The organism is Sulfuriferula multivorans (genome assembly GCF_003851125.1).
GTDB lineage: Bacteria > Pseudomonadota > Gammaproteobacteria > Burkholderiales > Sulfuriferulaceae > Sulfuriferula > Sulfuriferula multivorans.
This window is the reverse complement of record NZ_BGOW01000027.1, coordinates 55,595-97,247: the sequence shown is the minus strand read 5'-3', so window position 1 is coordinate 97,247 and position 41,653 is coordinate 55,595. Positions and strand designations below refer to the sequence as shown.

Annotated in this window: 38 protein-coding genes (1 of these 38 only partly in view); 27 read left to right on the top strand and 11 right to left on the bottom strand. The window is 52.9% G+C overall.

The annotated features are described in order from the left end of the window. Window positions 1-61 precede the first annotated feature (61 nt). The 27 genes from EI185_RS13230 (at window position 62) to galE (ending at window position 30,056) form a co-directional block, all read left to right on the top strand. A complete protein-coding gene (locus EI185_RS13230) occupies window positions 62-508 on the top strand; it encodes a hypothetical protein (RefSeq protein WP_189836411.1) in 447 nt (148 codons plus the stop codon). A 411-nt stretch (window positions 509-919) separates the two neighbouring features. After that, window positions 920-2,287, top strand: coding sequence for an undecaprenyl-phosphate glucose phosphotransferase (locus tag EI185_RS13225; RefSeq protein ID WP_223247829.1), 1,368 nt, complete (start codon window positions 920-922; stop codon window positions 2,285-2,287). A 90-nt stretch (window positions 2,288-2,377) separates the two neighbouring features. Beyond that, a complete protein-coding gene (locus tag EI185_RS13220; RefSeq protein ID WP_124705621.1) occupies window positions 2,378-2,719 on the top strand; it encodes a hypothetical protein in 342 nt (113 codons plus the stop codon). A gap of 67 nt (window positions 2,720-2,786) precedes the next feature. Continuing rightward, a complete protein-coding gene (gene rfbB / locus EI185_RS13215) occupies window positions 2,787-3,857 on the top strand; it encodes a dTDP-glucose 4,6-dehydratase (protein WP_124705620.1) in 1,071 nt (356 codons plus the stop codon). Continuing rightward, window positions 3,854-4,735 (top strand): glucose-1-phosphate thymidylyltransferase RfbA, encoded by an 882-nt coding sequence (gene rfbA / locus EI185_RS13210; protein WP_124705619.1) that lies wholly within the window; start codon window positions 3,854-3,856, stop codon window positions 4,733-4,735. Before rfbB ends, rfbA begins: the two co-directional genes overlap by 4 nt. 37 nt (window positions 4,736-4,772) lie before the next feature. Continuing rightward, window positions 4,773-6,197 carry a mannose-1-phosphate guanylyltransferase/mannose-6-phosphate isomerase gene (locus tag EI185_RS13205; RefSeq protein WP_223247832.1) on the top strand — a complete coding sequence of 475 codons (1,425 nt, stop codon included), beginning with the start codon at window positions 4,773-4,775 and terminating at the stop codon, window positions 6,195-6,197. Between the two features lie 52 nt (window positions 6,198-6,249). Beyond that, window positions 6,250-7,413, top strand: coding sequence for an XrtB/PEP-CTERM-associated polysaccharide biosynthesis outer membrane protein EpsL (gene epsL / locus EI185_RS13200; protein ID WP_189836410.1), 1,164 nt, complete (start codon window positions 6,250-6,252; stop codon window positions 7,411-7,413). Window positions 7,414-7,465: 52 nt separating this feature from the next. Continuing rightward, a complete protein-coding gene (gene epsE / locus EI185_RS13195; RefSeq protein WP_124705616.1) occupies window positions 7,466-8,254 on the top strand; it encodes a polysaccharide export protein EpsE in 789 nt (262 codons plus the stop codon). A gap of 13 nt (window positions 8,255-8,267) precedes the next feature. After that, window positions 8,268-9,677, top strand: a complete 1,410-nt coding sequence (epsF, locus tag EI185_RS13190) for a chain length determinant protein EpsF (protein WP_124705615.1) — start codon at window positions 8,268-8,270, stop codon at window positions 9,675-9,677. Window positions 9,678-9,690: 13 nt separating this feature from the next. Continuing rightward, window positions 9,691-10,554, top strand: coding sequence for a chain length determinant protein tyrosine kinase EpsG (epsG, locus tag EI185_RS13185; RefSeq protein WP_124705614.1), 864 nt, complete (start codon window positions 9,691-9,693; stop codon window positions 10,552-10,554). Then, window positions 10,554-10,871: a hypothetical protein gene (locus EI185_RS13180; RefSeq protein WP_124705613.1), complete on the top strand. Its 318-nt coding sequence runs from the start codon at window positions 10,554-10,556 to the stop codon at window positions 10,869-10,871. The genes epsG and EI185_RS13180 overlap by 1 nt, the downstream gene beginning before the upstream one ends. Before the next feature lies 1 nt (window position 10,872). Continuing rightward, complete coding sequence (locus EI185_RS13175) at window positions 10,873-12,018, top strand: acyltransferase family protein (protein ID WP_189836409.1); 1,146 nt, start codon at window positions 10,873-10,875, stop codon at window positions 12,016-12,018. 399 nt (window positions 12,019-12,417) lie between these two features. Then, entirely contained in the window at window positions 12,418-13,875 is a 1,458-nt protein-coding gene (locus EI185_RS13170; RefSeq protein WP_189836408.1) for a lipopolysaccharide biosynthesis protein, read from the top strand. 115 nt (window positions 13,876-13,990) lie between these two features. Then, window positions 13,991-15,295: a glycosyltransferase gene (locus EI185_RS13165; RefSeq protein ID WP_124705610.1), complete on the top strand. Its 1,305-nt coding sequence runs from the start codon at window positions 13,991-13,993 to the stop codon at window positions 15,293-15,295. Window positions 15,296-15,574: 279 nt separating this feature from the next. Continuing rightward, entirely contained in the window at window positions 15,575-16,570 is a 996-nt protein-coding gene (locus EI185_RS13160; RefSeq protein WP_124705609.1) for a glycosyltransferase family 2 protein, read from the top strand. A 158-nt stretch (window positions 16,571-16,728) separates the two neighbouring features. Next, window positions 16,729-17,511, top strand: a complete 783-nt coding sequence (locus EI185_RS13155) for a sulfotransferase (protein WP_124705608.1) — start codon at window positions 16,729-16,731, stop codon at window positions 17,509-17,511. A gap of 2 nt (window positions 17,512-17,513) precedes the next feature. Next, complete coding sequence (locus tag EI185_RS18060; RefSeq protein ID WP_189836407.1) at window positions 17,514-17,792, top strand: hypothetical protein; 279 nt, start codon at window positions 17,514-17,516, stop codon at window positions 17,790-17,792. Next, on the top strand, window positions 17,789-18,475 hold the full coding sequence (locus EI185_RS13150; RefSeq protein ID WP_189836406.1) for a serine O-acetyltransferase: 687 nt from the start codon (window positions 17,789-17,791) through the stop codon (window positions 18,473-18,475). Before EI185_RS18060 ends, EI185_RS13150 begins: the two co-directional genes overlap by 4 nt. Continuing rightward, window positions 18,476-19,573, top strand: coding sequence for a glycosyltransferase family 4 protein (locus tag EI185_RS13145; RefSeq protein WP_124705606.1), 1,098 nt, complete (start codon window positions 18,476-18,478; stop codon window positions 19,571-19,573). A gap of 22 nt (window positions 19,574-19,595) precedes the next feature. Continuing rightward, on the top strand, window positions 19,596-20,471 hold the full coding sequence (locus tag EI185_RS13140; protein WP_189836405.1) for a hypothetical protein: 876 nt from the start codon (window positions 19,596-19,598) through the stop codon (window positions 20,469-20,471). A 35-nt stretch (window positions 20,472-20,506) separates the two neighbouring features. After that, window positions 20,507-21,640, top strand: coding sequence for an O-antigen ligase family protein (locus tag EI185_RS13135; RefSeq protein WP_124705604.1), 1,134 nt, complete (start codon window positions 20,507-20,509; stop codon window positions 21,638-21,640). Continuing rightward, on the top strand, window positions 21,637-22,659 hold the full coding sequence (locus EI185_RS13130) for a glycosyltransferase family 4 protein (protein WP_124705603.1): 1,023 nt from the start codon (window positions 21,637-21,639) through the stop codon (window positions 22,657-22,659). The genes EI185_RS13135 and EI185_RS13130 overlap by 4 nt, the downstream gene beginning before the upstream one ends. Further along, window positions 22,656-23,492, top strand: coding sequence for a glycosyltransferase family 2 protein (locus EI185_RS13125; RefSeq protein ID WP_124705602.1), 837 nt, complete (start codon window positions 22,656-22,658; stop codon window positions 23,490-23,492). The genes EI185_RS13130 and EI185_RS13125 overlap by 4 nt, the downstream gene beginning before the upstream one ends. An 11-nt stretch (window positions 23,493-23,503) precedes the next feature. Beyond that, entirely contained in the window at window positions 23,504-24,538 is a 1,035-nt protein-coding gene (locus EI185_RS13120) for a glycosyltransferase family 4 protein (RefSeq protein WP_124705601.1), read from the top strand. A 4-nt stretch (window positions 24,539-24,542) separates the two neighbouring features. Beyond that, a complete protein-coding gene (locus EI185_RS13115; protein ID WP_223247828.1) occupies window positions 24,543-25,493 on the top strand; it encodes a glycosyltransferase family 2 protein in 951 nt (316 codons plus the stop codon). A gap of 44 nt (window positions 25,494-25,537) precedes the next feature. Then, window positions 25,538-28,972 (top strand): DUF4838 domain-containing protein, encoded by a 3,435-nt coding sequence (locus EI185_RS13110; RefSeq protein ID WP_223247827.1) that lies wholly within the window; start codon window positions 25,538-25,540, stop codon window positions 28,970-28,972. Between the two features lie 64 nt (window positions 28,973-29,036). Beyond that, the gene (galE, locus tag EI185_RS13105; protein WP_124705600.1) at window positions 29,037-30,056 is read left to right on the top strand and encodes a UDP-glucose 4-epimerase GalE; all 1,020 of its coding nucleotides are present in this window, start codon (window positions 29,037-29,039) and stop codon (window positions 30,054-30,056) included. Between the two features lie 80 nt (window positions 30,057-30,136). On the opposite strand, the gene EI185_RS13100 is transcribed toward galE, so the two are convergent. From EI185_RS13100 to EI185_RS18415, 11 genes are all read right to left on the bottom strand, one after another. Next, a complete protein-coding gene (locus tag EI185_RS13100; RefSeq protein WP_124705599.1) occupies window positions 30,137-30,988 on the bottom strand; it encodes a response regulator in 852 nt (283 codons plus the stop codon). A gap of 54 nt (window positions 30,989-31,042) precedes the next feature. Further along, a complete protein-coding gene (locus tag EI185_RS13095; RefSeq protein WP_124705598.1) occupies window positions 31,043-31,999 on the bottom strand; it encodes a GGDEF domain-containing response regulator in 957 nt (318 codons plus the stop codon). Window positions 32,000-32,001: 2 nt separating this feature from the next. After that, on the bottom strand, window positions 32,002-35,820 hold the full coding sequence (locus EI185_RS13090) for a PAS domain S-box protein (RefSeq protein WP_124705597.1): 3,819 nt from the start codon (window positions 35,818-35,820) through the stop codon (window positions 32,002-32,004). 259 nt (window positions 35,821-36,079) lie between these two features. Continuing rightward, on the bottom strand, window positions 36,080-36,841 hold the full coding sequence (locus tag EI185_RS13085) for a Crp/Fnr family transcriptional regulator (RefSeq protein ID WP_124705596.1): 762 nt from the start codon (window positions 36,839-36,841) through the stop codon (window positions 36,080-36,082). Window positions 36,842-37,112: 271 nt separating this feature from the next. Beyond that, window positions 37,113-37,427, bottom strand: coding sequence for an ElaB/YgaM/YqjD family protein (locus EI185_RS13080; protein ID WP_124705595.1), 315 nt, complete (start codon window positions 37,425-37,427; stop codon window positions 37,113-37,115). A gap of 137 nt (window positions 37,428-37,564) precedes the next feature. Next, window positions 37,565-37,777, bottom strand: a complete 213-nt coding sequence (locus tag EI185_RS13075; RefSeq protein ID WP_124705594.1) for a hypothetical protein — start codon at window positions 37,775-37,777, stop codon at window positions 37,565-37,567. Between the two features lie 84 nt (window positions 37,778-37,861). Next, entirely contained in the window at window positions 37,862-38,785 is a 924-nt protein-coding gene (locus EI185_RS13070; RefSeq protein WP_223247826.1) for a chromosomal replication initiator protein DnaA, read from the bottom strand. Window positions 38,786-39,031: 246 nt separating this feature from the next. After that, window positions 39,032-40,210 (bottom strand): AI-2E family transporter, encoded by a 1,179-nt coding sequence (locus tag EI185_RS13065; RefSeq protein ID WP_124705592.1) that lies wholly within the window; start codon window positions 40,208-40,210, stop codon window positions 39,032-39,034. A gap of 196 nt (window positions 40,211-40,406) precedes the next feature. Continuing rightward, window positions 40,407-40,565 carry an entericidin A/B family lipoprotein gene (locus EI185_RS13060; protein WP_189836404.1) on the bottom strand — a complete coding sequence of 53 codons (159 nt, stop codon included), beginning with the start codon at window positions 40,563-40,565 and terminating at the stop codon, window positions 40,407-40,409. A 147-nt stretch (window positions 40,566-40,712) separates the two neighbouring features. Next, window positions 40,713-41,609 (bottom strand): phospholipase D-like domain-containing protein, encoded by an 897-nt coding sequence (locus EI185_RS13055; protein ID WP_306308282.1) that lies wholly within the window; start codon window positions 41,607-41,609, stop codon window positions 40,713-40,715. Between the two features lie 15 nt (window positions 41,610-41,624). Next, window positions 41,625-41,653: the 3' portion of a phospholipase D-like domain-containing protein gene (locus EI185_RS18415; protein WP_306308281.1), read on the bottom strand. It continues 553 nt past the right edge of the window; only the last 29 of its 582 coding nucleotides appear in the window; the start codon falls outside the window, past its right edge; it ends in the stop codon at window positions 41,625-41,627.

Below are 41,653 nucleotides of genomic sequence, written 5' to 3'. Positions count from 1 at the left end.
CGCGCTACGTTAAAAACGCTTCCTCATTCCTGGCCGCAGTCCGCATACGCTGCTTGGTGCTTTGGCTCGCTATCTCGTGACGACACTATCTAAGCAGAATCCCCTCACCATGAAAAAATTATTTTGTAATCTGTTAAGTGGCGCCGCCATCTTTGCTGTAGCCGGTAGCGCATCCGCCGTGGGCGTAGGTGCCGGGCTGGGTGCAAATGTTGGCGCAGGCGCAGGCGGCAATGCTGGTATGGAGGCACCTGCGGCAGCAGGCGCTAACGCAGCGGGATCGGTCGACGCGAACACGGATGGCTCAAGCCACATGAGTACGGAAGGCAGCGCCAATCAAAATTCCCAAACGTCTCCCGAAGCAACCAAAGGTATGGAGCGGGCTCACGAACGCATGGGCGGAATGGGCAGCGAGCATGAGCAAGCCACAGAAGCCGGAGCCAAAACTAAGCATTCCGTGAAATCCCATCACAAAGGGAAATCAACGGCCAAAGGCAAAGCGCAACAATAGTGCAACGTGGTCGACGCATACTGGAGCCAGAACTGCCTATTGAATGGGCGAAGTGAAGAGGGCTGTGTTTGCTGCATGATTCTTGCTTATTGAAGCTGGGCAGGCGAAGTTTTAAGTTTTCCCAGGCTGATTTGCAGTTGTAGCAGACGCAGGCGCTCCAGTTCTTAATTTTCTGTGTGCTCCAACGCACATACCCTGAGAAAGCATCGCTATATCCTCACGGTCTTTCGAACGCTGTTAATTAAGGCCACTACTTGGCCTCGTAGTCATAGGTACTTTCTCATTCCGGGGCAGCCGGAAAAATTAGCGTGAAATTCCCGGAATTTTTTTTGGTTTTCGGGCAGGCATGCTGGTTGATACAACAATATAAATGTGAGGGTCCGAATGTTTGGTGGCTATGAACATCCAGTCTTGAGTTTGGCTAAACGCCTGGTCAACCCCCTGGTTATTTTCTTTTCTTTAATTATTGCTGTGCTGGTGGAACAGCAGAAATTCGATGGCCTGTACCTGTTGCTGGGAATATTGGCATTCCTCGTTACATCACAAGTGTTTGATGGATTCGAATTTTTTGAAGAGCGCAGCTTGCGCGGTACCGGTAGTTTTACTCATGGCAGAAATCTGCTGCTTGCCTGGGCACTTGTTCTGGTCATATTGGCTGCAATAGGGTCATTCAGCGGGATTGTCGATGACTACAATCCACGGGTTTTGCTGTTGTGGAGCCTGATTACGCCGGTGTTACTGTTTCTTGGACATTCGCTCGTGCGCACCTATCTCGAGGTATTGCGCAGTAACGGCAGCACTGTTCGACGCTCGGTAATTGTTGGTGCAAATGAATTGGGTCACAAGCTCGCTGACAGGATCTATCAGCAGCGCAGCCTGATGACCAAGGTTGAAGCTTTTTTCGATGATCGGACCGGTGAGCGTTGCGAGAGCGAACTCAAAAATGTTGTGTTCGGCGGTATTGATGATGTTGCGAATTATGTTGCACAGCATGAAATTGATCTGGTCTACATTACCTTGCCAATCCTCAATCATCCGCGTGTGATCGACCTGGTCAATTCACTTCGGGATACCACCGCATCGATCTATTTCGTGCCTGATGTATTCATGTTCGATCTGGTTCAGGCGCGCCTGGATAACGTCAATGGTATTCCGGTCATCTCGGTATTCGAGACGCCGTTGACCGGCATTAATGCAGTCCATAAACGCGCTTTCGACATCGTGGCAGCCAGTCTGATTTTATGTGCAATAGCACCGCTGATGCTCATTATCGCGGCACTGGTGAAGGCAACTTCAAAGGGGCCGGTGATATTCAAACAGCATCGCTACGGAGTAGATGGTGAAGAAATCATGGTCTACAAATTTCGGTCAATGTGCGTGTGCGAGGACAGCGAGGTTGTCACACAGGCGACCCAAAATGATGCACGAGTGACCCGGATTGGTGCCATTTTGCGCAGGACTTCACTGGATGAATTGCCGCAATTTCTCAATGTGTTGCAGGGTTCGATGAGTATTGTAGGGCCACGGCCGCACGCAGTCGCTCACAACGAGCATTACCGCAAACTGATTCACGGTTATATGTGGCGGCACAAGGTCAAGCCCGGCATTACCGGCTGGGCTCAAATCAATGGTTATCGAGGCGAGACTGACACGATAGACAAGATGGAAGGGCGGGTGATCTACGACATTGCCTACTTGAAAAGCTGGTCGTTGTGGCTTGATCTGACCATTATTTTTAGAACCCTGAAGCTGGTGCTGAAAGATGCCCAGGCGTACTGATCAGGCTATGCCGGCAACAGTTCTTTGCCTCAGACGTTGGCCTGAAAAATGCTTTATTTGAAATAAACCTTTACAGGAAATGGATTTTTTATGCGCTTGAAAATACATAGATTTATCGGAATCGTTGCCTTGCTAATGACTGCTTTTGCCGGCTCGCTATCAAGCGATACCGCTGCTTCCAGTCCACTGGCGGCGACGACAAATGTGACAAACTTCGACAGGAATCACCGGCCTGAGGTGGTGGCAGTTTCATATCGAACCCCCTCATATACAAATTTTACCAGCACCGAGACGGATGCGGCGATACAGGATAGATCAAGCGTCTCTGCCGTGCCGGATGTGGATATCTGGACCGTGCTTGTAGCGATCCTTGGGCTGGTTAGTTTGCGTCTCTGGCATGGCGGCAAGAAACGCCTGCCGGTCATTCAATGAACAGCGTGGGTGGAACTTCAAATCAGTTTTTGACAAAGTGGCGAATCAAATAATAAAGAGGCAGAAAATGATATTAGTCACAGGCGGAGCAGGTTTCATAGGCGCTAACTTTATACTTGACTGGCTGAATCAATCCGGCGAAGCCCTGATCAATCTGGACAAGCTGACCTATGCGGGCAATCGCGCCAATCTGGCCAGTCTGGAGGGGGACGAGCGTCACCAGTTTGTCCAGGGCGACATAGGCGATACGGAATTGTTGCGTCAACTGCTGCAAGACTATCAACCGCGTGCGGTGGTTAACTTCGCAGCGGAAAGTCATGTGGATCGCTCCATCCTTGGCCCGGCAGAATTCATCGAGACCAATGTGCTGGGCAGTTTCCATCTGCTGGAGGCGGTGCGTTCCTACTGGAACGGACTGAATGGAGCAAACAAGACGGCTTTCCGTTTTCTGCATGTCTCCACCGACGAAGTATACGGTTCACTCGGTGCCTCTGATCCGGCTTTCAGCGAAACCACGGCTTACGCACCCAACAGCCCGTATTCTGCATCCAAGGCAGCTTCGGATCATCTGGTACGTGCCTATCACCACACCTATGGTCTGCCGGTTCTGACCACCAATTGTTCCAATAATTACGGGCCTTACCAGTTCCCGGAAAAACTCATTCCCCTGGTGATTCATAACGCCCTGGCCGGCAAGCCGCTACCGATATACGGAGACGGCAGCAATGTGCGCGACTGGCTTTATGTGTCCGACCATTGCGCGGCCATTCGGGCTGTGCTGGAACGCGGGAAAACAGGAGAAACCTACAATATTGGTGGATGTAACGAGAAAACCAATCTGCAGGTAGTCAAGACCATCTGCACTTTGCTCGACGAGATGAGTACCGGGTCTCCAGTGGTGCCGCATGAACAACTCATCACTTTCGTGGCAGACCGTCCCGGCCATGATCAACGTTACGCCATAGATGCCGGCAAGATTGAGCGGGAACTGGGCTGGTCTCCGCGAGAGACTTTCGAGAGCGGCATGCGCAAGACGGTAGCCTGGTACCTGGATAACCAGCACTGGGTGGCAAACGTGCAGAGTGGCGACTATCGGCAGTGGATGGAAACCAACTATAACGAACGGGCGATGGCATGACACGCAAAGGAATTATTCTTGCCGGCGGTTCCGGCACTCGACTTTATCCGGTCACTCATGCGGTCTCCAAGCAGTTGCTGCCGGTGTATGACAAGCCCATGGTGTATTACCCTTTATCCACGCTCATGCTGTCTGGGATCCGGGATATTCTGCTTATTTCCACACCACAGGATACGCCGCGTTTCGAACACTTGCTGGGGGACGGCAGCCAATGGGGATTGAATCTGCGTTACGCCGTACAGGCATCTCCGGATGGGCTGGCACAGGCCTTTATCATCGGTGCATCCTTTCTCGACGGAGCGCCCAGCGCGCTGGTATTGGGCGACAATATTTTTTACGGCCATGACCTGCCAGCCGGGCTCAGTTTAGCCGATGGCAAAGTGCAAGGCGCTACCGTTTTTGCTTACCCGGTGAAAGATCCCGAGCGTTATGGTGTGGTCGAATTCGACTCTGCGGGCCATGCGATCAGCCTGGAAGAAAAGCCGTCCCAGCCTAAATCCCGCTACGCCGTTACCGGTCTCTACTTTTATGACGATCGTGTAGTGGAGGTAGCCAAGGCGCTCAAGCCATCGCCGCGCGGCGAGCTGGAAATCACCGATGTGAACAGTCAATACCTGGCTTGGGGTGAATTGGATGTACAGGTGATGGGGCGCGGTCACGCCTGGCTGGATACCGGGACGCATGAGTCGCTCCTGGAAGCTTCCCTGTTTATCGAAACCATAGAAAAACGCCAGGGTCTGAAAATCGCCTGTCCGGAAGAAATCGCCTATCGCCAGGGTTTTATCGATGCTGCGCAACTGGAAAGACTGGCGCAACCACTAAATAAAAACGGTTATGGCCGCTATCTGCAGGATTTACTGAAGGAACGGATTTTTTAGTCATGACTGGATCAGTAAAAATTTCAGGGAATCAATGATGCACAAAGCTTTCTATCCAATTATTTTGTCCGGTGGCTCCGGTACGCGCTTGTGGCCGCTGTCCCGTGCTGCGCTACCCAAGCAGCTTTTGCCCTTGCTCTCCGAACGCACTTTATTTCAGGAAACCGTCAGCCGTGTGACGAGCCTGCCAGATACAGCGCCACCGCTGGTCATCTGCAACGATGAACACCGTTTCATGATCGCTGAGCAATTACGTGCGCTACAGATTCAGCCCAGTGCAATTTTTCTCGAACCTGTAGGCCGTAATACTGCGCCAGCGGTAGCGATTGCTGCTCTGGAAGTGTTCAGCAGGGAACCTGAAGGCATGATGCTGGTATTGCCTGCCGACCATTTGATTCGCGACCAGGCAGCGTTTCATCGCGCAGTGCTCCAAGCTACGAGGCTGGCAGAAAAAGGACTTCTGGTTACCTTTGGCATCGTCGCCCGGACGCCGGAAACCGGCTACGGCTATATCCGTAAAGGGGAAGCCTTGACGGACGTGGATGGCAGCTATCGTGTGCAGGCTTTTGTGGAAAAGCCAGACCTGGCTACCGCCCAGTCCTATCTGGATAGTGGTGAATACTACTGGAACAGCGGCATGTTCCTGTTCCGTGCCAAGGATTTTCTGGCAGAGCTGCGCCAGTATCGTCCGGAAATCCTCACTGCCTGCGAAGCCGCCGTGACAGCAGCCAAAAGCGATCTCGATTTCATCCGTCTCGATCCAATTACCTTCGCTGCCTGTCCTTCTGAATCGGTCGATTACGCGGTGATGGAACACACCAAAAAGGCTGCAGTCGTTCCTGCCGATATCGGCTGGAACGATATCGGAGCCTGGGATGCGCTGTGGGAAGTAGGCAGCAAGGACGCAGCAGGTAACGTAACGCGTGGCGACGTTTTGCTGGAAGGCGCAGGTAACAATCTGGTACGCGCGGAATCGCGTCTGGTGGTGGCATTGGGCGTGGATGATCTGGTGATCGTGGAAACTGCCGACGCAGTACTGGTAGCGCACAAGAGCCGGGTGCAGGACGTCAAAAAGGTCGTTGACAAACTCAAGACCGACAAGCGTTGCGAACACCTCTATCACAGCCGTGTTCATCGTCCCTGGGGCTGGTACGAGGGCATCGATGCCGGTGACCGCTTTCAGGTCAAACGCATCATGGTCAAGCCCGATGAGAAGCTATCGCTGCAAATGCATCACCACCGTGCGGAACACTGGATCGTGGTCTCGGGTACCGCGAAAGTGGTACGCGGCGAAGATGAAATCATGCTCAGTGAAAATCAGTCCACCTATATTCCGCTGGGCAGTAAACATCGCCTGGAAAACCCCGGCAAGATTCCCTTGCATCTGATCGAAGTCCAGTCAGGCGCCTACCTGGGTGAAGACGATATTGTGCGCTATGAAGATGTTTATAAACGCAACTGAGCTGCGCCTGCTGGGCGTTGCAGGAAATCTTTTTTTGTTGATGGTGCTTACGATGATTTCGACGACAGCCAATGCAGACCCTGACGACTTTTTCAGTCCGTTTGTGTCGGGTTCATACAACTACGACAGCAACTTTTTTCGTCTGCAAAACGATCAGGCTGCAATGGCCAGACTGGGCACAAGCAACATGGCAGAGTCCTATTTCCAGTTTACTGCAGGGGCAAAAGTGAACTGGCATATCAGCCGCCAGCTGATCAAAGCCAAGGCCGAGGTTAACCGGACGCGTTTCAATAAATACAAAGTACTGAATTTTGACGGACGCGACACTATGCTGCAATGGGATTGGCTGATTGGCAGTGCACTGAGTGGTGACGTAGGGGTCAGCGAAAAAACGGCTCAAGGCAGTTTTGTGAATATTCAGCAGCCGATCAATAACCTGATTACGCTGAAGCGGGCCTTTTTTCACGGCGGCATCGAACTGGGCGCGCCATGGAAATTGAAATTCGGGGTGGAAAAGAGCGATTCGACCAACAGTCTGGCCAGCCAGAATACGCTGGATTCAACGGTCAATACATACAACACCGGCCTGCAGTATCAAACCAGAAAAGGAAGTCTGCTCGAACTGACCAGCCAGATGAGTGACGGCCGGTATCCGAACCGTCAAATTGTTGGTTTGGCGCCTGTTGATAATGGCTACAAACAGTGGGATAACGGTATCCAGGCTACCTGGGAACCCAGCGGAAAAATCAAGCTGCTGGGGCATTTGAACTACACCCAGCGGCGTTACGCCGATGTGCCTCAGCGAAATTTTTCCGGGGTCACCGGTCTGCTCTCAGCCAACTGGCAGGTAACAGAAAAAACCGGGCTTGGGCTGCTGGTTTATCGGGATATTGGTGTAGTCGAAAATACCACAGCCAGCTACTCGGTGAATCGCGGCGTGACTTTAACGGCATCCTGGAAGGCCACAGACAAAGTGGCATTCAATTTAAACGTTGCGCAGAGTCGTATTGCCTACACCGGCGACCCTGGATTTGTGCTGTCAACAGGACCGGCCAGAGAAGATAAATTATCAACCCTGCAAGCCGGCGTGAGTTATGCGGTCCTGCGCAATACCAATCTGGGCGTGATATTACAGCGTGGTGTCAACCAATCCAACCAGGATTTGCTGAGTTATAGGTTCAATAGTGTGATGCTTAATTTGCGCAGTGTATTTTGATTGCGATCATTAATTTGAGCCAGACAGTTATTTCTCACGAAAGAGGTAATCGATGAATAGATATATAAAGATAATTTTTGGACTGATGCTCATTACATGGATGGGTTTTGCTCACGCGACAGACGTTCCGCTGGGTCCAGGTGACGTGCTCAAAATTTCAGTCTACGGCAGTCCCGATCTTAGCTTGGAAACCAGAGTAAGCGAATCCGGCAGTATTACATTTCCTTTGATAGGTGAGGTAGCAGTAGGAGGTTTAACTCCGGCCGCCGCGGAAAAACTGATAGCCAGCCGTCTGCAAACAGGTGGTTTTTTGCGTAAGGCCCAAGTGAATATCCTGGTCACGCAATTTCAGGGGCAAATGGTATCCGTTCTGGGTCAAGTCAAGCAGCCTGGTCGTTACCCAATAGAAGGTAAGCGCAATTTGACAGACATGCTGGCGCTGGCGGGTGGAGTTGATACGCAGGGGGCGGATACTGTGGATCTGATTCGTACCCGAAATGGTAAAACAACTAAAACGAAAATCAATATTGTGGACATGGTACGGAACGGTTCTCTTAATCAGGATTATGATTTGGCTGGCGGAGACCTTATCTACGTCGAACGTGCTCCTGTGTTTTACATCTATGGCGAGGTACAAAAACCCGGCACTTACAGGCTCGAACCGGGTATGACGGTGCTACAAGCGTTGTCGGCTGGAGGTGGCCTCACTCAGCGTGGTACCGAGCGCAATGTACGTATCAAGCGCAAGATGCCAGACGGGAAACTGGAGTCGCTGAAAGCACGGCTTGATGATCCGGTCCAGCCGAATGATGTCGTGTATATCCAGGAAAGTCTGTTTTAATGAGGACGCTGCCATGAGTTTTAATCAGTTCTGGATCATTCTGCGTGCCCGTTACAAACTGGTTCTGGCTGCTTTGCTGATTACAGTGTTGACCGTATTTGCCATCAGCTTATCGTTGCCGAAAACCTATAAGGCAACGAATACCCTGGTGCTCAATTATAAAGGCACCGATCCGCTCACCGGGCAGGCACCTCCGGCACAGGTCATGGACAATTACATGGCAACGCAGGTCAACATTGTCGAAAGTGAAAACGCGGCGATGAAGGTAGTGGCTGCTCTTAAAATGGATCAGCAGGCATCAGAAAAACAGCAATTCGAAGCTGAAACAGGTGGCAAGGGTGATATCCGAAACTGGCTTGCCAAACGCTTGTTGCGAGGTCTGGACGTAACCCCGGTGCGGGACAGCAGTGTGTTGAATATTGCCTACACCAGCACCGACCCTGTATTGGCAGCGACAGTCGCGAATGCGTTCGCCGCGCAATATCAGGCACTAGTGGTGCAACTCACAGTGGCACCATTGCAACAGGCTTCAGGTTTTTTCACCCAGCAGCTGAAAACATTGCAGGCCAATCTGGAGGCCGCACAGCGCAAACTTTCCAAATATCAACAGAACAAGGGAATTGTCAGTGTGGATAGCCGGCTGGATGTGGAGACGGCGCGGTTGAATGATTTGTCAAACCAGTTGGTGACGGCACAGGGGCAGGCGATGGAAGCAGGGTCACGCCAGCGCATGGCGCAAGGAAGCAGCGCGAACGAATCCCCTGACGTGGCAGGCAATCCGCTCATTCAGAATCTGAAAATAAATCTTGGCAACGCCGAGTCAAAATTTTCAGAAATATCCCAGCGGCTGGATAAAAATCATCCACAGTATCAGGCTGCAAAGGCAGAAGTTGATCAACTGCGCGCCGAACTGAACCGGCAAATACGCATTACCTCCAGCAGTGTTGGCAACAACGCGCGGATTTTGCAGCAGCATGAAGGCGAAATACGCGCCGCGCTGGCGGCACAGAAAAACAAGGTGCTGACCCTGAATCGCGCCCGCGATGATATGGCGGTGTTGAACAAGGAAGTGGAAAACGCCCAGCTGGCGTACCAGGCCGCCGCTCAGCGCTATTCGCAGGTGCAGTTGCAAGGGCAATCCACCCAGTCCGACGTGGCGGTGCTCAATCCGGCGACCGTACCGACAAGCCCGGCTGGCCCCAAAATACTGTTCTACACCATGGCGTCGGTGGTCTTGGGCGCCATGCTGGGCCTGGGCCTGGCATTACTGGCTGAAATGCTGGATCGACGGGTGCGATCTGCCGATGATTTGATCCAGCTTCTGCATGTTCCCGTACTGGGGGAGATCGGCTGGGGAATTGCACAACACCAGCGCGTTGGTTTACTGCCAACCCCATTTATTCATCGTTTGTTTTCGAGCTGAAAGGGCAATAGATATGAAACTAAGTACACCTATCCCTTTGCTCACCGACAGCCGCGAATCCAGGATGGGACGCATCCTGCTGGACAAGGGTAAGCTCACCTCAGCCCAGGTTGAGCAGATAGTACAACTACAACAAGAACGCGGCATGCGTTTTGGCGAGGCAGCGCAGGTGCTCGGGTTTATCTCGGAATCCGATATTCAGCAGGTGCTGGCACAGCAGTTCGACTACCCGTATCTGCAGCCAGGGGAGATCAATTTTCCACCGCAGTTGGTGGCGGCTTATCAGCCGTTCAGCAAACAGGTGGAAACCCTGCGAGCGATTCGCAGCCAGCTAATGATGCAATGGTTTTCCGCCGGTCACAAAGCGCTTGCCCTGGTTAGCGCCAATCCCGAAGAATCGAGCATGTTTGCCGCCAATCTGGCGGTGGTGTTTTCCCAGCTAGGGGAGCACACCGTGTTGGTAGATGGCAACCTGCGCAGCCCGCTGCAACATGAGCTATTCAGGCTCGGCAACAGACAGGGGCTGTCAGACATTCTGGCTGGTCGGGCCGGGTTGGAAACCTTGTGCAAAGTGGACTCGTTCCTGAATTTGTCTGTATTGCCGGCTGGTACTATTGCGCCCAATCCACAAGAGCTGCTGGGCCGGCCAGCATTCAAGGCAATCAATGATGGATTATCGAGCAGCTTCGATGTCATTTTGTATGACGTCTCGGCATATTCTACGGGCACGGATGCCCTGGCGATTGCATCGCTGTCAGGAGGTGTGCTGTTGATCGCGCGTAAAAACAAGACGCGCCTAGCTGATTTGAACGAGATGAATGAGCAGCTTGGGCGCAGTGGCGCCAAGGTAATTGGTTCCGTCCTGGTCGATTTCTGATGGCTGCAATCCGCACACAGCTGGCCACATTCACATCAATCGGCACTAAAAAATCGGTTGGTGAATGGCGAGCAATCCAAATCGGTCGGTTGGCCGTTACCCCAATGTTTTATGATCCTCTCAACGGCAGTGGGGCACCAGCGAACAGATGCATACTCCGCTCATCCTTGCTGCGCAGCTCAACTATTCAAGCATTTGCGCCTGAAGATAAATTAGAGCTCAAACGTATTCATCAATTATTGATCATGAAAAACAGAGGGGAACCTCGCATTTCTGCAGTCGTTTGGTCAGTAAATACCATGATGTTAAGGAATTGAGTTGATCGTCAGCCCGCTCCCTTACTTTATCCTGAGCGCTTTGTTGCTGCTGTTGGCAAATGTGTTGGTTCGCTACAGCGCATTCCATCGTGCACAAATCAATGATGCACACACGCGTTATTTGGCTTTGGATGGGCTAAGAGGTTTTCTGGCGTTGGGCGTGTTCTTTCATCACGCAGTAATATTTTATTTTTTCTACGCCACAGGTAAGTGGCAAGTTCCTCCTTCGGCGTTTTATACCTTGCTGGGACAAATTGCCGTATCGCTTTTTTTCATGATTACCGGATTCTTGTTCTGGTCAAAAGCAATCGCTGGCAAAGGAAAAGTCAGTCTGCCCAGACTCTTCAATTCCAGGGTGAGGCGATTAGTGCCTATGTATGTTGTGTCCGTTCTTATTGTGTTTGTCGTGGCCTACATTGCCAGTGGCTTCATCGTTAAGTCATCTACTCCGAAGTTGGCAACCACAATGATTAGGTGGATGACGTTCGGTTTTATGGGTTTTCCAAATGTGAACGAGGTCGGTAACAGTTGGATTATTAATTCGGTGTACTGGACACTGAAGTATGAATGGCTGTTTTATCTGACTCTACCCTTCATCGCCTGGGCTTATCGTGATACGGCTTTTTCCGTTCTGGTTTTGTCCACGACTGCACTGTTGTTCAAGTTTTCTCTGAATATTGTCCTGCTCAGTTTTGTCTTCGGTGCGGTGACCGCATGGCTACTGGATAAAAATATTCAGTGGTTATCGCGCTGGGCGCAAAGCACGCTGGCTGCATTGGCGGTTGCGATGATACTGGTGTTGATATTCTGGCGCATGAATACGGCCTACACAGTGCTTGCCAGTGTGATGTTGTTCGTGTTGTTTTTTATTGTAGCTGCCGGAAATTCGCTGTTTGGCTTGTTAGTCAGCAAACCTGCCAGATTGTTGGGCGCAATGAATTACAGCATCTATCTTCTGCATAGCCCAATTTTGTTTCTGCTGCTGTATTGGGTCAACTTGTCGATATCCGTTGCGCGACTGTCCGCACTAAATTATTGGGGTTTGATGAGCATGGCTGGAATCGTTCTGGTTCTGGTCGCGTCCATGACTTTTCGTTGGGTGGAATATCCGTTTATGCCGCAGCGTAGAGCCGTTGTTTTCCATTAATCCGTTCGGTTTGGAATGAATAAACAGATATGTTTATAGATGTGCATCGGATTCTGGCCCGAGATGTGCTTATGGATTATTCAAGGGATTTTCTTGGATGATGCTTATTGTAACTATGGCAATTGTGATACCAGTGGCGATCCTTCACCGGCATTTCATAGAGAAATCTTTTTTGCGTAAATCGTCCCACTACCTGGTAGCGAACTATGGATGATCGAATATGAGACATTTGGTAACCGAAGCTAATTGCTTTGTAAGCAGATCGCTCTGTGCAGAATTGTTGTGGCAAGGGCATGCGGTATGGGCTGCCGCTTCGAGTCTGACCCCATTTATTTTTATCGCTATGGACGCACCTACCCATCACCGCATTGCGGGCATAACCACTCCGGTGACGGCACCATGACCGACTCATTACGGAGCAAGGTGTTGTCTGGTCTTTTCTGGTCTGTTGCCCAGAGTTGGAGCCTCAAGCTCGTCTCTCTACTGCTATTTATGGTTTTGGCTCGCGTGCTCGACCCACACGAACTCGGTGTGTTCGCCATCGTGATGGTGGTTCTCGGCTTCGTCAATATCTTCGTAGATCAGGGTCTGAGTGAGGCCATCGTGCAACGCGCACAGATCTCAGTGCAGCAACTTAATACAGCGTTCCTCATCAACTTCACGTTGTCGCTGCTGATTTTCGCACTGTTGTGGTTCATCGCTCCGCTGATCGCCGACCATTTAAAGATTGTTGAATTGACTGCCATCCTTCGCGTGGCCACTGTTGGTATACTTGTCAGCGCTATCACCTTTAGCCAACAAGCTATGCTTCAGCGCAACTTCTGCTACCGTTGGCTAGCCACTTGCGCCCTTGTCTCCACCTTGGTGTCGGGTGCAGCGGCTTTATTCTTTGCACTGCACGGGTTTGGTGTGTGGAGTCTGGTTATCCAGGCGCTCACCGCCTCGGTCGTTAGCGCTGTCATGCTGTGGTTCCACCCGCAGTGGCGTTTTTCCTTCGACCTCGACTTTGCGGGAGTGCGTAGTCTGCTCCGCTATGGCCTTAATCGACTCCTCATTAGCCTCATTGACTTCGCCAACTTGCGCTACATTGATATATTTCTGGTCGCAGCACTTGGCCCTGTGGCACTTGGTATCTACTCAGTTGGCGTGCGTATTTATCAGGCACTTGGTCAGGCGCTCAGTTCGGCCATAGTTGGCGTAGTCCACAATGGCTTCTCGCGCGTGGCACACGACCGTCCTAGACTGGTCGCCGCCTACTATAAGGCATTTACCTTCACTACGGCCTCCGTTGTGCCCCTTTTCTGCCTACTCTCTGCTATCGCGCCAGAAGCCATCGTAGTCCTATTCGGCAGCAAGTGGGCCGGTAGTGCTGATGTCTTGCGACCAATGGCTTTTTTGGGCGCTGTACAGGCGCTGGAGACTTACAACGACATTGCCTTTAAGGCCTTGGGCAAGCCCTCAATAAGCCTCAAGATAGTAGTATTCAGGTCGGTGGTTACCTTCCTTACGCTATGGGTGATGCGCGAACCGAGCCTGTCGTCAGTTGTCTACGCTTACGTTGCCAGCCAAATCGTCACCATTCCGCTGACTTTCTATCTCGTGCGCAGGATCGTAGGTGTCTCGCTCCGTACCCTCTTCTCGCATATCTGGCGCTTCCTCACCGCGTGTGCAATAGGGGTGACCGTTATCTCACTTGGCCGGCACATTAGTGTTGTTGTCGAAATGCCAGTGCTGGCCAAATTGCTCATTCTCAGCGCCGCCGGCAGCCTCAGTTACCTTGGTTTTCTTGCTGTGACAGCGCGCGCGCAACTACGTGAGATGCTGACTATGGTCAGGGTGCGACGACAGCCCATCTGAGATCAGCTGTTTATTTCTTTATGAAACACTTAACCAGCAAGGAAAAACACGGAAATTTTAGTTGCTCAGGCTGTGATCAGGCTCCTGCGGTTGATATATCCTTAGGGAGAGTCAAGTGAAACATGTTTCAAATCATTCATCTAATTTAGTTGCCACAGAGAATAATCAGGCTGTGCCGAAATTGAAGCCTATTTTTCATCCCTATCTTCTGGTAAGTAATGTGCCTGTTACGATTGATGCACAGGGGGTGCGATGGACAGACGCACTGTGGCTTAAGGACCTGTCCAGACATGTAACTTACTTGGAAAACTTTTCTCTTGCCTCGCCTTGTCGCCAAGGCGAATCAGGCATTCATGATCTCCAAGTCAGTTCACTGATTCCGCCAGAAAAAATAAATCATATCGATTTACCGTACACGTTTTCCAGTTTGACTACCTTGAAGGCAGTTCCCCAAAACATCCGGTTGTTGTGGGGGGCGCTAAAAAAAACACTAGCAGTTCATTACATGGTCAATACCTTCCCTTTGCCCTATGGATGGTTGATTTTGCCAATGGCCAAGCTTTTGGGCAGGTTCAAAATCATTATGATCGAGTCAGCGCCTTGGCGTTTCCCCTATGCCAAATCTTTCTCCAAAGCCAAGTTGGTTGAATATGTATTTGAAAGGGTAAACGGCTGGTGTGTGAATCAATCGGATTTTTGTCTGTTTACACAAGCTGACTATAAAAAGCAGTTGTTGAGCAGGGATCAGTCCAAGGGCTATGTGATCCCCGCCTCTTGGGTAGACGAGAGTGACATTCTTGATATGGTTGCGGCGGAAAAAATATGGGATGAAAAGTTTTCTCTCTGGCCAGACCGCATCCGTGTGTTGTTTGCTGCACGCTTGGTGGAAGCAAAAGGTGTCAAGGTGATGCTGGATGCCATGCGAATTCTGGCGGATAAGGGAATTTCTTCAGTGGAATTGGGGATACTAGGTGAAGGGGAGTTGCTGCATCTGTGTGAGACTTATGCAAAAAGTCTTTTGCCAGTAGTGCATATTAAAATTCTTGGCACTCGTGAATACGGTAGTGATTTTTTTAACCTGCTCAAAGAATATGACGCGATAGTTATGCCCAGTTTAACTGACGAGCAACCCCGCTTACCTTATGACGCCTACTCCCAAGCTGTACCGGTGCTAGCCAGCGATACCGACGGGATCCGAGTTTGTGTCAAAGAAGGCTCAAGTGGTCGACTCGTTCCACCCGGTGACCCTGAGCAGCTTGCACAGCTACTCGTCTGGGCAGCAGACAACCGAACGATTCTTCGAAGCATGGGTATTGAGTCATTAAAAATTGCACGTGATATGACCCATTGGCATATGCATTATTTGCGCTGGGGCTACTTACATCAGGCAATCGATCATTGGTTGGAGAAAAAGCGATGAGCAAAAGAGTCACTACTGTTCTATTGAACTGGAAGGGTTGGGGAAATATGTTGGAGCGTTTTTCGCAGCGACTATCCGGAATATCGTGTGGTAGTTTGCGACAACAGATCAGCAGGCGTCTCGTTCGAACAAATTCTGATGCTCACTGTTCCAGTCCGAGAGTTTATGCGCAGGTTGAGACCACCCACCTAAAACGCAAGGAGCTAGTGAGTCATGATGATAGCTCTGCACAAACAAGTAGGTACCATTTTATATTGAGAAAGCGATGAAAAGGAAACAATGAATCCACATGTCGCAGTTGTCATTTTGAATTGGAATGGATGGCAAGATACGCTCCAATGTTTGGATAGCCTGGCACTTCAAAGGTATCCAAATGCTTCGTTAATAGTTGTTGACAATGCGTCTACAGATGGTTCCAAAGATCGAATTGTGAAGTGGTCAGATAATGGTGGAAAAGAGTGGGTGCGACGCCAATTTGTCATTGACGCCAGTGCACCCGAGAGGCTCAGTCTGGATGTGCTTAGTCACGGTGATTTTGTCTATATACAGTCCGAGGTTAACGGTGGTTTTGCGGCTGGAAACAATTTAGGAATTCGAGTGGCCTTGGAGTATCAAGCCATCTATGTCTGGGTATTAAACAATGATACTGAAGTTCACCCATCTGCACTTGATGCGCTAGTCATGCGTGCAGAGGAGGACCCAGCGATTGGGATGTGCGGATCCATTTTAATCTATCATGATTCGCGTAGTCAGATACAAGCTTGTGGTGGCGTCAGTTTTAATCATTGGCGTGCAAAAGGGAAGCAAGTCGGTCATGGTCTTGATCCGGATAGTGCGCAGTTGAGCGCGGCTTTGCGTACACCACTCAGCTACATTGCAGGGGCATCTTTACTTGCTCGTTCTAAGATGATTCTGGACATCGGAGTAATTGAGGAAAGATATTTTTTATACTTTGAAGAAATTGATTGGTCCATGCGGGCAAAAAGCTGGAAGTTGGCTGTCGCGCCGAATAGCATTGTATTCCACAAAGAGGGGGCATCAATCGGAACGGCCAGCCGTGGTCGGCGGTCGGCATTGTCGCAATATTACTTGAATAGAAATGTACTACTTTTTTATGCACGATTCCATAAGTTACTTTTGCCGATAGCAATTGCACGAGTAGTGCGGGAATTGCTACATCAATTAAAAAAAAGGGACCGAAAGCTACTCCATGCTACGTGGCGCGCGCTCATAGACGGGATGTTGTTGAGAAACGGACGAATTGATTTAGAATGAAACAGAAGCTTTCTTAATGGCGATGTGCATGATTATTTTATATAATATAAACGCACGATCTTGAGCAATTAATTATTTATCCTAAATTAATAAAAAAATAGAGTCATGGATATTATTATATTAATAATACTAGATATTGCTAACAGCGAAGGAAGGGAATGATGAATAATTATATTATTATTGGCCCGGCACGAAGTGGAACAACTGTAACTCATTTAATCTTGAAGGGGCATCCGCAAGTATCTGCGCTAAATGATGAAGTGCAGGTTATGAAGCTTTTTGGTGATGGTATCTCGACATATACTTCTGGAAATGATTCGCAGATTGAATCAATAAATGGATTCCGACATGCATATGAGATGTTAGCGTTACTTAACTTAGGTAAAGATACAAGGGCCGCTGGTATTAAATGTGCTGTTATATCAATTGAAGCGGCAAGAGTGTTCGCAGAGCGAATAAAGGCGTCATTTCCTGATGTAAGTATTATTGTAATTGTGAGAGAAGATATTCTAGCGCAATATGCTTCGTTAACTAGGGCACGAAAAACAAATATATATCATTCATGGAAAATAAAAACTGATAGCAAAACATTAAAAAAAATTAATATTGATAAAGGGAGTTATAGTCGTTATTTTTTAGAGAATATCGAAATAATCAATATATTGCGCAGTCTTCGAGAAACAAATAAGTATCTAGAGATTTCCTACGAGCAGGATATTTTGCCAAGCTTGGACTATTGTAGCAAGCTTTATGAATTTCTAGAGTTGGATTACGTCGAGCCAACCTGGGTTAATTCAAAAAAGGTGGCACCGTTGCCAAAAGAGTTTGTTTCTAACTATGAAAATATTAAGGCCATTGAGCCAGCTTTATTGGAAAATATAAAAGAACTCTTTAGTTTTAGGTATTACTTTAAATGTTATTTAAAGAGATTTATTAAGTAAGAATGAAGGCTAAATTAAAACTCTTGATGCTTAGTGTGCGCTGGGATCACCTCAGTGGCCTGGCGCCACTGGGGCAGGTTTTTTTGGCAACTCTTGATGACGAAGCGGCGACGATGGCGGCGGCTGTAATTCGGCTGCTACGCGACAACGCTTTGCGCATGACTTTGGTGCAAGGCGCGCTTAGCGCCGCTCGCGCATGGAATATCAAACAGCTGGAAATGCTGGAGTGTGCCTTGCATACGCAAGCAAGGGTACCCGACCAGAAAGTGGCGCAGCGATGAGTAGCAGCGACCGCGCCGTAGCGATGCAGTCCGAGTCGGTTGGTGCTGGTGCAGCGTTACGCGCCGACTGGGCACAGTATTATCGCTTGTGCGAAGGCTCGCGCGTGCGGCGTCTGTTTGATTGCATGCGCGCACCTGGCATACACGCGGTGACGGTATTGCGCTTCGGGCAATGGGCTGCAAAACAAGTGATGCCATTACGCTGGCTGCTGACGCCGATTTATATGGTGCTTAACGAACTGATCAAGATACTTTGGGGTATCGATATTCCGCGCAGCGCGCGTATCGGGCCGGGTTTCTACATCGGACATTTCAGTGGAATTTTTGTCAGCGCGCATGCGGTTATCGGGCGTAATTGTTTTATTTCTCAAGGCGTGACTATCGGCGTTGGCGGTTCGGGCGACAAGCGTGGCGTGCCGGTACTGGGCGACAATGTTTATCTCGGTGCTGGCTGCAAATTATTTGGCCGAATCACGGTGGGCGATGGCGTCAAGGTGGGTGCTAATGCCGTGGTGCATTGCAGTCTGGCAGAAGGCGCCAAGGTTGCGGCACCCGGGTTCATTTATTTGAGTGGGACAGCACCGCTTGATAATACGGCACCGCAGAATAAAGATACTCATGATAGTGCGGCCAAATCAAACCACACGGAAATGCCAATACTGATTCGAAAGCATTCCAAATAAATGGGCGCACAACAAAAACTATTACTGGTAAGTGCGCGCTGGGATCACCTCGGTGGGCACAGCGGGCTGGCACCACTGGGCAAGCATTTGGAGCAGCACTTTGAGGTGCGGCGTGTGGTGCCGAATGTGATCGACAAAATTCGAGTGAATATACAAATCGCGTGGGGAATGTTACGCGAGCGACTGTTTGGCACACCTAGGCAGCGTGGCTGGAATCCATTTTATAACCGCCATGGTTTGCTGCTGGAAACCGCCGCGTGGCGTATGGCGCAGGCGCAGCATTTCGATGTGATTTTCTTTGAGGCGCTGGAAGATCACTTCGATGCCTTTGCCGATGCGCGCCAATGGCTAAAGCGTACGCAGGTGGCAGGTGTATCCCATCAGCCCCCGGCCTGGTGGCGCCTGTATGCCAGTCGCAGTAGCGTTTTTGCCGCCGTCGATATGGTCATTGCGCTATCACGCCCTGCCCAGGCATATCTGCAGCAGGCCGGACATGCCAATGTGCAGTTTGTGCCACATGGTGTCGATGCCGAATTTTTTACCATGAACACACCGCGCGAACTGGCGGTAGACGCGCCTGTCGAGGTGTTGTTTTGCGGCCAATGGCTGCGTGATTTCCAGCAATTGAGCGAAACGCTGGAGGTGCTGGAAAGCGCGCCGAGGCGCTATGTATTTCATCTTGTGGTGCCAAGATTTGCGCGTAATTTCGAACAGCATTATCGCCTCGCGCAACACGATAACGTGCATTGGTATGCCGGCGTGACAGATGCCGAGTTACGTGACTTATATCGGCGCGCACACCTGCTGTTTTTGCCACTTATTGATGCCACTGCCAACAATTCGGTGCTGGAGGCAATGGCATGCGGCCTGCCGATGGTGGTATCCCGTATTGGCGGTGTGGTGGACTACGTTAACGAGGACGATGCAGTATTTTTAACGGCCAAACATGGCCAGCACGCCGTCGATAAACTGGCGTGGAGCGTGGACAACTACGTGGAATGCGTGACCCGTTCTGAACGTGCCAGAACCCGCACCGTATCGCAACTGGCCTGGCCGGTCATCGCCGCGCGCCTGGCTGAACTGTTGCGGGCCATCTGAAATGAGTGAGGAGAAGTACGACGTGATCAAGGCAAATTTTTTCTGGCATGGCCCTACTTTGAGTCTATACGAATCGGCTTGCCTGTCTTCGTTTGTGCGCCACGGCTTATCAGTGCGGCTGCATACATTTAACTTGCAGCTTGCCGTGCCGGAAGGTGTGGAACTGGTCGATGCCAGCGCATTGGCGCATCAGGATGAGGTATTGGCCTATACCCAGGGTGGGCATGCCGCCTCCATCGCGGCGTTTACTGATATTTTTCGCTATCGGGTGCTGGGACAGGAGCCAGGCTGGTGGTTCGATACGGACGTGTTCTGTCTGAAAGATGCATTGCATTATGCCGCGCTGGAACGTCAGTCCAAAGGGCTGCTGATCGGTTTCGAAGAAACCGGAAAAGTGAATGGTGCGGTGATGTACATTTCGGACACCAAGCTTGCATGCAGGCTGGAACAACTCGCCAATGCCAAAGGCAGGCAGTTCGAGTGGGGCGCCATCGGCCCAGGGCTGGTCACTGAATACCGGGCAGCCCACCCAGAACAAGTTACCGCATTGGCGCAGCATTATTTTTACCCGATACACTATCTCGATGTGGCACGTTTTTTCCGTCCGGAAGATAAGGCTGGCTGCCGGAATGACACGCAGAATGCAGTGTGCGTACATCTGTGGAATGAATTCCTGCGTCGCTGGCACGTGCCTAAAAACATGCTGCCATGTGAAGGCAGCTATCTGGCCGAGCTGTTTGACCAGATCGAGGCACGTACGCTGCTGCTGCCGCAAACTTTGCCGCACGATACCTTTGAGTCGCTACGCTACGGTGGTGAAATCGGGCGGTTGGGGCATGCTGCTATACGGATCATTCGGCGTGTTAAACGGTTGAAAGAAAGCATGGTCGGCCGATGACGACGCCTGGCACTACACAGGCCACGACATTTTCAGTGACGCCACAAGCACCGGCAAGCTTGAGTGATGTGTCCTGGAACTGGCTGTTAGCGCTGGGTTTGCTATTGTTGCCGCTGCAAATGATACAGATCGGCATTGTACAGTCGTCGCAGTTGTGGGCGGTACTGGCATTAGCGTTGCTTATTCAGCGCGCGCAGATTCGTGCGAGTGTCACCGAGACACTTGTGTACGCGATGTTCATAGGCTTTGCGCTGGTGGCGACGTTTTTTTCCGGCTATCCCCATATCAAGTTGGCTGAACAACTGATGAAATTTGGTTTTGTTTATCCGGCTTTTTTTCTTATCGGGCGTGCGATGGGTAGCCACTATCTGAAACGCGCGTTACCGTATACTTACACCCTGCTATGGGTAGGGTTCGGCTTGCAATACCTGGTGCAGTTTTTTCAGATACCCTATTTATACCACCCTGTGGATTTCGGGCAGGACGCGCTATATGGCACCTTCAAGGAGCGTAACTGGCTGGCAATTTATTTTTTCCTGGGATCGTATCTGTTGTTTTTACAGTCCCCGCGTCGTGTGCGGGACGTGCTGTATTTCGTGGTGCTGGGCGTACCGGTAGCTTTGCTGTCGCAATCCAAAACCATTCTTATTCCGGTGGGCATGGTGATGTTTTTGCATGTGCCGCGCCACTGGGGGCTAAAAACACTGCTCGGGGCGGCCGGCGGTGCGCTTTATATCTGGCTCTTTGGTAATCAGTTGACAGGGCACCTGCTACAGGTACGCCTGCAAGACGAGCGCGGCCTGGCTTTTCTTCAAAGTGTGAAGTTGCTGTCAGATAACTGGCTTGGTTATGGATTCGGCTTTGTTGAGGCGTATTTCTCCAACCTGTGGTTTTCTATCCAGGGGCTAGGCATGGGTACCAACTCAGTGTTTTCCTCGCCGCTCGATTTAATGCTGATTGCAGGTATCCCCGGACTGATTTTCTGGGGTGTTTTTTTTCTCGGTATCGGTCTGCGTTCCATTGCCTTGCTTGCACCGATCGCGGCGTGGTCGTTAATCAACCCACTGCATCAATCCGAAATTGTATATTTGTTCATGGGAATTTTGGTGTCTTGGGGCATGCAGCACGAAGCCTTCGAGCACAGATTCGAGGGAAAGGAATTAACATGACCGCACATCTTGCTTATCCAGTCTATGCGGATTTACGCTGGCCGCGTATGACCGGTATCGCCAAAGTACAGGAAGCCTGCTGCGCCGCTGCACCACCGCATGTTCACCTTGTCGATTTGAATTTGACTGGAAGCTTGGGCAGTCCTGGTGCCCCGGTGAAGTTGACTCGAGCATTGCAACCCCTACGCGATGGTGTGTTCTGGAACCCGGGTTTCGTGCCGCCACTATTGGCGCATATACCTTCGATCGTTACTGTGCATGATCTAACGCATCGCCTGTTTTATAGCCACCTGCATCGTGCCTATTACGACTTGGTACTGAAACCGCTTTACCGGCGTTGTGCTGCGATTATCTGTGTGTCTGAATACACTCGCGATACTTTTCTGGCCTGGTCAAAAATGGCCGCGAATAAGGTACACGTGGTTTTGAATGGTGTTTGCCCGCATTACGCAGCCAATACCGAAACGCTGGAACTGCCCTATCCCTATGTGCTTTATCCGGGAAATCACCGAACCTATAAGAATCTGGCAAGACTACTGGAGGCTTACGCACGTTCGCGGTTACCTAAGAACGGAATTCATCTGGTATTGACCGGCAATATCGAAGCAGGCCTGCATTCGCTGTCGGCGGCCTTAGGAATCGCCGACAAGGTGCATTTTTGTGGCTGGCTGGATGTGCCAGAGTTGCCAAAACTCTACCGGGGTGCCTTGGGTGTCGCCTACATTTCCTTATATGAGGGATTCGGCTTGCCCATCGTCGAAGCCATGGCATCGAGGGTGCCGGTAATGACTTCCAATGTCTCTTCGATGCCTGAAGTTGCCGGCGATGCCGCCTTGCTGGTTGACCCCTATTCGATAGCAGAAATTACCGAAGGCCTCAATACCTTGGCACTGGACGAAGCTGCACGTCGCCAGATGATTGCGCGCGGTACCGAACGTGTTCGTCTGTTCGATTGGAAAAAATCGGGGGCCCAGCTGTGGAGTATTGTTGATTCGGTTGCAGATGGAGACAGACCATGAAGTTTTCTCTTGTAATGGCGACATTGGGTCGCAGCGTGGAGATTGAGCGGTTGTTCAACTCGCTCGCGGATCAGTCATATAAAAATTTCGAAGTGATCGTGGTTGACCAGAACGAAGATGACCGAGTGGTTAAGCTGGTGGAGCAGTTTCAAGATCAACTGGAGTTTGTATATCTGCGTTCTGAAAAAGGCTTGTCACGAGCCAGAAATGTCGGCTTGCAACATGTTCGTGGTGAGCTGGTCGCCTTCCCTGATGATGACTGCTGGTACAAGTCGGACGTACTGGAGTTTGTGGTCAAACAATTTCAGGCCGATTCTCGCCTGCAAGGTTTGACAGGCTGCAGCGTGGATGGAAATGGTGCGTCGTCACAGGGACGCTGGTCGGACCGGATATTAACGGTGGACCGGTTCAACGTCTGGAAATGCGCTACGTCATATACGATTTTCCTGCGCGCCGAGGCAGTCATTCGTGCCGGACAGTTCAATGAAGCACTGGGCGTGGGAGCGGGTACGCGTTGGGGTGCGGGCGAGGAAGTGAACTTTCTGCTGCGGGTAATCCAGGCACCCATGTATGTGCGTTATGACCCAAGCCTGCGCATATTCCATCCTGAGCCCTTGACGGAAATGGATGAGAAGGCATTTTCACGCGCACGTTTATATAATCGCGGATTCGGACGCGTTCTCGGGCTATCCGGTTATCCATTTTATTTTGTTTTGTATCTGATTTTCAGGTCGGTAGCCGGCGGCTTTTTGTCCTTGCTTAAAATGGATTACAGGCGCGCCAGATATTACTGGATTGCGGCTTCCCAGCGCTTTCTTGGCTGGATTGATTGAGGTCGGGGAGAATGGTTAACCCATCTTCCGAGAAGCGTCTGAGTGTTTATTCGGACATGCGCTGGCCGCTCAAGACCGGTATCGGTAATGTCATGGCAGCGATGGTAGAGCGCAAACCTTCCCGCATAAATCTGGTTGGCCTTGAGGTGAAGGGAACGATTGGCAGCCCGTTTTCGCCATTTGCCGTAGGCCAGGCCTTAAGGCGTTCAGCAGCAGATCGCGACGGCGTGTACTGGAGCGCCGGATTTGTACCACCGGCCATGATGTGTATTCCCAGTGTCGTGACCGTCCATGACCTGACCCATTTGCGTTTTTACAGCCGTTTTCATGCGGCTTACTACAACCACTTTCTCAAGCCTTTATATCGACGATGCAGCGCTATCGTTTGTGTTTCGGATTACACCCGCCGGGAGTTTCTTGACTGGTCAGGCATGCTCGCGGACAAGGTATCTGTTGTATATAACAGCGTGGATCAGGCTTATCTCGAAAATCAGGAAGCGGCCCAGTTTTCGTATCGCTACGTTCTATATCCGGGTAACCATCGCAGCTACAAAAATCTGGACCGGTTGATATCCGCCTATGCGGCTTCCGTGTTGCCGCAACAGGATATCCATTTGGCGCTGACCGGGCATGCCAGTCAGGCATTGGTCGATCATGCGCGGCGCGCGGGAGTGGAATCGAAGTTGCATTTTCTTGGGCGGGTCAATGACGAGGACTTGCCGAAGCTATATAAAGGCGCCTTGTTCGTTGCCTTCGTTTCGCTATACGAGGGTTTCGGGCTGCCGATAGTGGAAGCGATGGCCTCGGGGGTGCCGGTGTTGACATCGAACGTCTCGGCGATGCCGGAAGTGGCGGGGAATGCGGCCCTGATTGTCGATCCCTATTCAATAGAAGCGATTTCAACGGGTCTGAATAGTCTGGCGGGCGACGATGTGTTACGCCAGGAACTGGTCGACAAGGGGCGGGAACAGGTAGCGCGTTTCGACTGGGACCGTTCGGCACAGGAGCTCTGGGGTATTGTCGACCGTGTGTACGGGTCGGCGTGACACCATGAATAAGCATGAATTCAGCAGGATCAAACCCGACACTGCGCTGCCTGAGATGGGCAGTGACTTCATGTCAATGGATATTCACTCCAACAGCGCAGTGGTTGAAGGAACAATGAAAGTGACCATGAATTACTTAGGCGTTTTTAATCCGGTGATTGTTAACTTTCGTACGCCCGATCTCACGCTGAAATGCGTCGAGTCGATCGTGCGGCTGGGCATCGCCGCCGCGGAAGAAATCGTGGTGGTCGAAAATGCTTCGCCGGACGACTCCTTCGAGCGGCTCAGCCGGGAACTGCCGCAAGGGATCCGGTTGGTGCGCTCGGCCACCAATGGTGGATTTGGCGCCGGTGTGAATCTCGGCGCGGCGGCCTGTGACCGCGAGTTCATTCTGGTATTGAATCCGGATACGTACTTCGAAGACCTCAGTATTCAACAGGCGATCGAGCTGTTCGACCGGGAACCCGATGTCGGGATCGTCGGCCTGGATCTGGTCTATCCCGGTGGTGTGCGGCAATTCTCCGCCAGACGCTTTTATAGCCTGCTGGATGTTGTCGGTCGCAGACTGCCGATTGGGCGTTACTGGCCGTTCAAGCCGCGCATCGACCGCCACATGATGCTATCGGCGTGGGATGCCGATCAGCCTTTCGATGCCGAATGGGTCATGGGCACGGGGTTCATTGTGCGCCGCGCGTTGTTTAACCGCATCGGTGGCATGGACGAAGCTTATTTCCTGTACATGGAGGATGTTGATCTGTGCGCACGGGTTTGGCAGGCCGATTTTCGCGTCGTATGTGTTCCGGGTGCGAAACTGGTGCACGATCACCAGCGCAACAGTGCGGCCGGCCCATTCAGTTGGGCCGGTCGTCTGCATCTGAAAAGCCTGATGCGGTTCAGGAAAAAGTTTCGTGTACCGCTGTTCCGGCAACCGGGAATTACAGGGCTATGGCGTTGAACATCATCCATCCGTCCGTTAAGCCGTTTGGCAGTGAGCCTGACATGAACAGGCGCCATTGCGTGGTGCCGCGCATGTATCCTTTGCTGCGCCTCCTGGTGATGGGATTATTTGCGCTTTTTTTCTGCGCACGGACATGGGCAGTTCAGGGTGAACCCGTGCCCGTAGCGGACGGTGGCTTCGAGGATGCAAAAAGCGCCTGGGTGGGCGGCAGCATCGTCAGTACTGAGCGGCATGCAGGCGCAAAAGCGCTGACGCTCGCATCCGGTTTTGCTTATCAGGCACCTGCCGACATGGTGCCGATCAAGCCCGGGTTCGATTATCGGTTGCACCTCTGGATCAAGTGCGATGCTTGTAACGTCCATGATGTGGCGGTCAGCGCATTGCTCAGGGGGGAGGGGTTCAATGCCGCGAGCGCTAACTTCGGCGCGGTCCTTGGCAGCTGGCTGGAGGGCACGGCACCGGCTTTTGTTCTGGATGGCGGTAAATCGCCGGCGTTGTTGTCGGTGGGCGGGACGACCGGCTGGAAGGAATATACGGCGGTTATTCCCGCCGCACAGATTCCACCCAATGCGAAAGCGTTGCAGATTTACCTGCGCCACGATACCCAGCCGGAACCTAAAGGGAGCGCCTATTTCGACGATTTGTCCATTGAGCGGTTGCCGGCAGGAAGCCTTGCTCCGGGCCGGATTATTCTGAACGGCGGCTTTGAAGCGGGCAAGGCGCCCTGGTGGGGCGATGGGGACATCATCAAGGATAATGTCGCAGAAGGGCACTCGGCCCTGCGCATCAAAGCGGGATTTGCCGCTCAGGATAAGCGCCCTGTCGAGGGAGGCAAGCGCTATCGGGTGAGCATGCAGATCCGCTCCAACGGTGCGCCCGACGGTTCGGTATTTGTCCAGTTGAGTTTTCGGGGGGCGGGGGTCGATGCCGGATGGCGCGGGCCGGAGCAGGTTAATCTGGATTCAGGGGCGGAGGCTGCGCTGTTCGTAACCGGCGGGACGCATGCATGGAAACCCTATTCGGTGGTGGTGGAAGCGCCGCCGGGCGCAAACGAGGTGGTGCTCTATCTGCGCAAGAAAGCGGCTACACCCGGCACGGCTGATTTTGATGCGGTTGCGGTGAGCCCGACAGACGAACCGGCGACTACAGCCGCCATCATGAAGCAAAAGACAATGGCGGCGGCCATGTTTTCCCCGGCAGTAAAAAAGGGTAATGCCGAAAAAATCATCGCTGCCGCGGTTGCTGCCGGCGCCGGCAAGTCTCCTGCCAGTTTGCTTCTGGCTGACGATGGTCATGCGCGCTATCACATCCACGTGGCCCGCAACGCCGATGCCATCACACTGGGCGCGGCCGCCACGCTGGCCGATTATCTGAAACGCGTCAGCGGCGCGAGCTTCGCGTCTTTTTCCGATGATGGCAGTCCGCAGGCCGGTCCCTTGCTGGTCGTCGGTCGCGATAACATTCTGACAAAACGGCTGTGCCCCGATATCCCCTACGACAAGCTGGGCGAGGACGGCTTTGTCATCCGCACTGTGGGGCCGCATCTGGTGATTGCCGGGGCCACCCCGCGCGGCACCATGTATGGTGTCAACTGGTTCCTTGACCGCAAGCTCGGGGTCAAGTGGCTGAGCCCTTCCTACACGTATGTGCCGCCGCAACCAAAACTGCAGGTCGCGCGGCAGAATACGCTTCAGGTGCCGCGTTTCAGCTATCGGGAAGTGCTCAGCTATGAAGGGCAGGACAAGATTTATCGCGCCCACAATCTGCTCAACGGCGAATCACACGGCCCGTCGTTCAGTGCGTCGCCACCGGAAATCGATAGCTGGGATCACAGCTGGGATGCAAAGGGTGGTGAAGCCAATTTTTACGAGCTGATGCCGCAGGATCAATATGCCAAGGCACATCCTGACTGGTATGCCGGTGGTCAGGTGGCGATGATGAATCCGCAAGTGCGTCAGGTGATGGCGGAGGCAATTGTGAATCGATTGAAACAACTACCGGACTACAAAAAGGTCTGGTTCGATCTCCATGACATGGACTGGGGTTGGGATATGGATCCGGCCAGCAAGGCCTTTGCCGACAAGCATGGCGGCGAGCCATCCGCACCGCGACTGGACATGGTGATCGATATCGCCAACCGGGTACGCAAGGTTCTGCCCGGCGCGCGGCTGGCTTTCAATGCCTATCACTGGAGCTTCACGCCGCCCAAGGGGATGACGGTGCCCGACTATGTGCTGGTATTCCCGATGACGATACAGGTGGATTACAGCTCGCCGCTGAACCAGGGAAGAAACCAGAAACTGGGTCAGGATATCGCCGGCTGGAATGCCATCGCGAAACACATTCTGGTGTGGGATCACATTACCAATTTCAGCGGTTTCCTGCAGCCCACGCCCAACATTTATCCGATCGGCCACAGCCTGCAATGGCTGGCTACACTGCCGAATGTGCATGGTTATTTTGCCGAAGGCAGCTGGAATACGCCGGCTGCCGAGTTTGCCAGCTTGCGTGTCTGGATGATCGCGCGGCTGCTGTGGGATCCGAAGCAGGACGTCAGGGCGCTGGTCGCCGAGTACTGCCGTTACTATTTCGGCGCGGCCAGCCCGTACGTGCTCCAGTACATCGATCTGATGCACGCGGCGATTGCAAAAAGCGGCGATGTGCTCAGCGAGAAAACCCAGGTCGATGTGGCGATGCTGAATCTGGATTTTGTGCGTGCCGCTGACCAGTTGTTCGAAAAAGCGCAGGCCGCAGCGGCAAACAACCCGGTGTGGCTGGAACATGTGAAAGAAGCGCGCATGCCGGTGGATTACGTCATTCTGGTACGGCGTAAAGAGTATGCGGACGAAGCTGTGCAGCGAGGCATCAACTGGCAACCGGATACGGTGAAGCGCATGGCACGTTTCAATCAGACCATCCGGACGGCGAAAGTCAGCGAATACCGTCAGGGCGGCAATATAAAAGAGTTGGATGAATTACTGGCAGTCGAGCGGCGTACACCGGAGGCACCGGCGATGGTGCGTGGTTTGCCCAGATCAGACTGGAGAGATTTTCAGGATTTGAGCTTCAATCGCTATGATTCAGCGCAAATCGTTCAGGATAAAGCGGCGTCCGATGGTGCAGCGGCCAGGATGAACGGCGATTCTTCCACCTGGGCGGTGCAATTCAAGCTGGACAAACTTCCCAAACAAGGACGCTGGGAATTGTATGCGAGTGTTCGGACCGATGCTGCCGCGAATCATGACAAGGATGTGGGTATAAAGGTGGGTTCTTACCCGCCGATGGGTTTATTCAATCAAGGGTTGATAGGCGTTTTGAATGATGGCCAGTACCATCTGATCAAGGTGCCTGGCGGCCCGTTCCGTTACGGTACAGACCAGGGCAAAGGTATTTATATCCAGGCGCCTGGTGAAAAATATGTGAAGTATGTTTATGTGGATCGATTCATTGCAGTCCGGGTGCCGGATAAACATTGAAATAAGCGTTTCCTGCAGTGAAAGTTAACGCGCAATGACCTTTTGTATTAATAGAGAAAACAAAATGACAACTATCCTGATCACCGGCGGAGCCGGCTACATTGGTTCCCATACCTGCGTGGAGTTGCTCAACGCAGGATTCGAAGTCGTGGTAGTCGACAACCTGAGCAACAGCAAGCAAGTTGCGTTGAAACGGGTGGAAGACATCACCGGAAAGAAACCGATTTTTTACCAGGCGGACGTGCGCGACCGCGACGCGCTGGCGGCTATTTTTGCGCAGCATGCCATCCAGTCGGTCATTCATTTTGCCGGACTCAAGGCGGTTGGGGAGTCGGTGGAACAGCCGCTGCGATACTATGAAAACAACGTGTCGGGCACGCTGACCTTGTGTCAGGTGATGGCCGAGGCGGGCGTGAAGAGCATTGTGTTTAGTTCGTCAGCGACGGTCTACGGCGACCCCCATACCGTGCCCATCAAGGAGGATTTCCCGGTGGGCGCGACCACTAATCCCTACGGGCGCAGCAAGTTCATCGTGGAAGAAATTCTGCGTGATCTGTACCTTGCCGATCCATCCTGGCGCATTGCACTGTTGCGTTATTTCAATCCGGTTGGTGCGCATGAGAGCGGGACAATTGGAGAAGACCCGAACGGCATTCCGAGCAATCTGATGCCTTACATTGCGCAGGTGGCGGTGGGGCGGCTACCATTTTTGAGAGCATTCGGCGGCGACTATCCGACCCCGGACGGCACCGGTGTGCGGGATTACATTCACGTGGTGGATTTGGCCTTGGGGCATGTGGCGGCGCTGCGTTATCTGGAAAGTCACGAGGGTCTGGTGACGGTCAATCTGGGTACCGGGCGCGGTTATAGCGTGCTGGATATGGTGCGGGCTTTTGCCGCGGCAAGTGGACGTGAAATACCCTACCAGATTGTAGATCGAAGAGCAGGGGATATCGCCAGTTGTTATGCCGACCCTGCACTCGCGCAGCAGTTATTCGGCTGGCAGGCGCAACGCGATGTGAATGTCATGTGTGCCGATTCGTGGCGCTGGCAGTCACAAAATCCACAGGGATATGAGTCGTAGCCAGGAGATCGCTCCCGTTTTCGGAAGTGCAGGCGTAGCGCCATGTCCCCTGATTTTTTCGGGTACGGATCGCGCCTGGGTTATGCCGTAGCCGGGGTAGCAATATCGAGCATGATCTCGGTAACGTCCCTGCCCACACCACGGTAACCGGTAAAGCGTCCGATTGGATCGAACTTCGGCTCTCCGCTCACCTGAAAATATTGATGCACACCATCGGCATGAACCCGGCTGTAAATGAAATTCAGGAATGGCCGGCGCGCCGCGATGTTCGCTGCGAGCGCCGCGCGTTCGGTCTCATTCCAGCGCGCGGCCGGTGTTTCCTGGGTTGCGTCGGGTAAGGAATCCGTTTGGGCAGGGCTGAGCATTTCCAGCACCGGCCCGTAAACATTGGTGAAATGCCCGTTTTCGTCCTGTTCCCAGTACCAGTCGGACGACAGTTCAGTCAACCGGCGAAAGCGTGCTTCGCTTTCGCGCAACTCGGCCGTGCGTTCCTGTACCGTCTGTTCCAGCACCTGGTTGAAATGTTCGAGTTGCTTATACAACAAGCGCACTTCCAGCATGTTGTGTATACGCGTCTTGACTTCGATCAGGTCAAACGGTTTGGATACGAAATCCTTCGCGCCCGAGGCCAAGGCGCGCAGCTTGTGGGCCGGCTGAGCCGTAATCACGAGTATCGGAACATAGCCGTCTATTTCGATTTTCTTCAGGCTTTCCATCACCTGGAAACCATCCATCCCGGGCATCTGCAGATCGAGCAGAATCAGGTCGTAATGGTGATCGCGATGCAGCGCGCTGACGCTACGCGGATCCATTGTCGACGATACGCGGCAATAGCCGGCTTCTTGCAGCATTTGTTCCAGCAACAGCACATTGGCCTCCAGGTCGTCCACGATCAGGATGCTGGCGTTAAGAATGTCGGTGGGAAGCACCATAAAATTCGCTTTCCTTAATTTGTATTGCGACTCAGTCTGATAAGAATGGAAAAACTAACTACCTGCCATCGCCACCCGGTCGAAGTGTGCAGCGATGCGATAGGTGTTCTTGCCGGTGCGCTTGGCCTCATATAAGGCCGTATCCGCGCTCTTCATCAGGGTTTCTACTTCTACGCCATGCGTGGGATAAATACCGATGCCCACGCTGGCGGTCATGCTCACGTTGCGGCCTTGAATGTTATAGGGTTGCGCCAGTGCCTGTATCACTTTTAATACCATATTGACCGCATCGTCGGCGTGACTTAATTCCGATAAGCCGATAACAAATTCGTCGCCACCCAGGCGTGATACCGTGTCCTCTTGACGCACTGCGGCCACCAGTCGATCGGCGACCATTTGCAGTAAAGTGTCGCCCGCATCGTGGCCCAAGGTATCGTTGATCAGCTTAAACCCGTCCAGATCCAGATACATCACCGCCATTGTGCTTTGATTTCTATGTGCATGGGCGATGGCCAATGAAAGTCTATCCATTAACAGCCGCCTGTTCGGCAGCCCGGTCAACGGGTCATGCAGCGCCAGAGATTCTAGCGCACGGCTGTAATCCTCGAGTTGTTTATACAACAACCGCACTTCCAGCATATTGTGTATGCGCGTTTTGACTTCGATCAGATCAAAGGGCTTGGCGATGAAATCCCTCGCGCCTGAGGTCAACGCGCGTAGTTTGTGGCCCGGCTGAGCCGTAATTACGAGTACTGGAACATAGCCGTCTATTTCGCATTCCTTCAGGTTTTCCATTACCTGAAACCCATCCATTCCGGGCATCTGCAGATCAAGCAGAATCAGGTCGTAATGGTGGTCGCGATGCAGCGCGCAGACTGAATGCGGATCCATCGTCGACGCGACGCGGCTATAGCCGGCTTCTCGCAGCATTTGTTCCAGCAGCAGTACATTGGCTTCCTTATCGTCTACGATCAGGATGCTGGCGGCAAGAATATCGGCGGCACTTATCATTGCTAAGTTATGAGTTGCGTTTCGTTATCAAAACCTGTTTCCGCGAATTCCAGCGCCTGATCCAGTGTCTTCATGAACTCGTTGACCTTGATCGGCTTGGTGAGATAGCGGAAGAATCCCGCCGCCAGACCTTTCTCGATATCGCGTGGCATGGCATTGGCACTGATGGCAAGCACCGGGATGTGCGCCGTTTCCGGATCTTCACGCAGGAGTTTCAGCGCCTGGATACCATTGATGCCAGGCAGATTGATGTCCATCAGAATCACCTCCGGCTGATGGATGCGCGCCAGCGCGATGCCGCGCGTGCCATCCTCCGCACTCAGTAAGCGCATGTCGGGACGACGCGCGATGAGTTGCTCGACCAGCTGCATGTTTGCCCGGTTGTCTTCCACATACAGCAGGGTGCGCAGCGCTGCGCCATGCTGAACACGCGCTTGAATCGGCGCAAGCGGTTCGTCTGAACCAGCGGCGATTTGCGGTTCAGCCGCCAGGTTCAGTTCGATCCAGAACACACTGCCCACCCCGACGGTGCTTTCCACGCCGATTTCGCCCTCCATCAATTCGACCAGGCGCTTGCTCACCACCAGGCCGATGCCGGTGCCCTCCTCGGCGCTGGCCTCTTGCCCGAGGCGATTGAACGGCTGGAACAGTTGTGCGAGTTTTTCCGGGGGCAATCCTTCGCCGGTATCCTGCACACTGATACGTATGCGCTCCGCGGTGTGCGCGCTGCACGTCACTTCGACCGTTCCCCCCGCGCGGTTGTATTTGATCGCGTTGGAAAGCAGATTGATGAGAACCTGCTTCACCCGGGTCCGGTCGGCTTTGACAAAGAAAGGACAATCGTTCTGAATAAAACTCATGTGGATGCCGCTTTTTTGTGCCTGCGGTTCGATCATGGCTTGGCAATCGAGCAGCACTTCGGGCAGATATATAGGTTCCAGCGACAGAGACAGCTTGCCGGACTCGATCAACGCGAGATCGAGGATTTCGTTAATTAACTCCAGCAGATACCATCCTGCTTGGAGAATCTGGTCGATGCTGGCCTTTTGAGTGGGCGTTGGCAGCGGCGAGCCAGACTCCATCAACTGGGTGAAACCGAGGATCGCATTGAGCGGGGAGCGCAACTCGTGGCTCATGCTGGAAAGGAAATCCGATTTAGCGAGGTTGGCTTTTTCCGCCGCGAACTTGGCATTGGTCAGCTCGACGTTCTTTTCCTGCAGTACCTGATCCAGGCGTTTACGTTCAGTGACGTCGCGCGCAGCAGCGAACACGCCCTGCAGCTTCCTGTCGCGATCGTAGAAGGTGGTCGCATTGAAGGACACCACCGTTTCCTTGCCGTCCCTGGCGCGCGCGGTAAGCTCGTAGTCGGTGACCTTCTTGTTCCTCAGCGCCAGTTTGACGCTCATCTCCGCCCGCTCCGGATCGGTGAAATAGTTCTTGAACGGCGCGCCGATCAGCTCGTCGCGCGTGCATCCGGTGAGCGCCTCCATCTGCTTGTTGACGTCGCTGATGATGCCGGCCGGATCGGTGGTCATGATGGCGTCGATGTTGGATTCGATCAGCGAGCGGGTGTAGAACTGCTGGTCGCGCAGGCGCTGGTCCAGTTTTTTCTGTTCTGCTTCGATTTGTTTGCGCGCGGTGTTGTCGGTGCCTATCAGCAGATAGCCGATGATGGCACCCTGATCGTCGCGCAGCGCGGTAACCGATACCACCGCCGGGAAGCGGCTGCCGTCCTTGCGGATGTAGGTCAGCTCGTAAATGTCCTCGATGCCGCGCGAGGCCTTGAACACCAATGCCTCAAAGCCAGGCGTAATCGGCGTGCCAAGTTCAACGCTCAATGCTTTGGCGCGCTCGATCACTTCCTGCGGGTCGGAAATGTCGGCCGGGGTGATCTTGTTCATCACGTCGGCGGCCGTGTAGCCCAACATGCGTTCGGCGCCGACGTTGAAGATCTGGATCACGCCCTTCGCGTCGGTGGCGATACTCGAGAAGTTGGCGCTGTTGAAAATCGCGTTCTGCAGGGCACCTGCCTTGAGCAGCGCCTCTTCGGCCTGCTTGCGCGCGGTATTGTCGGTACCGATCAGCAGATAGCCGATGATGGCGTTTTGATCGTCGCGCAACGCCGTGACCGACACAACCGCCGGGAAACGGCTGCCATCCTTGCGGATGTAGGTCAGCTCGTAGATGTCCTCGATCCCGCGCGCGGCCTTGAACACCAATGCCTCAAAGCCAGGCGTGATTGCGGTTCCGAGTTCGACGCTCAACTCCTCGGCGCGCGCGATCACTTCCTGCGGATCGGAAATGTCGGCCGGGGTGATCTTGTTCATCACGTCGGTGGCCGTGTAGCCCAGCATGCGCTCGGCGCCGACGTTGAAAATCTGGATCACGCCCTTCGCATCGGTGGCGATGCTCGAGAAATTGGCGCTGTTGAAAATCGCGTTCTGCAGGGCACCTGCCTTGAGCAGTGCCTCTTCCGCCTGCTTGCGCACGGTGATATCACGTAAAATGCCGGTGAAGTAACGCTGGCCGCGCAGCCACATCTCGCTTACCGCCATCTCCATCGGGAAAATGCTGCCATCCTTGCGCCGACCCACGACCTCGCGGCCGAGGCCGCTGGCGCGCGCCTCATCGCTAGCACTGTAATAATCGAGGGAACCATTACCATTGCTCTGGTCTCGATCAAGCTCGGGTATCAGCATGCTGAAGTTTTGTCCGATGAGTTCTGCGGCGGTATAGCCAAACATACGCTCAGCGGCCGGGTTAACTGTCTCGACGATGCCGCCGATGGCATGGAGGGTGATGATGCCGTCAACCACGGTATTGAGTATCGTCTGGATCTGCGCGGTACTGTCGCGCAAGGTCTGCTGTATCGCATATTCCCCGGTGACATCGCGGAACACCAGCACGGCGCCGATCACCTGACCGTCGCGGTCGCGAATCGGTGCGCAACTGTCGGCGATATCGCACTCGCTGCCATCGCGTGCAATCAATACGGTGTGGTTGGCCAGGCCCTGTACCGTGCCATGTGCCAAGGTTTCCAGTACCGGGATAGTGGCGGGTTGACGGGTTTCTTTGTTGATGATGTGAAAAATCTCGTCCACCAGGTGACCACTGGCTTCCGCCTGCGTCCAACCGGTGAGCTGTTCGGCAAGGGGGTTCAGGAGTGTCACGCGCGCGCCAGCATCGGTGGCGATCACAGCATCGCCGATGGAGTTGAGCGTAACCGCGAGCTTTTCTTCGCTGACCTGCAAGGTGACGTTGGCCTGCTGCAGTTGTTTATGCGTCTCCTCCTGAATATCGAGCAAATGCTGTCGCTCTGCCTCGACCTGCTTGCGCGCGGTATTGTCGGTTCCGATCAACAGGTAGCCGATGATGGCGTCTTGATCGTCGCGTAGCGCCGTGACCGACACAACCGCCGGGAAGCGGCTGCCATCCTTGCGGATGTAGGTCAGCTCGTAGATGTCCTCGATCCCGCGCGCGGCTTTGAACACCAGGGCCTCGAAGCCTGGCTCAATCTGGGTGCCGAGTTCGACGCTCAACGCCTCGGCCCGCGCGATCACTTCCTGCGGATCGGAAATCTCGGCCGGGGTGATCTTGTTCATCACGTCGGCGGCCGTGTAGCCCAGCATGCGCTCGGCGCCGACGTTGAAGATCTGGATCACGCCCTTCTCGTCGGTGGCGATACTCGAAAAGTTGGCGCTATTGAAAATCGCATTCTGCAAGGCCCCGGTTTTAAGCAGGACTTCCTGGCGTCGCAGCTCGGTGATGCCATCCGCCGTGGCGGGTTTTTGAATGGCGGAATCGCGGATTGTTTCGGGCATGGCCGTCCTCATATTAAAGCGCGAATTAGCGTGACGGATCGCGTGGCCGAAGGGGTGAGCAGCACCCGCCTACTTATACGCTCATCCTGGATAAAAAAATGCATGCTTTTGCAAAGCGGGTGCCGGGAGCGAGGTCATTGAGTCAGTGAATGAATTTTGTGTAAGCATTTTTCATTATGGTGCTTGAGTTCTGTCGCAGTCCGTGCGTTATCGCACGGATGATGGAGCTATTATGCAAAGCGGGAAACAAGGCGAAGGACTAAGCGTGACCGGTAAGCGGAAATTCCTGACGATTGCGTACATCGCACAGCAATCGATCATGTTCTTTCTTGACCACCCCATAGCATTCACACACGCGGGACTCCAGGCCAGATCGATTGATCACGGTGATATGGCCGCGTCGGTAGCGAATGAATCCCGCTTGCTGCAAATGCCCGGCAGCCTCGGTGATGCCTTCACGCCGCACACCGAGCATGCCGGCAATCAGCTCCTGGGTCATGGTCAGTTCATTCGAGGGCAGACGATCAAGGGTCAGTAACAGCCATCTGCACAGTTGCTGCTCCACCGAATGATGGCGATTGCATACTGCAGTTTGCGATATTTGTGTTATCAGCGCCTGGGTGTAACGCAATAGCAAGTGTTGCATCACCCCGGCGCGGCGCCCCCCGATGCGATTGAATTCCTCCATCAACAGCCGCGCCTTGAGTTGGTAACCGTGGCCCCCAGTCTGCACAATGGCCCGGCTCGGTGTGGTATTCCCACCCATGAAAAGCGAAATGCCGAGTACGCCTTCATTGCCTACCCCGGCGATTTCAGACGATGCGCCGCTCTCGGTGACATAGTGCAGCGACAGGATGGCGGTTGTAGGAAAATAGGCGTGCTGCAACTGGCCGCCGGATTCATAAAGAACATCACCCAGCGGCATCGCGACCAACTCAAGATGAGGCGCGATGCGCTCGAATTCAGCGGTGGGCAGGGCGGCAAGAAGATGGTTTTGATTGGGACTGTGTGCGGTATCCATAGGCGGTCTCAGAATAATCGGCCGGACGGCGCGATCATCACGCGAACAGCATACACGCTTTGCACCCTGCAAGCCTGTCGGCTTTGATGTGTGTACGCAGGGGGGTTATCCGATGGCTATAGCGCTCCCTGCTACATTGATGCGTGATCTGAGACATACAGCGGCAGTTCCATCCTATCCAGATGCGATCAGGCGCCGGTTAGCCCGCCCCAAAGCAAGGCCGGCATTGAGCCGATCCTTGCCCATGGGGTGTTTAGCTCTGGCGAAGCAACTAGCGGCGCCCGATGAGTATGCCGATTACCAGACTGACACCAGCGACGGCGCCAATGGCTTGCCATGGATATGTATGGACATAAGCGTCGGTTGCCTGGGCTGCAGCTTTGGCTTTGACAAGCAGTGCCGCCTGCGCCTCTGCGATACCGGCTTTTGCGATCCGGAGGGATTCTTCCGCCTTGGCGCGTACCTCGGTCAGCTTCTCGCCGCCCTGGTTGGCAGTTGCTTTCAGCAATGCTTCGGCATCCGCTATCACCACTTTGAAATCGGCGATCAACTGTTCTTTGGTAACTTCATCAGATAACTTATCCATACTTTTCTCCGTTGCTGGTGCTGTTGCGTTCATGGAAATCCTGTCTTTTTACCGTGCGGTTGACTGTAAAAAAACAGGCAAAATACTGCATGGATCTGCCCGTAATTCATGGGCATACCCATCGGAAATGGACTCAACTACTTGCGCAGAGTAAGCAGGAACACCCCTGCCACAATCGCGCCCACGCCAGCCCAGATTGGAATGTTTACGGTTTGCGTATCCTTGACTGACAACTCTATCGGGCCCAGTTTGGCTTGATGGGTTTCCTTGGTGTAAGTGAAACCACCGTACGCCAATCCCAAACCGCCGGCCACGATCAGTACAATTGCCAACATCTTGACTGAATTCATTCCATCTTCTCCTGTAGAAGTGCTTTTATATTGTGACGAGGAGGCTCGGTAAAACGGAACCGCAAGCTGCTCGGTCTGCATTGCCTATTCATTGCGATCCCGGCCTCGATCCTGCCCTTGTCCTTGTCCTTGTCCTTGTCCTTGTCCTTGTCCACGATGCTGTTCGTGTTGGGCGTCCTTGCCATGTTTTTTTTCTTCCCGGCCCTGTGATCTTTGCATCGGCTGCTCATGCGGGGTCATATCTGGCTGTGGCGGCTGCCTATGATCCTGGCCTTCCGGGCGTCTCTGTTGTGAGGGGGCTGGAATAGATTTTTGAATGTCTTCGTGGCCCCTTTGCGGTGACTGTAAGCGCGGCGAGCCGGGCATATCCTGTTGCTGCGGCGCGGAACGCTGGAAATCCGGCTGCCTGGAACCTCTCTGTTCAGGCGCTCCCTGTTTTTCATGCTGAGGTTTGCCATGTTGGACAGGTGCTCTTTGCACGGCTTGCTCCTGATAGCTTTTCCGCACTACGGGATCGCGCGGCTGGTAACGGTAATTGCGCTGTTGCAGCTCATGCTGCTGCTCCATGCGTTCGGGATACCGATCCCCTGAATACCGGCGCTGGTAGGTGGGTAGCGGGGCAGGTGCAGGGGTAGCGCGGTGGTTCCATCTATCCCAACCGCGTCGATGCTGTTCCCAATCATGGCCCCAGTGATTCCCCCAATGCGGCGGCGCATCCGGTCGCCACCCGCGGAAGTACGCAGGCGGCTGACGGTAGTAGCGCACCGGAATCCGCAGGATGAATACCGGCACAGCCTCTGGCTGTACTAGCCACCAGGGGCCGTTGTACCAGGAACTCGCATACCAATCATCATCCTGGTAAACCCAGTACATGCCGTCGTAAAAAAAGAAGTTTGCATCCAGTCGAGGTGCGTAATAGACCGGGTAACCTGGCACGACGACGAGTTGCGGGTATGCCGGCAGGTAAATCCCGATGTTGGCGTGAGGCAGCCCAATACCAATGTTCACCTGGACGGCCGCCGATGCAGCCGAGGACAATAGCATGCCGAGTAAAATTAACATGGAGCGGATTTTTAGCATTATGTGAGCCCGGTTTGTTATCCAAATTCGGAGTTGGGGTTGTCAATGAAATGAGGCCCCCGCATGTTTAAAATGATACCTGCTCTTGCCCGGACGTTTCTGTTCGGTACCGCACATAATTCCAAATGCTCTGTATTCCCGCTATCTATCCAGCTATATGTCCCATTGGTCTGCTTAGTCCCCCAGCAATTCTGCTAGAGGATGCAACGGTTCTATATGCTGTGACACGACCCGAACGATGACGATGATGGGTATGCTAAGCAGCATGCCCCATATACCCCATAGCCAGGTCCAGAACAGCAGGGAAATAAACACTGCCGCAGTATTCATTTTTGCAAACCTGCCCGTCATCCAGGTAGTGACCAGGGTGCCAATGATGGTGGCTATCAGCAACGATGCGCCGGCCACCTGTAGTGCTGATGAAATCGAATCGAACTGGATGAACGCTGCCATGCCGGTCACGGAGGCAGTAATAACGGGTCCAAAATAAGGAATGATATGTAACAGGCTTGCCGCTGCCGCCCAGGCACCTGCGTTTTCCAGGCCCAGCCAGGAGAAGGCCGCCCAGGTGAAAATACCTACCATGGCGTTGGTGATCAACAGCATGAACATGTAACTCTGGATGGAATTGTTAATGTCATCCAGGATATGAACGGTAATTTTCCTTCTGGTCAGGGTGGGCCCCGCCAGACGTACCAGCTTGCGCTTGAAAGTATCACCCGACAGCAGTAAAAAATAGGTGAGGAATGCCACCATGACAGCCTGCCCGAAAAATGTCAGCAAGCCCGTCCAACCCGACCATAATAAATTGCTCAGCTTGAATGGAGATGGATCGACGACCACGTAGGTCTTCAATCGCTTGTTAGCCTCAGGGGTAGCGCCAACCTGATTGGTGGCTTTTTCAATTTCATTTGCAGCGATCTGTACTTTTTGCATGTTACTGAGCTGGCCACGTTGCAAATGACTCGTTACGGACGATAACTTGCTGGCGGCCTTGGGTAACTGATCCAGTATCGTCTGCATTTCCCCACGTAAAGCGTAGGTGCACAGTAATCCCGCGCTGACCACGGTAAGCATTACTAAAGTGGCGCCCAATATGCGCGGAATTTTGATTAATTCCAGCCAGGCGACGAGTGGATTGAGCGTATAGGCGAATAAAATTCCAAGCAGAATGGAAATGACAAAAACCTGGGCCCAATCAAGCGTAAATATCAGCGCGATAACAGCGAGCATGGTAAGCGCCATGTTATGAGTTGCCACCGTCTCATGCGCAGGTGGCAGCGTCAGATCATGAGTTTCCAGAGTACTGATTGCGTCTTTCGCTGCATTTATCGATTCGGGATGGGATTCCATGATTTCGACCGGGAAGTGGCTAACTATGCTCGTTGTTGGTCGGATTTGCCTTCCTAAGAAGATATCGAAGGATTTGCTTTGAATCCGACAATCGCCGGTTCAGAATAATTCGAGCTACTCTGTTACCAATGAACCTGTAATTTATTAAAAAAGGCTCCTGGCAGAGCCTTTTTTAATATTTCCGCCTGAAGATGGCTTAATTGCTGTTCTGCACGTCCCTGGCTTTGTCGTGAATGGCATCACCAGCATGTTCAACATCTTTACCTGCGCCGGCTACAGTATTGCAAGCCGAGACGCTGAGCAACATCCCCAATGTGCCAGCCATTATCAATGCGGATAAAATTTTCTTGGTCATGATTTTCTCCTGAACGTTAAAAGCTGAATAAAAAGCCCGAAAACCGGAAGCAGTGATTTACAAGGCTGGAGCAACTTTATCGGGCATGACAGACGCGGTCTGTACGCTGTCGCACATAGATATCATGCGTGATCGGCAAGACTGGTTTTATAACCAATACTCAGGGAGTCTGGATAGCCATTCCTTGAAGCGCGAAGTGATGGGCCGGTGCCGCCATTGCTTCAGCTCAATCTGATCCGATTGCGTCAGATCGTTGGCAAACATGGCTTCCATCTGGTTGGCAAAATCGCTGCCGAGGATGACTGCGTTGATCTCGTCATTGTGCAGAAAGCTGCGCCAATCCAGGTTTGTTGAACCAATGGTCGACCAGACACCGTCTATGGTGGCAGTTTTGGCATGCATTACCGCTCCGCGACGCTCGTAGATTTTGACGCCAGCGCGCAATAGCGTTGTGTAATGAGAACGCCCCGCATTGAAGACTATCCATGAATCACTATGGCTGGGTAATATCAGCTTCACATCTACACCCCGTTGTGCGGCATCCATCAAGGTTTTAAGAAACTGTGGGTTGGGCACAAAATAGGCATTGGTAAGATGTACCTGCCGCTCCGCATGATTGATGGCCGAGAGCAGCGTCAGGTAAATAGGGCTGGTTGGGTCATTCGCAACACTGCCAATGGCGCGGACGATTTCGTTGCCCTGCTTGTGAAGTTGAGGAAAATAATCGCTTTGGCTAAGCGGTGCGCCGCCTTGTTTTTTCCAGGTAGCCAGGAACAGCTTCTGAAATTCGGCAACCGCGGGTCCTTCAATCTCAACATGGGTGTCACGCCAGCCGAATGATGGATTACCTTTTTTTGTTTTATGACGTAAAAAAGAGCCACTGGAGTATGCATCGCTGATATTGATGCCTCCTACAAAGGCGATTCGACCATCCACAACTAATAGCTTGCGATGGTCACGATTATTCAGCCGCCAGGTTTTGGCATTGTGCGCCAGTGGATTAACCGGATTGAACTCCACTACATGGATACCGCTGTCGGCCATGAATTTAAAAAAATCTTAGGGCGTGCCGAGTGAGCCGACACTGT

What these genes read in the sequence shown, in the direction of transcription:
- EI185_RS13145 (WP_124705606.1), top strand. Translation starts at nt 18,476, where the DNA reads ATGGGCGCACAACAAAAACTATTACTGGTAAGTGCGCGCTGGGATCAC.
- EI185_RS13110 (WP_223247827.1), top strand. Translation starts at nt 25,538, where the DNA reads ATGAACAGGCGCCATTGCGTGGTGCCGCGCATGTATCCTTTGCTGCGC.
- EI185_RS13060 (WP_189836404.1), bottom strand. Translation starts at nt 40,565, where the DNA reads ATGACCAAGAAAATTTTATCCGCATTGATAATGGCTGGCACATTGGGG.
- epsE (WP_124705616.1), top strand. Translation starts at nt 7,466, where the DNA reads ATGAATAGATATATAAAGATAATTTTTGGACTGATGCTCATTACATGG.
- EI185_RS13055 (WP_306308282.1), bottom strand. Translation starts at nt 41,609, where the DNA reads ATGGCCGACAGCGGTATCCATGTAGTGGAGTTCAATCCGGTTAATCCA.
- EI185_RS13160 (WP_124705609.1), top strand. Translation starts at nt 15,575, where the DNA reads ATGAATCCACATGTCGCAGTTGTCATTTTGAATTGGAATGGATGGCAA.
- EI185_RS13220 (WP_124705621.1), top strand. Translation starts at nt 2,378, where the DNA reads ATGCGCTTGAAAATACATAGATTTATCGGAATCGTTGCCTTGCTAATG.
- EI185_RS13170 (WP_189836408.1), top strand. Translation starts at nt 12,418, where the DNA reads ATGACCGACTCATTACGGAGCAAGGTGTTGTCTGGTCTTTTCTGGTCT.
- EI185_RS13085 (WP_124705596.1), bottom strand. Translation starts at nt 36,841, where the DNA reads ATGGATACCGCACACAGTCCCAATCAAAACCATCTTCTTGCCGCCCTG.
- EI185_RS13130 (WP_124705603.1), top strand. Translation starts at nt 21,637, where the DNA reads ATGACCGCACATCTTGCTTATCCAGTCTATGCGGATTTACGCTGGCCG.
- epsL (WP_189836410.1), top strand. Translation starts at nt 6,250, where the DNA reads ATGATTTCGACGACAGCCAATGCAGACCCTGACGACTTTTTCAGTCCG.
- epsF (WP_124705615.1), top strand. Translation starts at nt 8,268, where the DNA reads ATGAGTTTTAATCAGTTCTGGATCATTCTGCGTGCCCGTTACAAACTG.
- rfbA (WP_124705619.1), top strand. Translation starts at nt 3,854, where the DNA reads ATGACACGCAAAGGAATTATTCTTGCCGGCGGTTCCGGCACTCGACTT.
- EI185_RS13155 (WP_124705608.1), top strand. Translation starts at nt 16,729, where the DNA reads ATGATGAATAATTATATTATTATTGGCCCGGCACGAAGTGGAACAACT.
- EI185_RS13095 (WP_124705598.1), bottom strand. Translation starts at nt 31,999, where the DNA reads ATGATAAGTGCCGCCGATATTCTTGCCGCCAGCATCCTGATCGTAGAC.
- EI185_RS13065 (WP_124705592.1), bottom strand. Translation starts at nt 40,210, where the DNA reads ATGGAATCCCATCCCGAATCGATAAATGCAGCGAAAGACGCAATCAGT.
- EI185_RS18060 (WP_189836407.1), top strand. Translation starts at nt 17,514, where the DNA reads ATGAAGGCTAAATTAAAACTCTTGATGCTTAGTGTGCGCTGGGATCAC.
- epsG (WP_124705614.1), top strand. Translation starts at nt 9,691, where the DNA reads ATGAAACTAAGTACACCTATCCCTTTGCTCACCGACAGCCGCGAATCC.
- rfbB (WP_124705620.1), top strand. Translation starts at nt 2,787, where the DNA reads ATGATATTAGTCACAGGCGGAGCAGGTTTCATAGGCGCTAACTTTATA.
- EI185_RS13125 (WP_124705602.1), top strand. Translation starts at nt 22,656, where the DNA reads ATGAAGTTTTCTCTTGTAATGGCGACATTGGGTCGCAGCGTGGAGATT.
- EI185_RS13180 (WP_124705613.1), top strand. Translation starts at nt 10,554, where the DNA reads ATGGCTGCAATCCGCACACAGCTGGCCACATTCACATCAATCGGCACT.
- EI185_RS13115 (WP_223247828.1), top strand. Translation starts at nt 24,543, where the DNA reads ATGAATAAGCATGAATTCAGCAGGATCAAACCCGACACTGCGCTGCCT.
- EI185_RS13080 (WP_124705595.1), bottom strand. Translation starts at nt 37,427, where the DNA reads ATGGATAAGTTATCTGATGAAGTTACCAAAGAACAGTTGATCGCCGAT.
- EI185_RS13090 (WP_124705597.1), bottom strand. Translation starts at nt 35,820, where the DNA reads ATGCCCGAAACAATCCGCGATTCCGCCATTCAAAAACCCGCCACGGCG.
- EI185_RS13075 (WP_124705594.1), bottom strand. Translation starts at nt 37,777, where the DNA reads ATGAATTCAGTCAAGATGTTGGCAATTGTACTGATCGTGGCCGGCGGT.
- EI185_RS13120 (WP_124705601.1), top strand. Translation starts at nt 23,504, where the DNA reads ATGGTTAACCCATCTTCCGAGAAGCGTCTGAGTGTTTATTCGGACATG.
- EI185_RS13150 (WP_189836406.1), top strand. Translation starts at nt 17,789, where the DNA reads ATGAGTAGCAGCGACCGCGCCGTAGCGATGCAGTCCGAGTCGGTTGGT.
- EI185_RS13100 (WP_124705599.1), bottom strand. Translation starts at nt 30,988, where the DNA reads ATGGTGCTTCCCACCGACATTCTTAACGCCAGCATCCTGATCGTGGAC.
- galE (WP_124705600.1), top strand. Translation starts at nt 29,037, where the DNA reads ATGACAACTATCCTGATCACCGGCGGAGCCGGCTACATTGGTTCCCAT.
- EI185_RS13205 (WP_223247832.1), top strand. Translation starts at nt 4,773, where the DNA reads ATGCACAAAGCTTTCTATCCAATTATTTTGTCCGGTGGCTCCGGTACG.